General features: G+C 62.3%; 58 protein-coding genes and 1 tRNA gene (2 of these 59 cut by a window edge). 32 read left to right on the top strand and 27 right to left on the bottom strand.

The features are described 5' to 3' along the window. On the top strand, positions 1–40 hold the end of the coding sequence (locus LC343_RS09310; protein WP_223476851.1) for a hydantoinase B/oxoprolinase family protein. It extends 3,605 nt beyond the left edge of the window; the window shows 40 of its 3,645 coding nt (coding positions 3,606–3,645); its start codon lies off the left edge, out of view; the stop codon is at positions 38–40. Between the two features lie 3 nt (positions 41–43). Here the strand turns inward: LC343_RS09310 and LC343_RS09315 are convergent, their stop codons facing one another. Next, entirely contained in the window at positions 44–382 is a 339-nt protein-coding gene (locus LC343_RS09315; RefSeq protein WP_223476852.1) for a DUF4440 domain-containing protein, read from the bottom strand. Between the two features lie 79 nt (positions 383–461). On the opposite strand from LC343_RS09315, the gene LC343_RS09320 reads away from it, so the two are divergent. Together LC343_RS09320 and LC343_RS09325 are read left to right on the top strand one after the other, a co-directional pair. Beyond that, positions 462–1,004, top strand: a complete 543-nt coding sequence (locus LC343_RS09320; protein ID WP_223476853.1) for a cupin domain-containing protein — start codon at positions 462–464, stop codon at positions 1,002–1,004. 172 nt (positions 1,005–1,176) lie between these two features. Next, entirely contained in the window at positions 1,177–1,743 is a 567-nt protein-coding gene (locus LC343_RS09325) for a lytic transglycosylase domain-containing protein (RefSeq protein WP_223476854.1), read from the top strand. Between the two features lie 3 nt (positions 1,744–1,746). Here the strand turns inward: LC343_RS09325 and LC343_RS09330 are convergent, their stop codons facing one another. Further along, on the bottom strand, positions 1,747–3,129 hold the full coding sequence (locus tag LC343_RS09330) for a serine hydrolase domain-containing protein (protein ID WP_223476855.1): 1,383 nt from the start codon (positions 3,127–3,129) through the stop codon (positions 1,747–1,749). A 220-nt stretch (positions 3,130–3,349) separates the two neighbouring features. On the opposite strand from LC343_RS09330, the gene LC343_RS09335 reads away from it, so the two are divergent. Beyond that, positions 3,350–4,117 carry a glycoside hydrolase family 25 protein gene (locus LC343_RS09335; protein ID WP_223477265.1) on the top strand — a complete coding sequence of 256 codons (768 nt, stop codon included), beginning with the start codon at positions 3,350–3,352 and terminating at the stop codon, positions 4,115–4,117. 35 nt (positions 4,118–4,152) lie between these two features. Beyond that, positions 4,153–5,334 (top strand): lytic murein transglycosylase, encoded by a 1,182-nt coding sequence (locus tag LC343_RS09340; RefSeq protein ID WP_223476856.1) that lies wholly within the window; start codon positions 4,153–4,155, stop codon positions 5,332–5,334. 6 nt (positions 5,335–5,340) lie between these two features. Here the strand turns inward: LC343_RS09340 and LC343_RS09345 are convergent, their stop codons facing one another. From LC343_RS09345 to LC343_RS09355, 3 genes are all read right to left on the bottom strand, one after another. Further along, a complete protein-coding gene (locus LC343_RS09345) occupies positions 5,341–5,586 on the bottom strand; it encodes a hypothetical protein (RefSeq protein ID WP_223476857.1) in 246 nt (81 codons plus the stop codon). 95 nt (positions 5,587–5,681) lie between these two features. Continuing rightward, entirely contained in the window at positions 5,682–6,860 is a 1,179-nt protein-coding gene (locus tag LC343_RS09350; RefSeq protein ID WP_223476858.1) for an MFS transporter, read from the bottom strand. A 2-nt stretch (positions 6,861–6,862) separates the two neighbouring features. After that, complete coding sequence (locus tag LC343_RS09355) at positions 6,863–8,083, bottom strand: alanine racemase (protein ID WP_223476859.1); 1,221 nt, start codon at positions 8,081–8,083, stop codon at positions 6,863–6,865. Between the two features lie 84 nt (positions 8,084–8,167). Here LC343_RS09355 and LC343_RS09360 point away from each other — a divergent pair, with 84 nt between their 5' ends. After that, positions 8,168–9,406, top strand: coding sequence for an amidase (locus LC343_RS09360; protein WP_223476860.1), 1,239 nt, complete (start codon positions 8,168–8,170; stop codon positions 9,404–9,406). 403 nt (positions 9,407–9,809) lie between these two features. On the opposite strand, the gene metF is transcribed toward LC343_RS09360, so the two are convergent. Next, entirely contained in the window at positions 9,810–10,730 is a 921-nt protein-coding gene (gene metF / locus LC343_RS09365; protein WP_223476861.1) for a methylenetetrahydrofolate reductase [NAD(P)H], read from the bottom strand. Beyond that, complete coding sequence (locus LC343_RS09370) at positions 10,727–11,746, bottom strand: ArsR/SmtB family transcription factor (RefSeq protein WP_223476862.1); 1,020 nt, start codon at positions 11,744–11,746, stop codon at positions 10,727–10,729. Before LC343_RS09370 ends, metF begins: the two co-directional genes overlap by 4 nt. A 77-nt stretch (positions 11,747–11,823) precedes the next feature. Here LC343_RS09370 and LC343_RS09375 point away from each other — a divergent pair, with 77 nt between their 5' ends. Beyond that, positions 11,824–12,162: a DUF2293 domain-containing protein gene (locus LC343_RS09375; RefSeq protein WP_223476863.1), complete on the top strand. Its 339-nt coding sequence runs from the start codon at positions 11,824–11,826 to the stop codon at positions 12,160–12,162. On the opposite strand, the gene LC343_RS09380 is transcribed toward LC343_RS09375, so the two are convergent. After that, the gene (locus tag LC343_RS09380; RefSeq protein WP_223476864.1) at positions 12,153–12,743 is read right to left on the bottom strand and encodes an MOSC domain-containing protein; all 591 of its coding nucleotides are present in this window, start codon (positions 12,741–12,743) and stop codon (positions 12,153–12,155) included. The two genes, LC343_RS09375 and LC343_RS09380, sit on opposite strands and share 10 nt — an antisense overlap. 136 nt (positions 12,744–12,879) lie before the next feature. On the opposite strand from LC343_RS09380, the gene LC343_RS09385 reads away from it, so the two are divergent. Beyond that, positions 12,880–14,061, top strand: a complete 1,182-nt coding sequence (locus tag LC343_RS09385; RefSeq protein WP_223476865.1) for a hypothetical protein — start codon at positions 12,880–12,882, stop codon at positions 14,059–14,061. Positions 14,062–14,102: 41 nt separating this feature from the next. Here LC343_RS09385 and LC343_RS09390 read toward each other — a convergent pair whose 3' ends face one another. Both LC343_RS09390 and aspS read right to left on the bottom strand, forming a co-directional pair. After that, complete coding sequence (locus tag LC343_RS09390; protein WP_223476866.1) at positions 14,103–14,705, bottom strand: pyroglutamyl-peptidase I; 603 nt, start codon at positions 14,703–14,705, stop codon at positions 14,103–14,105. A gap of 38 nt (positions 14,706–14,743) precedes the next feature. Continuing rightward, on the bottom strand, positions 14,744–16,531 hold the full coding sequence (gene aspS, locus LC343_RS09395; RefSeq protein ID WP_223476867.1) for an aspartate--tRNA ligase: 1,788 nt from the start codon (positions 16,529–16,531) through the stop codon (positions 14,744–14,746). A gap of 160 nt (positions 16,532–16,691) precedes the next feature. On the opposite strand from aspS, the gene rnd reads away from it, so the two are divergent. After that, positions 16,692–17,846: a ribonuclease D gene (gene rnd, locus LC343_RS09400; protein ID WP_223476868.1), complete on the top strand. Its 1,155-nt coding sequence runs from the start codon at positions 16,692–16,694 to the stop codon at positions 17,844–17,846. Between the two features lie 6 nt (positions 17,847–17,852). On the opposite strand, the gene ppx is transcribed toward rnd, so the two are convergent. From ppx to LC343_RS09425, 5 genes are all read right to left on the bottom strand, one after another. Further along, positions 17,853–19,373 (bottom strand): exopolyphosphatase, encoded by a 1,521-nt coding sequence (gene ppx / locus LC343_RS09405; RefSeq protein WP_223476869.1) that lies wholly within the window; start codon positions 19,371–19,373, stop codon positions 17,853–17,855. 29 nt (positions 19,374–19,402) lie between these two features. Next, positions 19,403–21,610 carry an RNA degradosome polyphosphate kinase gene (locus LC343_RS09410; protein WP_223476870.1) on the bottom strand — a complete coding sequence of 736 codons (2,208 nt, stop codon included), beginning with the start codon at positions 21,608–21,610 and terminating at the stop codon, positions 19,403–19,405. Positions 21,611–21,732: 122 nt separating this feature from the next. Next, positions 21,733–22,443: an HdaA/DnaA family protein gene (locus LC343_RS09415; protein ID WP_223476871.1), complete on the bottom strand. Its 711-nt coding sequence runs from the start codon at positions 22,441–22,443 to the stop codon at positions 21,733–21,735. Between the two features lie 23 nt (positions 22,444–22,466). Continuing rightward, on the bottom strand, positions 22,467–23,588 hold the full coding sequence (locus LC343_RS09420; protein ID WP_338018577.1) for an AI-2E family transporter: 1,122 nt from the start codon (positions 23,586–23,588) through the stop codon (positions 22,467–22,469). After that, a complete protein-coding gene (locus tag LC343_RS09425; protein WP_223476872.1) occupies positions 23,585–24,169 on the bottom strand; it encodes a CDP-alcohol phosphatidyltransferase family protein in 585 nt (194 codons plus the stop codon). The genes LC343_RS09420 and LC343_RS09425 overlap by 4 nt, the downstream gene beginning before the upstream one ends. A gap of 169 nt (positions 24,170–24,338) precedes the next feature. Here LC343_RS09425 and purM point away from each other — a divergent pair, with 169 nt between their 5' ends. The 3 genes from purM (at position 24,339) to LC343_RS09440 (ending at position 27,391) form a co-directional block, all read left to right on the top strand. After that, entirely contained in the window at positions 24,339–25,421 is a 1,083-nt protein-coding gene (gene purM / locus LC343_RS09430; RefSeq protein ID WP_223476873.1) for a phosphoribosylformylglycinamidine cyclo-ligase, read from the top strand. Then, positions 25,418–26,005 (top strand): phosphoribosylglycinamide formyltransferase, encoded by a 588-nt coding sequence (gene purN, locus LC343_RS09435; protein ID WP_223476874.1) that lies wholly within the window; start codon positions 25,418–25,420, stop codon positions 26,003–26,005. Before purM ends, purN begins: the two co-directional genes overlap by 4 nt. Before the next feature lie 87 nt (positions 26,006–26,092). Further along, positions 26,093–27,391 (top strand): flavin-dependent oxidoreductase, encoded by a 1,299-nt coding sequence (locus LC343_RS09440; protein WP_223476875.1) that lies wholly within the window; start codon positions 26,093–26,095, stop codon positions 27,389–27,391. Positions 27,392–27,395: 4 nt separating this feature from the next. Here LC343_RS09440 and LC343_RS09445 read toward each other — a convergent pair whose 3' ends face one another. Continuing rightward, a complete protein-coding gene (locus LC343_RS09445) occupies positions 27,396–29,498 on the bottom strand; it encodes a molybdopterin-containing oxidoreductase family protein (protein WP_223476876.1) in 2,103 nt (700 codons plus the stop codon). Between the two features lie 47 nt (positions 29,499–29,545). On the opposite strand from LC343_RS09445, the gene LC343_RS09450 reads away from it, so the two are divergent. The 3 genes from LC343_RS09450 (at position 29,546) to LC343_RS09460 (ending at position 31,683) form a co-directional block, all read left to right on the top strand. Continuing rightward, entirely contained in the window at positions 29,546–30,403 is an 858-nt protein-coding gene (locus LC343_RS09450) for a 23S rRNA (adenine(2030)-N(6))-methyltransferase RlmJ (protein WP_223476877.1), read from the top strand. A 107-nt stretch (positions 30,404–30,510) separates the two neighbouring features. After that, entirely contained in the window at positions 30,511–30,972 is a 462-nt protein-coding gene (locus LC343_RS09455) for a hypothetical protein (protein ID WP_223476878.1), read from the top strand. A gap of 18 nt (positions 30,973–30,990) precedes the next feature. Next, entirely contained in the window at positions 30,991–31,683 is a 693-nt protein-coding gene (locus LC343_RS09460; RefSeq protein WP_223476879.1) for a ribonuclease T2 family protein, read from the top strand. Positions 31,684–31,710: 27 nt separating this feature from the next. Here the strand turns inward: LC343_RS09460 and LC343_RS09465 are convergent, their stop codons facing one another. After that, the gene (locus tag LC343_RS09465; protein ID WP_223476880.1) at positions 31,711–32,040 is read right to left on the bottom strand and encodes a hypothetical protein; all 330 of its coding nucleotides are present in this window, start codon (positions 32,038–32,040) and stop codon (positions 31,711–31,713) included. On the opposite strand from LC343_RS09465, the gene LC343_RS09470 reads away from it, so the two are divergent. Beyond that, positions 32,039–32,641 (top strand): glutathione S-transferase family protein, encoded by a 603-nt coding sequence (locus tag LC343_RS09470; protein WP_223476881.1) that lies wholly within the window; start codon positions 32,039–32,041, stop codon positions 32,639–32,641. The genes LC343_RS09465 and LC343_RS09470 overlap by 2 nt on opposite strands. 59 nt (positions 32,642–32,700) lie before the next feature. On the opposite strand, the gene LC343_RS09475 is transcribed toward LC343_RS09470, so the two are convergent. Next, a complete protein-coding gene (locus tag LC343_RS09475; protein ID WP_223476882.1) occupies positions 32,701–33,345 on the bottom strand; it encodes an outer membrane protein in 645 nt (214 codons plus the stop codon). Positions 33,346–33,590: 245 nt separating this feature from the next. Here LC343_RS09475 and LC343_RS09480 point away from each other — a divergent pair, with 245 nt between their 5' ends. The 6 genes from LC343_RS09480 (at position 33,591) to LC343_RS09505 (ending at position 38,762) form a co-directional block, all read left to right on the top strand. After that, positions 33,591–34,535 carry a calcium/sodium antiporter gene (locus tag LC343_RS09480; RefSeq protein ID WP_223476883.1) on the top strand — a complete coding sequence of 315 codons (945 nt, stop codon included), beginning with the start codon at positions 33,591–33,593 and terminating at the stop codon, positions 34,533–34,535. Positions 34,536–34,550: 15 nt separating this feature from the next. Beyond that, entirely contained in the window at positions 34,551–35,312 is a 762-nt protein-coding gene (locus LC343_RS09485) for an SDR family oxidoreductase (protein WP_223476884.1), read from the top strand. Between the two features lie 65 nt (positions 35,313–35,377). Next, a complete protein-coding gene (gene uvrC, locus LC343_RS09490; RefSeq protein ID WP_338018578.1) occupies positions 35,378–37,396 on the top strand; it encodes an excinuclease ABC subunit UvrC in 2,019 nt (672 codons plus the stop codon). 55 nt (positions 37,397–37,451) lie between these two features. Next, entirely contained in the window at positions 37,452–38,048 is a 597-nt protein-coding gene (gene pgsA, locus LC343_RS09495; protein WP_223476885.1) for a CDP-diacylglycerol--glycerol-3-phosphate 3-phosphatidyltransferase, read from the top strand. Next, positions 38,045–38,302: a molybdopterin converting factor subunit 1 gene (moaD, locus tag LC343_RS09500; protein WP_223477268.1), complete on the top strand. Its 258-nt coding sequence runs from the start codon at positions 38,045–38,047 to the stop codon at positions 38,300–38,302. The genes pgsA and moaD overlap by 4 nt, the downstream gene beginning before the upstream one ends. A gap of 1 nt (position 38,303) precedes the next feature. Further along, positions 38,304–38,762 (top strand): molybdenum cofactor biosynthesis protein MoaE, encoded by a 459-nt coding sequence (locus tag LC343_RS09505; protein ID WP_223476886.1) that lies wholly within the window; start codon positions 38,304–38,306, stop codon positions 38,760–38,762. A 30-nt stretch (positions 38,763–38,792) separates the two neighbouring features. On the opposite strand, the gene LC343_RS09510 is transcribed toward LC343_RS09505, so the two are convergent. Further along, on the bottom strand, positions 38,793–40,103 hold the full coding sequence (locus tag LC343_RS09510; protein ID WP_223476887.1) for a PqqD family protein: 1,311 nt from the start codon (positions 40,101–40,103) through the stop codon (positions 38,793–38,795). A 717-nt stretch (positions 40,104–40,820) separates the two neighbouring features. On the opposite strand from LC343_RS09510, the gene LC343_RS09515 reads away from it, so the two are divergent. Then, positions 40,821–41,081, top strand: a complete 261-nt coding sequence (locus tag LC343_RS09515) for a hypothetical protein (protein ID WP_223476888.1) — start codon at positions 40,821–40,823, stop codon at positions 41,079–41,081. A 116-nt stretch (positions 41,082–41,197) separates the two neighbouring features. Here LC343_RS09515 and LC343_RS09520 read toward each other — a convergent pair. Both LC343_RS09520 and trhA read right to left on the bottom strand, forming a co-directional pair. Further along, positions 41,198–41,273 (bottom strand) — tRNA-Ala (locus LC343_RS09520). A 61-nt stretch (positions 41,274–41,334) separates the two neighbouring features. After that, positions 41,335–41,976 (bottom strand): PAQR family membrane homeostasis protein TrhA, encoded by a 642-nt coding sequence (gene trhA / locus LC343_RS09525; protein WP_223476889.1) that lies wholly within the window; start codon positions 41,974–41,976, stop codon positions 41,335–41,337. A 136-nt stretch (positions 41,977–42,112) separates the two neighbouring features. Here trhA and LC343_RS09530 point away from each other — a divergent pair, with 136 nt between their 5' ends. Beyond that, positions 42,113–42,550, top strand: a complete 438-nt coding sequence (locus LC343_RS09530) for an acyl-CoA thioesterase (RefSeq protein WP_223476890.1) — start codon at positions 42,113–42,115, stop codon at positions 42,548–42,550. Positions 42,551–42,599: 49 nt separating this feature from the next. On the opposite strand, the gene ndk is transcribed toward LC343_RS09530, so the two are convergent. Next, complete coding sequence (gene ndk, locus LC343_RS09535; protein WP_223476891.1) at positions 42,600–43,022, bottom strand: nucleoside-diphosphate kinase; 423 nt, start codon at positions 43,020–43,022, stop codon at positions 42,600–42,602. Positions 43,023–43,348: 326 nt separating this feature from the next. Between ndk and LC343_RS09540 the strand changes: the two genes are divergently transcribed. From LC343_RS09540 to LC343_RS09555, 4 genes are all read left to right on the top strand, one after another. Then, a complete protein-coding gene (locus tag LC343_RS09540) occupies positions 43,349–43,537 on the top strand; it encodes a hypothetical protein (RefSeq protein ID WP_223476892.1) in 189 nt (62 codons plus the stop codon). A 272-nt stretch (positions 43,538–43,809) separates the two neighbouring features. Then, on the top strand, positions 43,810–44,370 hold the full coding sequence (locus tag LC343_RS09545; protein ID WP_223476893.1) for a hypothetical protein: 561 nt from the start codon (positions 43,810–43,812) through the stop codon (positions 44,368–44,370). Between the two features lie 173 nt (positions 44,371–44,543). Further along, positions 44,544–45,062, top strand: a complete 519-nt coding sequence (locus LC343_RS09550; RefSeq protein ID WP_223476894.1) for a DinB family protein — start codon at positions 44,544–44,546, stop codon at positions 45,060–45,062. Between the two features lie 293 nt (positions 45,063–45,355). Then, positions 45,356–47,248 carry an ABC-F family ATP-binding cassette domain-containing protein gene (locus LC343_RS09555; RefSeq protein WP_223476895.1) on the top strand — a complete coding sequence of 631 codons (1,893 nt, stop codon included), beginning with the start codon at positions 45,356–45,358 and terminating at the stop codon, positions 47,246–47,248. Here the strand turns inward: LC343_RS09555 and LC343_RS09560 are convergent, their stop codons facing one another. The 5 genes from LC343_RS09560 to LC343_RS09580 all read right to left on the bottom strand — a co-directional run bounded on the left by LC343_RS09560 (position 47,249) and on the right by LC343_RS09580 (position 52,023). After that, positions 47,249–48,601 carry a hypothetical protein gene (locus LC343_RS09560; RefSeq protein WP_223476896.1) on the bottom strand — a complete coding sequence of 451 codons (1,353 nt, stop codon included), beginning with the start codon at positions 48,599–48,601 and terminating at the stop codon, positions 47,249–47,251. Positions 48,602–48,691: 90 nt separating this feature from the next. Continuing rightward, complete coding sequence (locus tag LC343_RS09565) at positions 48,692–49,351, bottom strand: hypothetical protein (protein ID WP_223476897.1); 660 nt, start codon at positions 49,349–49,351, stop codon at positions 48,692–48,694. Positions 49,352–49,363: 12 nt separating this feature from the next. Beyond that, a complete protein-coding gene (locus tag LC343_RS09570) occupies positions 49,364–50,068 on the bottom strand; it encodes a class I SAM-dependent methyltransferase (RefSeq protein ID WP_223476898.1) in 705 nt (234 codons plus the stop codon). Beyond that, on the bottom strand, positions 50,065–50,517 hold the full coding sequence (locus LC343_RS09575; protein WP_223476899.1) for a DNA polymerase III subunit chi: 453 nt from the start codon (positions 50,515–50,517) through the stop codon (positions 50,065–50,067). Before LC343_RS09575 ends, LC343_RS09570 begins: the two co-directional genes overlap by 4 nt. A 9-nt stretch (positions 50,518–50,526) precedes the next feature. Then, on the bottom strand, positions 50,527–52,023 hold the full coding sequence (locus tag LC343_RS09580) for a leucyl aminopeptidase (protein ID WP_223476900.1): 1,497 nt from the start codon (positions 52,021–52,023) through the stop codon (positions 50,527–50,529). Between LC343_RS09580 and LC343_RS09585 the strand changes: the two genes are divergently transcribed. From LC343_RS09585 to LC343_RS09600, 4 genes are all read left to right on the top strand, one after another. Further along, positions 52,022–52,201 (top strand): hypothetical protein, encoded by a 180-nt coding sequence (locus tag LC343_RS09585; RefSeq protein ID WP_223476901.1) that lies wholly within the window; start codon positions 52,022–52,024, stop codon positions 52,199–52,201. The genes LC343_RS09580 and LC343_RS09585 overlap by 2 nt on opposite strands. A 101-nt stretch (positions 52,202–52,302) precedes the next feature. Next, on the top strand, positions 52,303–53,484 hold the full coding sequence (locus LC343_RS09590) for an LptF/LptG family permease (RefSeq protein ID WP_223476902.1): 1,182 nt from the start codon (positions 52,303–52,305) through the stop codon (positions 53,482–53,484). 4 nt (positions 53,485–53,488) lie between these two features. Further along, positions 53,489–54,574, top strand: a complete 1,086-nt coding sequence (lptG, locus tag LC343_RS09595) for an LPS export ABC transporter permease LptG (protein WP_223476903.1) — start codon at positions 53,489–53,491, stop codon at positions 54,572–54,574. Positions 54,575–54,621: 47 nt separating this feature from the next. Next, positions 54,622–55,230, top strand: partial view of an LPS-assembly protein LptD gene (locus LC343_RS09600; RefSeq protein ID WP_223476904.1) — the 5' end (the start) only. The gene runs 1,674 nt beyond the window's last position; the window shows 609 of its 2,283 coding nt (coding positions 1–609); the start codon lies at positions 54,622–54,624; its stop codon lies beyond the right edge, outside the window.

Raw genomic sequence — 55,230 nt, forward strand, 5'->3', positions numbered from 1 at the left:
CGTCACGACGCCGACGCCCGGCGGGTATCTGCCGGAATAGCGGTCAGACGGGCGTCTGCTGATGGCCGGCGATACGCCAGTCGCCCTTGCGGCGTTCGTAGGTCGACATGCACAGCGCCTCGTAAGGCGCCCGTCCCTCGCTCTTGCCGATCGCACGATAGGCAAGCACGGCGAGGTCGCGGCGCTTGACGGCTTCCAGATTGGCGGCATCGACCGAGGTCCAGCGCGGCGTGCCTCTCAGTCCCTGGAGAATGGCGTCGCCCCGCAGGATACCGACCGGCTCGGGGAATACCATCACGGCATCTTCGGTCATGTGTTCGGCAAAGAAATTCTCGCCTTCCAGCCAGAGTCTGCGTTCTATATCCCAAAGTTCATTCGACATTTTCAAGTATCCGCTCGCTTGAATGCATTCGACGGGGAACAATCTCGGCGGCGCATCGTTCCATACTCAGGAGGCGAAAATGTCTACGACCTTGAACCTTGCACCTTGCGACAGCGTGGAAATCCATCGACTTGCGGCGAAACGCGGCGATGATGTTCCCAACAATGAGCGCTACCCGGCGCTTATCCTTTCGGATGTGCTTTCCGGTGAAACCGACCCGGCTGAGATTCATGCGCTCTATGCCGAAAACGGCTGGGGCGGGGCATGGACGTGGCAGGTTTTCGACTACCACCATTTTCACCCGGACGCCTTCGAGGCTCTCGCCGTCGCCAAGGGGAGTGCGACACTGATGCTCGGCGGTCCGCAGGGCCAGGAGGTCGAAGTCTCGGCAGGCGACGTCATCATCCTGCCGCCCGGCTACGGCCACAAGCAGATCGCAAAACGCGACGGCTTTACCGTTTGCGGCGGCTACCCGCCCGGCCAGGACAACTTCTCCACCATCCGTGACAGCGAGGGTTACGACGATCGCGTTCTGGCCACCATCCGCGACGTCGCGCCGCCGGATGTCGACCCGCTTTACGGACGGCCCTTCTCGCGGCTGGTCTCGATGAAAGACACCTAGCGCAGTCGCCTGAGGTCAATCCGCTTCGCGGAGGCATGACGATGCCCAACTCCGCCGGGTTGTGTTTCCAAATGTGTTATTCGGACCGCCTGCCCTGATTTCGCCCTTATTGCCCTGAAAGAGCCAGAAAAGCCGTACAGGCTGATAGTTCGGACATTTCAGGGTTCAGCGTATGCCGATCACCAATCCCCTGCCCGCCATCGCCGCGGTGCTCTGCATGACGAGCCTCGCGGGCTGCACGGCAAACAGTGTCGTCGAGACATTGTCGGTCGCGCCGGCGGTTGCCGCCGGCCTATCGCTGAGCGAGGAAGAAGCACGCGAGGCCGAAACGGTCGTCGAAATGGCCTATGCCGCGCCGGACAAGCCGAAAGCGTCAAAATCCCGCATGGCGATCGATCGCATGATCTCGCGCTATTCTTCGCAATATGGCGTGCCGGAAAGGCTTGTGCACCGGGTGGTCAAACGCGAAAGCACCTACAATCCGAACGCCCAGAACGGCGGCCATTACGGGCTTATGCAGATCAAGCCGCAGACCGCACGCACGATGGGATATCGCGGCGATGCGGCCGGGCTCTACGATGCCGAGACCAATCTCAAATACGGTGTGAAATATCTGCGCGGCGCATGGATGCTCGCGGACGGCAGCGAGGACCGGGCCGTCTATCTGTACTCCGCCGGCTACTACTACGTCGCCAAATCGCGCGGCATGCTCGTCGAGACGGGCTTGCGCTCCAAGTAACCGCTATTGCGGCCTGCCGAGCGTCTCTATCAGCGCCTCAACCAGGAATGCCGGCTTGTAGCCGAGGGCGGTGGGCGTCAGCCCCATGCGCACCACGACAAGATTTTCCGACGGGACCACCGATACCGACTGGCCGTCATGGCCCGACAGGAAGAAGGCATCCGCGGGCAGTTCCGGGTTGTCGCCCGGCAGCCAGGCATTCGAGGCGCGGCGCCAGACATGGCCGCGGCCATATTCGCCGCCGGATGCCGGATGCGGCTCGACCATCCAGTCGACATAGCCGACCGGCAGCAGGGAACGGCCGTTCCAGACACCGCGCTGCAACAGGAACTGGCCGATACGCGCCCAGTCTCGGGCCGTCGCATAGAGATAGGACGAGCCAACGAACGTGCCGTGCTCATCGGTTTCCAGGACTGCCGATGTCATGCCAAGCGGGTCGAACAGGGCAGCGCGCGGATAGGCCAGCGCCTCGGTCTCGTCCTCAAAGGCATTCTGCCACAGCCGCGACAGCATCACCGACGTACCCGAGGAGTATTCGAACACCTCGCCGATCCCGCCCGGCGTTTCCGTATTGAGCGGCATGGAGGCCGCGAAGGCGGCCATGTCGGGCTCGAGATAGAGCATGCGGGTGACGTCCGAGACGTCGCCATAGCCCTCGTTCCAGCTCAGGTCGCTCGCCATGCCGAGAAGATCGGCGAGCGTGATCTCCGAACGGTCATCCGTCCAATTGTCGAACAAGCCGGCCTCGTCGAGCGACAGGCGGCCGTCGCGGACCAGCCTGCCGATCAGCGCCGACGTCACCGTCTTGGTCATCGACCAGCCGAGAAGGCGGGTCGTCTCGTCGAACCCCTCGCCATAGCGTTCGCCGATGATCCGGCCGTCCTTCACGACCACGACAGCACGCATGCCGGGTCCGGTCAGGGCCTCGTCGTTGAGGACAGCATAAAGCTCTCCATCCTCGAGCGGCGTGACTTCCGCTCCTTCCGGCCAAAGCCCCTCGCCCGGCTCGTCGGCCTCGGGAGGCAGCGGCGCCGGCCGCGCGCGAGCTGCCTCGACATCGCCATCGGGTATAGCGGCGCAGCCCAGCCCTTCGCGGTAGAGCGCCGTGCCCTTTCCGAACATGCCAAAGAGGCCAGCGCGGACAACGCCGGTGGCGCGATCGACAGAGACCCGCATGATACGCAGAAGCGGATGGCCCGGCGCCTGGACGTCGGTTTCCAGGACTTCCTGCGGATCGCGTTCGGTCAGGAATGCGTTGGAACAGACGATCTTGGCGGAATATCCCGAGCCGACCCGGATCAGTTCCGGCGGCGCAACGAAAAGCCAACCCACGGCTAAAACGATGATTGCCGCGACGATTCCGATGATCCCCTTGACGACCCGCATGGCTTACCCTGCCCTTTTTCTTATCGTTGAATGGAGCTAGTCGCGCCGGGTAGCCCGCGTCAACCATTTCTGGCGCCGACCGTATGGTGACGTCGCGACAGGCCACGCTGCGGACACAATTTTCGCGTGTTCAGGCGATGACGATGCGGTTACGCCGCGTTACAATCGCGTGGGGCAGTAAGGGGACGAATCGGTGCTTTCGCACTTCGGTCGCACAATCATGATCGCCGCCGCGCTGGCGCTGTCGGGCTGCTCGCAGATTTCCTACGACTTCACGGATTCCGTGCTGCCTCTGGCCGCGCAACGTTTCGCCGATAATGATCCGGTCGAGACATTCGAGGGCGGAGCGCCGCACCGCTACGCAATCCACGGCATCGACGTGTCCAAATATCAGGGCGAGATCAACTGGCGTGCGGCGAAGAAATCGGGCGTCGCCTTTGCTTTCATCAAAGCAACGGAAGGCGGCGACCGCGTGGATGACCGCTTCCGCCACTACTGGCGCGAAGCGCGGGCCGCAGGCGTGCCGCGCGGCGCATACCATTTCTACTATTTCTGCCGCCCGGCAAAGGAACAGGCGGACTGGTTCATTCGTCATGTTCCGAAAGAACGGGGCATGCTTCCACCCGTTCTCGACATGGAATGGAACCACCAGTCGCCGACGTGCCGAAAGCGCCCCGTCCCCGCACAAGTGCGCTCGGAAATGCGCGTATTCCTCGACCGGCTCGAACGCCACTACGGCAAGCGGCCTATGATCTACACCACGCCCGATTTCTACGAACGCAACATTGCCGGCCATTTCCGCAACGAGACTTACTGGCTGCGCACGGTCAAGGCGCATCCGCGCGTGACCTATCCCGGACGCAACTGGACGTTCTGGCAATATACCGGGACGGGCGTCGTGCCCGGCATATCCGGCAATACCGACATCAATGTCTTTTCCGGCAGCGCCTCCGATTGGCGGGGCTGGATTTCCGCCAACCGAATCTGACACTTATTACCGACACCGCGAGGAGCCTTCCGACCATGAGAAACCATGCACGCATTCTTCTGGCCGGGCTTGCGCTTTCGGCAATACCGGCAGCAGCGGTCGCGCAAAACGCACCTTGCGGAGGCGATTTCAGCGCATGGCGCGACGCGATGGTCGCGGAAGCGCGGGCCGCAGGGGTCGGCAATGCCGGTCTAAGCGCCCTCTCCTCGGCACGGATCGACCCGGAGGTTCTCAAGAGAGACCGGGCACAGGGCGTCTTCACGCTGGATTTCGCAACCTTCGCACGCCGGCTGATTTCCCAGAACCGGATGGATGTCGGTCGCTCGAAGCTGAAACAATATGCCTCGACATTCCAGAAAGCGCGCTCGGAATACGGCGTCGCGCCGGAAGTGATCACGGCATTCTGGGGTCTCGAAACGGATTTCGGCGGCTATCAGGGCGATTTCAACACGCTGAACTCGATCGCCACACTGGCGCATGACTGCCGCCGGCCGGAACTGTTCCGGCCGCAATTGATCTCGCTGGCCCGGCTGATCGATCTCGGCGTCGTGCCGCGCGACATCACCGGCGCGTGGGCCGGCGAAATCGGCCAGGTCCAAGTGCTGCCGGACGACTACCTGACCAAGGGGCGCGACGGCGACGGCGACGGCCAGATCAAGCTCAAGACATCCTCGCCGGACGCGATCATGACGGCGGCGAATTTCCTGCAATCGCTGGGTTGGCGCGCGAACGAACCGTGGCTGATCGAAGTGAAGGTGCCCGCCGAAATGGAGTGGTACGACACCGGGCTGCACGAGTCACTGCCCGTGTCCGAATGGAAAGCGCGCGGCGTGATGCCTCGCAGCGGATCGCTTCCCGACAGCGCTGAGTCGCATCTTCTCATTCCGATGGGGCGCAAGGGACCGGCTTTCATCGCCTATCCGAACTTCAAGGTGTTCCTGGAGTGGAACCAATCGCTGACCTATGTCCTGACCGCGGCCTATTTCGCGACGCGGCTCGGTGGCGCGCCGATCTTCGACGAGGGCAATCCGGAGCCGGGTCTCAACCAGACGCAGATGAAGGCATTGCAGCGCGGGCTCACCGCGGACGGCTTCGATGTCGGCGAGATCGACGGCATCCTGGGCGCAGGAACGCGCGATGCGGTGCGCGAGGAACAGCGCCGTCTTGGCATGCCCGCCGATGCCTGGCCGACGGTAAAACTGCTCAACGCGCTCTGACCAGCGTCAAAGCTTGTCGAAATCGTCCTTGCTGGTCGGGATCAGCATGACGGCGGTCGCCAGATAGGCGAAGCCGAAGGTGATGCCGAAGGTGAGGCCTAGCAGTGCGATGGCCGCGATCTTGTGATCGGTGTGGCCGATCAGTTCGCCCAGATGGCCGACATTGAAATGCACCATCGCGGCGGCAATCAGCCAGCCTATGACGATGCCGATAATGCTATTGATCAGGACGAACCGAACGAGTTTCGGCATGGGAGCATTCCCGTGTTGCTGGCATTGAGTCTAAGCGCATCCAGACGGCGTTCAATGGGACAAGTTGAAGCGACCGGGATATCTCCCGCCGATCGTCAGGCGAGCGCGCGCAGGCGGGCCATCGCGTAGATGCCGAAAACCGGTCCGAGCGCCATCAGCGCCATCAGGGCGGGCCAGCCCCAAATCTCCGCGAGCACCGGCGTCGCCTGGACGGTGACGAATGTCAGGGCGAAACCGAGCGCAGTTTGCAGCGTCATCAGGCTGCCAGCCTGGTGCGGCGGTGCGTTGTCGGCGACAAGCGCGGAGAACTGCGCGGAATCGGGGCTGATCGAGGCGCCCCACATCACGATGACGATGAAAGTGAGCCAGACCGGGCCGCCGAATGTCAGCGCGGCGAGAAGTGCGCAGATGCCGCTAACAGCCATCGCGGCAAGCGCGACACTGGCCTTGCCGATACGGTCGGCGCGCCGGCCGGCGATCATGCTCGTCACCGCGCCGGCTGCGATGGAAATAAAGGCCGTGACGGCGGCGAAAGCGACAGCGCGGTCTTCCGGCATGTGCCGTCCGTAAGAGAGCGCCGCGATCACGGCCACCCAGGCCCACATCGCGTAGAGTTCCCACATGTGACCGAAATATCCGGCATAGGCGAGACGCACCCGGCGGTTGGTCCAGGCGGTGACAACCGCGCGCGGATCGAAACGGGTCGCCTGGGCATGATGCGGGCCAAGGCCGACCAGTTGGGCCAGCAGGCCGCCGAGGATGGCGGCAAGCGAGGCGATCACGACCGTCGGTCGCCAGTCGGTTCCGCCGGCCAGCGCGAAGAGGTGCGGCGCGGCCGAGCCGAGGATCAGGGCGCCAACAAACGAGCCGACGATGAACCCACGATCGCGCTCGCCCCAGCCGACGGCGATCTTCATGCCGACCGGATAAACGCCGGCGAGAAGCGCGCCGGTCAGGCCGCGCGCGACAATGGCGGCCGGGCTGCCCGGTGTCGAGAGGAGCAGCGCCAGATTGGCGAGACCGGCGAGGACGGCGGCCATGCCCAGGACGCGGCGGGGATCATAGCGGTCGGCAAGGCCCAGAATGGCGGATGCAAGCGCGCCAACGACGAAGCCGAGTTGCACGGCGCTCGACAAGGCGGCCTGGTTGAACGGCGAAATGGGTGTTTCGGCCATCATGCCGGGCAGGATCGCCGCCGAGACGAACCAGAGCGACATCGCGCCGAAGACAGCGATCAGGAGCAGGACAAGCGACTGCCCCTTCCCGGCGGTCACTCTCAGTCCGCCATCGTTTCGAGGCTGGCGTAGCTTTCCGGCGCATCGCCCGCATCGAACGGCTCGTCGATTTCGACGAAGGTGTCGGGATAGAACCCGTTGAAGCGGGTTCGAAGCGCCATGGAATATGCGCCGATATGGCCGATTTCGATCCAGTCGCCCGTGTCCACCGTTTCCGGCAGGTAGAACGGGCGCGTCAGGATATCGACCGAATCGCAGGTCGCACCGCAGACCTTGAACGGCACGATCTTCGACGCATCGCCGTTGCGGCGGCGGATGTTCGGATCGGGGATGAAGCGCGCCGGCAAGGTGATCTTGCCCGTCCATGAATCGGACAGCGACGCCCAGATGCCGTCATTGATGTAGAGCCGCCGGCCTTTTCGCAGCAGGACGCGCACGATCAGCGAGAAGGCGCGTGCGACGATCACGCGTCCCGGCTCCGCAACGAGGGGCATGTCGTCGAATTCCCACTCGGCGATGGACGCGCGTAAATCCTCCATCAGCGTTTCCAGCGGCGGTGGCGCGGGCGCCCTGCTCTTCGGATCGTGGCGATAGGCGGCGGGAAAGCCGCCGCCGACATCGAGACCGGCAAGCGGGACACCTGCCCTGTTCCGCACCCAATCGGCGGATGACAGCGCGCGCTCATAGGTCTTCGGATCCTCCACCTGGCTTCCGACATGGAAGCACAGGCCGGTCCGGAAGCCGATGCCATGCAGGCGCTGCAGCAGTTCGACGGCATGGCCTGGGGCGGCGCCGAATTTCTTCGACAGCTCATAGGCGGCGTGCCCCTTCGTTGCGAGGCGCACGAACACAGTCATGGTCGTATGATCGATATCGAGCGCGCGGGCGATCCGGAGGATCTTCGCGACCTCGTCCTCGTGATCGACCACGAGAACGCGGATGCCGTAGTGCTCCAGGGCCAGTCGGATATCCGACTGCGCCTTGACGGGATGCATGTAGAGAAGCTCGGCGTCGGGCGCGATGTCGCGGACCGCCGCGAATTCGGCCGGAGACGCGACGTCGAAGACATCGATGCCGGCCTCCACCAGCGTGCGGATCACCAACGGTTCGCCGTTGGTCTTGACGGCATAGGCCGTCGTGCCAGGGAATGACGCCTTGAAGGCGCGGGCATCCTCGCGCAGCACATGCGGGCGAAAACAATAGACCGGCACGTCGGGCCTGAGCTTGAGGGCCGCGTCACGCGCCGTCGAAAACCGTTGCATGAAAAGAACTCTCCGTTTCTTTCGCCGGGCGGTGAGATGTGGTTAGAGCAGAGTTCGGTTTCATGCGCAAAGGGGGAGCGCAGCATGCTGTCCGTCACAAAAATTCTCGAAGACATCGCCGCAGGCCGCGACACGGCGCAGGATGCAGTCGCGCGCAGTCGGGCGCTGATCGCGGAAAAAGATAGCGAGATCGGCGCATTCGAGGCCCAGCCGGCGGAGGATGTGTCTGCCGGCAAGGATGGCCCGCTTGCCGGCATCGCCGTCGGCGTGAAGGACATTTTCGACAGTCACGATATGCCAACCGGCTATGGCTCACCGATCTATGACGGTTTCCGGCCGCGCGCGGACGCGGCGATCGTCGCCATGGCGCGGGCGCGCGGCGCGTATGTGGCCGGGAAGACCGTGACGACGGAATTTGCGTTTCTCAATCCGGCGCGCACGCTCAATCCGCACGATCCCGCGCACACGCCGGGCGGATCGTCCTCCGGTTCAGCAGCCGCGGTCGCGGCGGGCATGATACCGGCCGCCATCGGTACGCAGACCGGCGGATCAGTGGTCCGGCCCGCCTCGTTTTGCGGCGTCGCCGGCTACAAGCCGAGTTTCCGGCTGTTTCCGACCGTCGGCATGAAGACGTTTTCGTGGACGATGGACACGACCGGGTTCTTCGCGGCAAGCGTGAAGGATGTGGCGACCTTCGCTGCGCTGCTGTCGGGCCGAGACCTGGCAGCCGCCGATATCGGCGAAGCGCCGCGAATCGGGCTCTATCGCAGTTCCATCGACGAAGACGCCTCTCCCGACATGCGTTCAGCCGTGGAACAGGCGGCCGAAGCCGCCGCGAAGGCAGGCGCGCGGTTGACCGAAATCGATGAACCGGAGGAAATCCGGCGCGGACGCGACGTCCATGCCATCGTCCAGGGGTTCGAGGGCGCGACATCGATGACCCACGAACTGGCGTTCCATGAAGCCGCCTTAAGCCCGATCTTGCGGGAAGCGCTGCTGGAAGGCCGCGACTTCACGCCGGAAATCTATGACGAGGCCCGACGAGAGGCGCGGCACTCGCGCAAGGCGGCCACAGCCCTGTTCGACGATATCGACATCCTGCTGCTTCCCTCGGCGCCCGGCGCCGCACCGCGCGATCGGGGCCAGACGGGCTCGGCGCTGTTCAACAAGGTGTGGACACTGAACGGCAATCCCTGCGTCAACATTCCGGGTCTTGCGGATCCGGCAGGCATGCCGCTCGGCGTCCAGGCGGTGGGGCGGTTCGGACGCGACAGGCTGCTGCTTGGCGCCGCGCACTGGATCGAGCGCGCAATCGCTGCCTGATTTCGGACACAATCCCCGATTCGGGGCTGTCCATACGTCTGTGGATGAATTTTTTTCGGTTATTCACTGGTGATCAAAAGTGCAATTCCAGCGCGGAGTTGGCGGCGATGGCTCGCAAAATGAGTCAACGGATTTCGCAGCGCAGCATCGTTTCCGCTTGTACCTTCGTATGATGTCCCTAGATTCAGAGCTGTTAAGCAAGGAGGCTTGCTATGGGACTGACACGTTCGATCAACTTCATGATGGTCTGCGCAGCGTTCGTATTTCTTGGCGCCCTTGTCTTCGGAGTCCTGCCCTGAGCGGGCTCTGTCACGGCAGTAGAGCCGCCCCCTGAAAACCAGAAAGCCCGGGCCCGCCCAAGGGGCGAGTCCGGGCTGACACAAGGCTCTCAGGCCGCCTGTAATCAGGCAGCGTGCAGTTCGCGCGCGTCGGTGTGGCCGCGAATGCCGAGCAACCGGCACACGGCGAAAACCAGGTCCGGCCGGTTCATCGTGTAGAAATGGAAATCCTTGACGCCCCGGTCGACGAGGTCGAACACCTGTTCGGCCGCGACCGCGGAGGCGACGAGCGCATGGGTGTGGGGGTCGTTTTCGAGCCCGTCGAAGCGGTCGGCAAGCCATGCGGGTACGGTCGTCCCGCATTTGGACGCGAAATTGCGCACGGCGGCGAAACTGTGGATTGGCGCGATGCCCGGCACGATCGGCACGTAGATACCGGCACGACGCACCCGCTCGACATACCGCTCATAGGTGTCGTTATCGAAGAAGAACTGCGTGATCGCACGCGTCGCGCCATTGTCGACCTTGCGCTTCAGCATGTCGAGATCGGTGGCGAAATCCGGGCTTTCGGGATGGCGTTCCGGATAGGCGGCGACAGAAATGTCGAAATCGCCGAAGGCCTTGATACCGGCGACGAGATGCGCGGCGTTCTGGTAGCCCTCCGGATGCGGCCGGTACTGCGTGCCGACACCGCCGGCCGGATCGCCCCGCAGCGCCACGAAGCGGCGAATGCCCAGCGAAGCGAAGTCGCGCACCACCGCATCGACCTCGTCACGCGTGGCGTCGACGCAGGTAATGTGTGCCGCGGCGGGCGTGCTGCCGGTCGCGATGACGGCTTCGAGCGTCTTGCGGCTGGTGTCGCGCGTCGAGCCGCCTGCCCCGTAGGTGACGGACACGAAATCCGGATCGAGCGGGCTCAGACGGTTGATCGTGTCGGCGAGCGTCTCCTCCATTTTCGCGTTCTTCGGCGGAAAGAACTCGAAGGAAACTCTGATGTCCGGAGCGGTCCCGTGACCGTCGGCAACGCGTTTGACTGAATTCCTCATGCCACAAACTCCAGGGGCGATTGGGTTGACTCGTTTTCGTCGGCTATTTCCGTGCGCGGGTCGCGGGCGACCCAGATCTTCACGGTCAGTTTCTCGGGATCGACCTTGCCGGCAGCCAGGGATTTCGACGGCCCGACTTCCAGTTCGGCCTGTCCGAACCAGGTCTCGATATCCGTATCCGAGAAGCCGAGACGCTGGTGGGCATGGTCGTCGCGCAGGAAATCCAGCCCGTGCGGGGCGAAATCGACGATGACCAGCCGGCCACCAGGGCGCAGCGCCCTCGCCGCCTGGCGTATCGCCGCGACCGGGTCGTCGAGATAGTGCAGGACCTGATGGATGGTGACGAGGTCGAAGCCGTTGTGCGCCACCGGCAGATTGTAGACGTCACCGAGGCGAACCTCGGCGTTGCGGACGCCGGCCGCGTCGAGATTGGCGCGGGCGACATTGAGCATGTCGCGGTTTGAATCGATGCCGATGCCGTATTGATAAAGATCGGAGAACAGTTCGAGCAGACGCCCCGTCCCTGTGCCGAGATCGAGCATGTAGCGGACCGGCTTGTCGCCGATCAGGGAAACCAGGGCCTCTTCGACCTGCTTGTCGGCGACGTGATGGGAGCGGATTTCGTCCCAGCTCGCGGCGTTCTTGGAGAAGTAGCTGGATGCCTTCTCGCGACGGCTGACCTTGACCTCCTCCAGCCGTTCGGCGTCCCGGCGAATGGTCACGTCGGCGTCGTCGATGCGAGTGAGGAGTTCCTGCACCAGAACATCGGCGGCCGCATCGCGGCTCAGCCTGAACAGCGCCCAGGACCCCTCCTGCTGCCGGCTGATGAGGCGCGCGTCGAGCATCAGCTTGAGATGGCGCGAAACGCGCGGCTGCGACTGGCCGAGAATCTTCGTCAGCTCGGAGACGGTCAGGTCGGCTTCCGACAGCAATTTCAGGATACGCAGCCGCGTCGGCTCGGCTATTGTCTTGAGGACATCGACGATCGTATCGAGATGGAAACCAGACGTGCTCATGCGCTCTCCGTAAAGATATAAAGATATGTTTATGTCATTTTTCGACCGGTTGCAAGGTCCTCACGGGCGATAATGCGATGACAACGAAAAGGCAGGCGGAAATAACCAAGGCGCTCAGGCGGCTCGTGCCGATGATCCCGTTCAACGAGGCCGAGGATGTCAAGAAACTGTCCAACCAGCGCCATCTGCGGTCCCTGCCCGTTCCGGTCGCTGTCTGGCTGTCGCTGGTCGCGCATATCCGCCACCTCCACACCGACTATGACGAACTGATGGACGACGGCTACGACCGCGGCGCGGCGCGCCATTTCGTGCTCGACGACATCAACGAGGTTCTCACCGGCTGGCAGGCAACGCGGTTACTGGATGGAAGCGAAACGGAGGCGGGTCTGCCCGACCCGGTCGAGGATCAGGAATAGATCCACTGCTCGGGCAAACGGGCCTGGACCTTCTCTCCCACGGCGATCGTTCCGGGTTTCTCAACCCAGGCCAGCAAGCCACGGCGGCGCTTGGCCGCCGGGACAAAAGAGAGCGCGAGCCCGACATCGTCCGGCCGGCCGATGTTGCGGGCGATCGAGGCACCTGCGATCTTGCAGGGCCCGTTCTGGAAATCGACCTTGAGCGTCACGCCGCCCTCGAAGAACAGCAGCGTCGCCGCCGGCAGCATGGAAAGCATCGGAATACCCGAAAGCGTGATATTGCCGCCGATCCATTCCGGTTCGATCGCCTCGATCTCCATCTCGGCGGCGGCCTCGGCCAGTTCATCGCGCGACAGGAGCGTCAATTGCCGCTCGTTGCGCATCTCGGTGCCGCGCGGGTACCAGGGTTCGCGGCTGCCGGACTTTCGGGTCAGGCCCGCATGAAAATCGCCCGGAATGCCCTCATAGGCGAGTTCCAGTTCGCCGACCGGCGCGGTGACGAAATCGTCTCCGTTCGCGACAAAAAGACCTTCCACCACCGCGGAAACCTTGCGGGAGGGAACAATCTCGGGAAGATTCATGACAATCGATTCCTGTTTACGGGCTGGCCGTGATTGCGGCGGCGTCCCATATTTCGCTCAATGTGCTGTTTGTCACACTAAGGCCCCCAACGACAGCGTAGAAAAGCTCCGCTTGTTATTTTGAAAGAGGATTTTCATGACCGTTTATCGCACTCTCGCCTCGTTGTCGGTCGCGTCGACCGTATTGTTCGCGCTCGCACCGCAGGCTCTCGCCGATGTCAACGCCGATGCGGTGTTCGACGGCCTGAAGCGGCAGATGGCCCTGCAGGGCGCGCAACTTGCCGCGGAATCGGTCGAACTGCGCGGCGGAGACGACATCGTGCTCTCCGGGGTCTCGGTCAATGCGCCGAGCGGCGAACAGGCCTTTAAGATCGACATGATCCTGCTCGAGGATGTCGCGGAAGCCGATAACGGCGCCTATGTGATCGGCCGGATCGCCGCGCCCGCCTTCACCAGCGAGAACGACGGCTACACGCTCGCCTTCGAGGGCGCGACGGTCGAGGGCTACTACGTGGCCGGGCCCGAAGAAACCGACCCGATCGCCAAGGCCGGGGTTTACAGGGGCGTCACGATCGGCGGGATCGCGGTCGCCAAGGGCAGTGCGCCGATCTTCACGCTGGACGGCATGACCGCCACCATGAGCGAATACAAGCCGGGCGGCACGATGGAATACGACGTCGACGTGAAAGATTTCACGGTCGACTTCAACCAGATCGACGATCCGAAGACCCGCACGGCGATGACAGAACTCGGTTACGGCACACTGACGGGCCGGGTCACCGGCGAAGGAATGTGGGACACCTCCACCGGCGATGCTTCGATGGTCCAGTCCATCGTGATCGACGAAGCCGCAACACTGAACATGGACGTCGCGGTCGGCGGCTACACGCCGGAACTCGTCGCAGCCCTGCAAGAGATGAACGCACAGATGAAGGACCAGAGCGACGAAGCCGTCGGGCTCGCGATGCTCGGCCTGATGCAGCAGTTGCAGATCGGAAATATCTCGATCGAACTGGTCGATGATTCCGTGACCGGACGCGCACTCGATTTCGTGGCCAAGCAGCAGGGCACGAACCGCGCGAACATCATCGCACAGGCCAAGGGCACCCTGCCCTTCGCGCTGGCACAGCTGAAGAATCCGGAATTCGCCGCCAAGGTTTCGGCCGCCGTCGGCGCCTTTCTCGACAATCCCGGCACGCTGAAGATCGCCGCGAGCCCGGCAAACCCGGTTCCCGTGGCGCAAATCATGGCTGCTGCGATGACGGCGCCGCAGTCGGTGATCGGCGTCCTCGGCGTCACGGTCTCGGCGAACGAATAGAGCGATCGGCAATCGAGGCCCGGCGGGCGCTTCCGCCGGGCTCAGCCGTTCGTCAGTTCCTCGACACAGGTTTCCAGAATCAATTCAGCACCCTGGCGAAAAAACCTGAAGTTCTCCGGCGGCACTTCGCCGACATGGATGAAGCCGCTCATGCGCGCGTCCACCGCCCGGCACAGCCCGGCGGCTGAATGATAGAAGACATAGTTGCAGAGATAGCCGCCGGCATCGTCCGACCACGAGACGATATGGCCCTGCCCCTCGAGCGCCTGTGCGATGCGTGAGAGCGGCAATGTCGATTCGACATGGTCGGCTCCGGGCAATATCGGCGATGGATCGGGACGCGTGCCGGCATTGTCCGGCTGCGGCGATGCAATCGCGTTGCGCGCCAGGCGCTCCAGCCGGAAACCTTCGGTTTGCCTCGCGAGGCCGAAATGGATCGCAATGTCAGGGCGGAAGCCGTTGCCGGCTTCTTCGAGTGCGGGAATTGCACGGCTGTAATCGACAGGCAGAACCGCGAAACGGCACTCGACCTTCCGACCGGCCAGCGGCGGCTCGGCCTCGAAAGCGCGGATCAGATGCTCGGTCGGATTTTCCGGCGCGCCCGGAAAGGGCGTGAAGCCGGTGACAAGGAGGCGGATCGTCATCACTCAGCCGCCTCCTCTTTCGTTTAGGAGCCTGCCGCTCAATCCTTGACGGGCGGGACAGCGCGCAGATGCAGTTCGCGCATCTGTGCCGGCGACGCCGGTGCGGGCGCGCCCATCAGAAGGTCTTCGGCCTGCTGGTTCATCGGGAACAGCGTGACCTCGCGCAGGTTCTTCGCGCCGACCAGCAGCATGACGATACGGTCCACGCCGGCAGCCATACCGCCATGCGGCGGCGCGCCATAGTGGAACGCCCGGTAAAGACCGCCGAAGCGCTCCTCGACCACTTCCGCGTCGAGCCCGACGATGCCGAACGCCTTGACCATCACCTCCGGCAGGTGATTTCGGATGCCGCCGGACGCAATCTCGAAGCCGTTGCAGACGAGGTCGTACTGCCACGCCTTGATGTTGAGCGGGTCTTCGTTTTCCAGAGCGCCGAGGCCGCCGCGCGGCATGGTGAAGGGGTTGTGGCCGAAATCGACCTTCTTTTCCTCTTCGTCCCACTCGTAGAACGGGAAGTCGACGATCCAGGCAAGTTCGAAGCGGTCGCGGTCGATGAGATCGAGTTCCTCACCGGCGCGGGTGCGCGCATCACCGGCAAAACCGGCGAATTTCTTCGGATCGCCGGCGGCGAAGAAGCAGGCGTCGCCCGGCTTCAGGCCAAGCTGCAGGCGGATCGCCTCGGTGCGTTCCTCGCCGATATTCTTGGCGATCGGACCCGCGCCCTCGACCTTGCCGTTCTCCTCACGCCAGAAGATGTAGCCGAGGCCCGGCTGGCCCTGCCCCTGCGCCCAGGAGTTCATCCGGTCGCAGAATGCGCGCGAACCGCCCGTCGGCGCGGGAACCGCCCAGACGGCGCCGCGCGGGTCGTTGGCGAGGATGTTGGCGAAGACCTTGAAGCCGGAGCCGCGGAAATGCTCCGAGACGTCTTCCATGACGATCGGGTTGCGCAGGTCCGGCTTGTCGGTGCCGTATTTCAGGATCGCCTCGTCATAGGGAATGCGCGGGAACTCGCCGGTTACCGGCTTGCCCTCGGCGAATTCCTCGAAGACGCCGCGCACGACCGGTTCCATCGCGTCGAACACGTCATCCTGCTCGACGAAACTCATTTCGAGGTCGAGCTGGTAGAACTCGCCCGGCAGGCGATCGGCGCGCGGGTCTTCGTCACGGAAGCAGGGCGCGATCTGGAAGTAGCGGTCGAAGCCGGAGACCATCAGCAACTGCTTGTATTGCTGCGGCGCCTGCGGCAGCGCGTAGAATTCGCCCGGATGGATACGCGACGGCACGAGGAAGTCGCGCGCGCCTTCCGGAGAGGACGCGGTGAGGATCGGCGTCTGGAACTCGGTGAAGCCGGCCTCGTTCATGCGGTTGCGCATGGAGGAGATCACCTTCGTGCGGGTGACGAGATTCTTGTGCAGCGTCTCGCGGCGCAGATCGAGAAAGCGATATTTCAGGCGGATGTCTTCCGGATAGTCCGGCTCGCCGAACACGGGCAGCGGCAATTCGGCCGCTTCCGAGAGAATTTCCATCTCGCGGGCGAAGATCTCGATCGCGCCAGTCGGGAGGTTCGGGTTCACCGTCTCGTCGGTCCGCGGCTTGACCTCGCCGTCGACGCGGATGACCCACTCGCCACGGACTTTCTCGGCCGTGGAGAAACAGGAGGAATCCGGATCGGCGACAACCTGGGTCACGCCGTAGTGGTCGCGCAGGTCGATGAAGAGGACGCCGCCGTGGTCGCGCACGCGATGGACCCAGCCGGAAATGCGCACGGTCGACCCTGCGTCGGCCTTGCGGAGGGCTCCACACGTATGGCTACGATAACGATGCATTGAATTCTGCCTTTGTCAGCTCGACGCGGTTGCGCGCCGAAGTTCCTGGTGTGCGGGAAATCGCGCGGAAAAGCGCATGGGCGGCACGATTTGTCAAGGCAAGCCCCAGTGCTGAACAAGCAATCGACAAACAAGGGCGTCGGAGCTAAAGACCGTGGCCATGAAGACCATAGAAACAACGGAAGAACTCGCCGCCACCTGCGCGCGCCTCGCCGATCACCCCTATATCACCGTCGATACGGAATTCATCCGCGAAACCACGTTCTGGCCGGTGCTTTGCCTGGTCCAGGTGGCCAGCGCCGACGAAGCCGTTCTGATCGACCCGCTGGCCAAGGGGATAGACCTCGCGCCGCTGTTTGCCCTGATGGCCGACCGCAACGTGCTGAAGGTGTTCCATGCCGCGCGCCAGGATATCGAGATATTCTTCAATCTCGCCGGAGCGGTGCCGGAGCCGATCTTCGATACGCAGGTTGCCGCGATGGTTTGCGGATTCGGCGACGCGATCGCCTATGACCAGCTCGTCAAGCGCATCAGCGGCGCGCATATCGACAAGTCGTCGCGCTTCACCGATTGGCGGCAGAGGCCGCTGAGCGAGCGGCAGCTTTCCTACGCGCTGGCCGATGTGACGCACCTGCGGGACGTCTACGAGCATCTTTCGGAGCAGTTGAAGACGGAAAACCGCGAGCACTGGGTCGCCGAGGAGATGGGCGTTCTGACCGCGCCGGAGACCTACGACCTGCAGCCGGAGGACGCGTGGCAGCGTCTCAAGCTGCGCGTGCGCAAGCCCGTCGAGTTGCAGATTCTCAAGAATGTCGCCGCCTGGCGCGAGACCGAGGCGCGCAACCGCAACCAGCCGCGCCGGCGCGTACTCAAGGACGACGCCGTCTACGAGATCGCGCAGCAGCAGCCGCAGTCGCCGGAGGCGCTGGCCAGGTTGCGATCGCTCAACAAGGGCATAGAGCGCTCTTCCCTCGCCGCACCGCTGATCGAGGCCGTGATGGACGCGCTGGCGATGGACAAGCAGGACCTGCCGCCTATCCCGCGTCCGCCGGCGTCACCCGAAGGCACGAGCGCCGCTGTCGATCTCCTGCGCGTGGTCCTGAAGCTCACCGCGGAGGAACAAGGCGTCGCCCAGAAGATCATCGCCACGACCGACGATCTGGAGAAGATCGCCATTCATGGCGAGGATGCCGATGTCGGGGCGCTAAAGGGCTGGCGACGGGAAGTGTTCGGCGACAAGGCGCTGCGTACGGTGCGCGGCGAACTGGCCATCTGCTTTCAGGAACGCAAGCTTTCCATTCTCGACGTCGGCTGACCGGCGTCAGACGTCGACGACGAGCGATATCTCCCGGCCGATCGTCTTGGCGAGTTGGTTGACGCGCCCGAGTGGCCGTGCGCCGTGCAGTTCCGCCAAACGGCGCGGCAGGACGAGCTCCATGGAGCCGTCCGGTTTCTCGCGCCAGGTGACATCGCCAATGACCCCGGGCATCGCCGCCGTGAACAGGTAGGCGACGCGGAAGAACGCGCCGAGATAGCGGCTGCGCTCCCAGATGCGATCACTGGTGATCAAGCGGATTTCCGGCGCCAGCGTGCCCGATTTCAACCCGTCATGGCGGAAATAGTTGGCGAGCGCGATATAGGCGCGGCCTGGATGGTCGATCTGGGTGAAGGATCCGTGGGCGATCACGTTGAGCGCCTGATCGCCGCGATAGTCTGGATGGGCGCGCCAGGAGATGTCCGCCAGCCGGCATGCGGCCTCGCGATAGCGACGCTCGTCCTCGGTCTCGTCGATGCCGAAGGCCTTGAACGCCTTTCCGGTCCAGTCCGCCAATTCGCGGGCATGGCGCGGCGAGCGCGAGCGCAGAATCGACAGCTCCTCCGCCGCCTCGATGAGGGAATCGCGGTTGCGCTGATGCTCGTCGAGAAGGCTGTAAAGATAGCCCTCGCGGACGCCGGCCGAGGAGAAGATGACCTTCGCCGGCTTCATGGCGCGGATCAGTTCGGCGAGCACGATGGCGCCATAGGGCAACAAGGCGCGCCGCGAGCGCGAAACGTCTTCGATGCCCGGAAGCTTCTCGACATTGTTGCGGCCGACCTTCTTGAGGAAGCCCGTCGCCTTCGCCGCATCCATCTCGTAATGATGCGTCACGTATAGCGGGTATTTCTTCGAGGCCATGTGCAACTTGGCGAGGTTTCGCCATGTGCCGCCGATCGCGTAGAAATTGCGGCCGCTTCCGTCCTTGAGGAAGGCCGCCTTTTTCAGGTCTTCGCGCGCGATCAACACGGCTTTTTCGTAGTCGCCGGCAGCACGTTCGGAGAGGCGGATCACGCCGATGGGCATCGTCATGCCGTCGCCGATATGCTTGCCCTGCATTTCGACCACTTCGAGGCTGCCGCCGCCGAGATCGCCCATGATGCCGTCGATGTCACGAAAAGCGGACTGGATGCCGTAGGCTGAATAGAGAGCCTCCTCGCGGCCGCTCAGCACGGTGATCTCCTGGCGAAGGATGCTTTCGGCCTCCTCGATGAAGGCTGCGCCGTTGCCGGCCTCGCGAGCGGCGGCCGTCGCGAGGATCATCAGCCGCTCCACGCGCGCCTGGTCGGCAAGTGCGCGGAACCGGCGCAACGCCGCCAACGCGTCGGTGACCGCGCGCGGGTCCATGTTGCCGGTTTCGGCGATACCGCGACCGAGGCCGCACTGGACTTTTTCGTTGAAGAGGACGGAGGGCGCGCGCACGAGCCCCTCGTAGATCACCAGACGAATCGAATTCGATCCGATGTCGATGACAGCGATCGGATGCCTGTTACGCAGGCGTCCCTGGGCGTCTTCGGTTTCAATCAAAATTCAGGTCCACAACCGAATCGCGGGTCTCAGGTCGAGTTCTTTTCTGCCCGTTTTTTATGCGCGATCAAACGGGGCGCCGAAGATTTCAACGACTTTCCGCGGCCGGAGAGGCTCGGATTGGTCATGAAATATTGCTGGGCGTCGAAAGATTGCTCGTTCTTCGACGGAATCATGCGGCGCGAATTGCCGTCCGGCAGCAGTTCGAAGCTCTGCTGGTTGTCGAGGAGGTTGGCGAGCATGATCTGGCCGAGCACCTGCTCGCGCACCGTTGGATTTTCCAGCGGAACCAGCGTTTCGACGCGGCGGTCCAGATTGCGCGGCATCAGGTCGGCGGAGCCGATATAGACGATCGCGTCATCCGACGGCAGGCCGTGTCCATTGCCGAAACAATAGATGCGGCTGTGCTCGAGGAAGCGCCCGACGATCGATTTGACGCGGATGTTCTCCGAAAGACCCGGCACCTGCGGGCGCAGGCAGCAAATGCCGCGCACGACCATGTCGATCTGAACGCCCGCCGCGCTTGCGTCATAAAGCGCGTCGATAATTTTTGCATCGACCAGCGCGTTCATCTTGAACCAGATCTCGGCCGGCCGGCCGGCCTTGGCGTGCTCGATCTCGTCGGCGATGTGCTTGAGAATGCGCTGGCGCATGAAACGCGGCGAGACCGCCAGCTTCAGGTCAGAGCCCGGATCGGAATAGCCGGTGATGAAATTGAAGACATATGCAACGTCACGGGCGATGACCGGATCGCAGGTGAAGTAGGACAGGTCGGTATAAATCTTGGCTGTGATCGGGTGGTAGTTGCCGGTGCCCAGATGGACATAGTTGCGCAGCTTGCCATCCTCGCGGCGCACGACCAGCGACATCTTGGCGTGGGTCTTCATTTCGAAGAAGCCGTAGACGACCTGAACGCCCGCGCGTTCCAGATCGCGTGCCCAGCGGATATTCGCTTCCTCGTCGAAGCGTGCCTTCAGCTCGATCAGCGCGGTGACCGACTTGCCGGCCTCCGCCGCATCGATGAGCGCGCGGATGATCGGGCTGTCCTTTGAGGTGCGGTAGAGCGTCTGCTTGACCGCGAGCACGGCCGGGTCCTGCGCTGCCTGACGGAGGAACTGCACCACGACGTCGAAGGACTCGTAGGGATGGTGGACAATGATGTCCTTCTCGCGAATCGCCGCGAAGCAATCGCCATTGTGATCGCGGATCCGCTCGGGAAACCGGGCCGAATACGGTGCGAATTTGAGATCGTCGCGATCGACGCCGACGATCTCCGACACCGTGTTCAGCGCAAGGAAACCCGGCTGCACGCTGACGCGGGTTTCCGGGACCTCAAGTTCATGGGCGACGAATTCGCGAAGGCCTTGCGGCATCTCGTGATCGAACTCGATGCGGATCACCTGCCCCCGGCGGCGGCGCTTCAGCGCGGTCTCGAACAGGCGCACGAGGTCCTCGGCTTCTTCCTCGACCTCGATATCGCTGTCGCGAATGATGCGGAAGGTGCCCTTCCCCTTGACCTCGTAGCCCGGATAGAGCGTGGCGATATGCAGCCCGATGATCTCTTCCAGGCTGATGAAGCGAAAGCGCGAGCCCTCGGTCGGAATGGAGACAAAGCGGTCGAGCGCGACCGGGAAGCGCAACAGGGCGTTCATCTGCTGCCGGTTCTGGCGATTGACCAGTTCCAGCGCGATCGAGAAACCAAGATTGGGAATGAAGGGGAACGGGTGCGCCGGATCGATCGAGAGCGGCGTCAGCACCGGGAAAATGGTCTGCAGGAAGTGCTCCTCCAGCCAGATGAGATCGTCCTTTTCGAGCTGTTCGCTGCGCACGATGGCGATGCCCTGCGCCTCGAGTTCCTCCTGAAGCTCGGCGAGAACGATCTGCTGTTCGGTCTGCAAGCGACCGGCCTCGTCGAAAATCGCCTCGAGTTGTTCCTGCGGCGTCAGGCCGTCGGAAGACCGCTCCACGATGCCTTCACGCACCTGACCGGCAAGACCGGCGACGCGCACCATGAAGAACTCGTCCAGATTGTCGGCCGAAATCGACAGGAAGCGCAGACGCTCCAGAAGCGGCTGGTTGGCGTTGCGGGCCTCGTCGAGCACGCGCCAGTTGAACTGCAGCCAGGAAAATTCGCGGTTCACGAAGCGGGACGCATCATTCCTCGTCGCGATCGGCTCGCCAGACTCCGGCGTTTCCGGCTGCAGCTGCGTGCCGATCGTGTGAAGCGTGTCGGTCATATTGCGTCCAAGGATCCTGGTTCGTGCGGTTGTGGCAGTTCGGTGCGCCACTTACGCCCGAAATGCCACGGAACCGTGACACAGTCGAGCATGCGGAGCGTACAACAAAGCGACCGAAGCGCCTAGAATCCGAACTCGCCCTGGTTAACATCGTCCTCGCGGACGAAAGCGGCGGCGAATGACCGCGTGATCCGCGCCTTGCGGGCCAATGACGCCTTGTCCAGCCGGTCCACGATACGCCTCGCGCTGGCGAGGGATCGCTCGATGCGGCTGGCCAGAAAACGGATCACGGACGGATCGACCGCAATCTGCCGGTCGGCGAAGAGCTTGGTCATCACGCCGGTCAGCAGTTCGTCGTCGGGTTCGGCGATCTCGACCGTCGTGGCGGCCTGAATTCGCGAGCGAAGATCCGGCGTCCGGATGCGCCATGCACCCGGCCAGTGCGCCGACGTCATCAACAGGCTGCCGCCATTGGCGCGCACGGCGTTCATCAGGTGAAACAGCGCGTCCTCGTCGAATGTCTCCGGCTCGATACCGTCGAGCAGAACCGGCAAGCCGTCCTGCGCCGCGTCGAGGTCGGCCGACGTCAGACATGCCGGGTCGGCCTCATGAGCACCCGCCATTTCGCGCCAGATCGTCGCCAGATGCGTCTTGCCCGAACCGGGCGGACCGGCGACGACAACGAACGGACCGGGCCAGTTCGGCCAGCCCTCGACCAGCAAGACCGCCGCGCGATTGGCGCGCGTGACGATCAGGTCGTCGCGCGCCATCGAGCCGGACAGGCCGAGATCGAAAAGGAGTTGGGCGTCTTTGTCCGTCATTGCATCGGGCATTGGCCGTTCATCGCGGCCCAGCATTACTCATCGGCCGGCGTCACCCGCTCGGCGGGCTCCGAATCGCCGACATAGAGGTCCGAGTCCAGATATTTCTCCAGTGCGAAACGCACCAGAACGCCGATCGCGGCCGCTGCGGGAACGGCGATCAACAGCCCCGTGAAACCGAACAGCGCGCCGAAGGCGAACAGCGCAAACATCAGCCAGACGGGGTGCAGGCCGACGCTGTCGCCAACCAGCTTGGGCTGGAGAATATTGCCCTCGATCGCCTGTCCGACGAAGAAGACGGCAGCGACGGCGACAACCATGATCCAGTCCGGCCAGAACTGAACGAGGGCGACACCGATGGACAGAACGAGGCCGACGAGCGACCCGACATAGGGAATGAAGCTGATCAGTCCGGCGAACAGGCCAATCAGAAGCCCGAAGTTCAGGCCGGTGATGGTCAGTCCGATCGCGTAGAACAGGCCGAGGATCAGGCAGACCGTGCCCTGCCCCCGCACGAAGCCGGCAATCGTCTTGTTGATATCGCGACCGAGGCGGCGAACGCTGTCGATATGATCGCGCGGCACCCAGCCATCGACTTTCGCGATCATCCGGTCCCAGTCGAGCAGCATGTAGAAGGCGACGACCGGCGTCACGATCAGCAGGCCGGCGACATCGATGACCGCCTTGCCGGATGACCAGATGCCCTGAAACACGGTCGTCACGAAGCCGGCGCCCTGCTTGAGCAATTCGTTGAAGCCGCTCTGGAGGTCCTCCGAATTGATGCCGACATAATTGGCCAGCCAGCCGGTTTCGAGGCTGACTTTCGAAAGCAGCCCCTGCAGACTCGATATGTAGCTCGGCAAATTGGAAAATAGGCCATTGGCCTGCGTCACCAGGATCGGCACGATCACCGCGAGCGCGATCACCAGCAGAACGACGAAACCCAGCAGGATTACGATCGTCGCGGCAAGACGCGAAAAGCCCCGCCTTTCCAGGAAATCGGCAACCGGGTCCATGAAATAGGCCAGCGCCATGCCGGCCACGAACGGCAGCAGGATCGACCGGAAGACATAGACGAAGAGGATAAAACCAACGGTCGCCCCGAGCCAGAAGAGGGCCTGGCGTTTCAGATTGGCGGTGGAAAGATGCTTGGTCACGTGAGCCTGTCCGTCTGTTCCGCGTATCCCGCCTCCCGACCGCCGAGACTGCGTATCAAAAGGCGACTGTAAGCCGCCGCCGAGACCGCGATCAGGATGACGACAAGCGCGATCAGACCATAATTTACAGCCGGAATCGACCACTCAAAGGCGTTTGCCGCCAGAAGCCAGCCTGCCATGGCGGTCAGAACCGCCGTGTTGATCTTGGAAATCGGCAGAGGCCGGATCGCGCCCGCCTTTCCGCGCGCCGCCATGAGGCCCGCACCCGCCAGAATCGCGATATCGCGCGCGACCACGAGCACCAGCAGCCAGACCGGGACGATGCCGACAATGGCAAGAGTCGCGAAGACCGCGATGGTCAACGCCTTGTCCGCCAGCGGATCGATATAGGCTCCTAGCGCCGAATCCTGATGGAAAAAACGCGCGATGAGCCCGTCGACCCCGTCGGAGATACCGGCAATGGCGAAAAGGACAAATGCCGTCATCCAGGCGCCCTGCAGCACCGCCTGGACGATGAAGGGTATCATCGCCATGCGCGCGACAGAGATCGCGTTTGGTATTGTCCAGAATCGCGTGGTCATCGATATCCCGTCTTGTTTTCTGTCATATAGATATGCGCGGCGACCTGCGCAAAAGCCTTTCTCACAATGCTCGGGAAATTGCTGTGGCAGGCTCCCGCCGGGCACTGGAAAGACCGCCTGTGCCGTGCAATAGAGCGCGCAGGAAACCTAGTGCGGGACAGGCGCAGCCATGTCGGACTCATCGCAAAACACGGACGGCAAGAACGGCCTCTCCTACGCCGATGCGGGCGTCGACATCGATGCCGGCAACGCGCTGGTCGAGGCGATCAAGCCGTTGGTGAAATCGACGCGCCGGTCCGGCGCCGACGGGACGATCGGCGGGTTCGGCGGATTGTTCGACCTGAAGGCGGCCGGTTTTTCCGACCCCGTGCTGGTTGCGGCCAATGACGGCGTCGGCACCAAACTGAAAGTCGCCATCGAGGCGAAGATCCACGACACGGTCGGGATCGACCTCGTCGCAATGTGCGTCAACGACCTGATCGTGCAAGGTGCGGAGCCGCTTTTCTTCCTCGACTATTTCGCCACCGGCAAGCTCGACGTGAAGCAAGGGTCTGACATCGTCTCCGGCATCGCCGAAGGCTGCAGGCAGGCGGGCTGCGCGCTGCTCGGCGGCGAGACGGCGGAAATGCCCGGCATGTATGGCGATGGCGACTACGACCTCGCCGGCTTCGCCGTCGGCGCGGCGGAACGCGGCACGCTCCTGCCGACGGCCGATATCGCGGAGGGCGACGTGATCCTGGGGCTTGCCTCGGACGGTGTCCATTCCAACGGCTATTCGCTGGTGCGGCGTATCGTCGAGATGTCGGGCCTCTCCTACGGGGCATCTGCGCCGTTCGACAAGGAACGTACCCTCGGCGAAGCGCTTCTCGACCCGACGCGCATCTATGTGAAGCCGGTTCTGGCAGCCATTCGCGAAACCGGCGCGATCAAGGCGCTGGCGCATATCACCGGCGGCGGGTTCCCGGAAAACATTCCGCGCGTGCTGCCCGACGGCATGGCCGCAGAGATTGACCTTTCCGCGATCCATGTGCCGCATGTCTTCGCCTGGCTCGCCGCGCAGGGCGGCGTTGCGCGCGACGAGATGCTGCGCACCTTCAATTGCGGGGTCGGGATGATCGCCGTCGTGTCGCCGGAGCACAGCGAGGCCGTGGCCGAGGTGCTGGAGCGCGAGGGCGAAACCGTGACCCGCATCGGCGTCATGACACGCCAAGACGGCGCGCGCGTTTCCTATACCGGATCGCTCGACCTTTGACCGATACGCGAAAAAAGACCGCCGTGCTGATCTCCGGCCGCGGCTCCAACATGGAAGCGCTGATCCGCGCATCGAAAGCGCCGGACTACCCCGCCAAGATCGTGCTCGTGATATCCGACAATCCGGATGCGGGCGGGCTGGGCACCGCGCGCGGCGAAGGAATTCCGGCGCGGGCGATTTCACGCAAATCCTACGGCTCGAAACACGCGCATGAGCAGGCGATCCATGATGCGCTGGAGGAGTTCGGCGTCGAGATTGTCTGCCTCGCCGGCTTCATGCGACTGCTTACCGGCGAATTTCTCGAGCCGTGGGACGGTCGTATCATCAATATCCACCCTTCCCTGCTGCCGAAGCACAAGGGGCTCGACACCCATGCGCGTGCGATCGAGGCGGGCGACAGCGTGCATGGCTGCTCGGTGCATCATGTCACGGCTGGAATGGACGAAGGCCCCGTGATCTGTCAGGCCGAAGTGCCGATCCTGCCGGACGACACGGCGGATACGCTTGCCGCGAAAGTGCTTGTCGAAGAGCACCGTATCTATCCGCTGGCGCTGGAAAAGATCGCCCGCTCAATCCAGGACTAATCGCCCAAAGCCGCCCTTACGTAGCCGTTAGCGTTGCGTTGGCGAGGTTTCTTGCTATGAACGCCGGGCTTTGCGGAGGAACAGAGAATGCCCCAACCCCTCGTGATGATCGCCGGCGGCGGTATTGGCGGCCTTGCGACCGCGTTGACGCTCAACCAGATCGGCGTGCGCTGCGTCGTGTTCGAATCGGTGCGTGAACTGCGTCCGCTCGGGGTCGGGATCAACATCCAGCCAAACGCCGTGCGCGAGCTCTACGATCTCGGCATCGGGCCGGACGATCTCGACAAGGTCGGCGTGCCGGCACGGGAATGGGCGCTGGTCGGGCTGAACGGGAACGACATCTATTCCGAGCCCCGCGGATTGCTTGCCGGCTACAACTGGCCGCAATACGCCGTGCATCGCGGCCTCTTTCACGTGATGCTGCACGACACGTTCGTCGCCCGGGCGGGCAAGGACGCCGTTCGGTTGGGATGTCGCGTATCCGGATATGAGAACAATGCCGACGGCAGCGTGACGGCGACAATCGACCATGCCGACGGCTCGACATCGCGCGAGACCGGTACGCTGCTGATCGGCGCGGATGGTATCCACTCGGCGATTCGCGCGCAGATGCATCCCGACCAGCCGCCGATCCACTGGGGCGGCGCGATCATGTGGCGCGGCACGACGCAAGCAAAACCGATCCGCACGGGGTCGTCGTTTGTCGGTCTCGGCACCCACAAGCAACGCATGGTGATCTATCCGATCTCGCATCCCGACCCGGAAACCGGGCTCGCCACGATCAACTGGATCGCCGAGGTGACGGTGGACAATTCCGAGGGCTGGAAGAATTCCGGTTGGTTCAAGCCGGTAGAAATCGACGATTTCATCCAGCATTTCGAGGGCTGGACCTATGACTGGCTGGACGTTCCCGCCCTGCTGAGGGGCGCCGATATCGCCTACGAGAATCCGATGATCGACCGCGACCCGGTGTCCACCTGGCGTGACGGCAATGTCGCGCTGATGGGGGATTCAGCGCATGCGATGTATCCGACCGGCTCCAACGGCGCGAGCCAGGCGATCATCGATGCGCGGGTTCTCGGCACCTGCCTGCTGGAGCACGGGGTGACCCCGCAGGCGCTTGCCGCCTATAATGAACAGTTGTGCGGGCCTGTCTCGGAGCTCATCCTGCGCAATCGCGGTGCGGGACCTTTCGGCCTCCTCAACATGGTCGATGAACGCTGCGGCGGCGAGTTCGACAATATCGACGATGTGATCCCGTCCGACGAGCGCGCGGAATTCATGGCGAAATACAAGGCGGCCGCCGGCTTTGCGATCGAGAAGCTGAACAGTTCGCCGCGGACGATTGCCGAAGGCGCTACGGTCGAGCAGGCCGAGAAGGTTTGAAGACCTAAAGCGCCCTCACCCAGACTTTGGCATCGTGCACAGCCGCACCGCCATAGGGTGCGACACTGTCCGCGCCGGTCAGCGTGTTGATGCCGCAGCCATTGAGATGCGCCTTGTTCGGCCACAGGCCCTCGGCGATCAGGGTGCCGCGCCCCGGCCGATCCGAGATCTTCAAATGCAGGTGGACCTCACCGCGCGTATTGCCGAGCGCGACCGGCATGCCGTCCAGGAGACCGTGTAAGGCCGCATCGTCGGGATGGATCATGACTTCAGGCCTGCGTTCCTTCTTCACCGACCCGGGCGTTTCCTGGAAGGTGGAATTCAGGAAGGATCGCGCCGGCGACGTCGCGAGACGGAACGGGTGTTCGGTGTCCGGATCCTCCGTGAGATCGAGGTAATCGGGGAATGCCGGCAGCCGACCCGCCGGGCCTTGCGCTCCGAGCACCTCCGGTGGCCGAGTGGGCGACGGACCCGTCATCCAGTCCGGCGAAAAGCGGAATTTGCCATCGGAATAGCCGAAGCCTTTCACGAAATGCGAGGTTTCGAAATCCGGCTGGACATCGATCCAGCCCTTTTCGCTCAGTGTTTCGTAGGTCTCGCCGCAGGGCGCAATGACGGCGTCGATCAGTTCACGCTCCGTCTTGCCGAAGCCGGCCATATGCGAGACGCCGAGCCGTTTCGCCAATTCCTCGAAGACGAAGTGATTTGGCCGGGTTTCACCAGGCCCATCGATCAGTTTCGGGCCAAGCATCACGTGCTGATGGCCGCCGCCCTTGTAGATATCGTCATGCTCCATGAACATCGTTGCCGGCAGCACGACATCGGCCAGCTCCGCCGTGTCGGTCATGAATTGCTCATGGACCACCGTGAAGAGATCGTCACGCATCAGCCCCTGCCGAACCAGAGCCTGTTCCGGCATGACGTTGGCCGGGTTGGTGTTCTGGACCAGCATGGCGGTCACCGGCGGGCCACCATGAAGGGCTTCGGCGTCACCGGTCAGCACGCGTCCGATCTTGGACTGGTCGAGCCAGCGAATGGCGGGATCCGCATGGGCAGCGCCGATCAGTTCGCGCTTGTCGAACCGGTAGATATCGCCATTGTTGTGAAATGCGCCGCCGCCTTCATGCTGCCAGGCGCCAAGCACGGTCGGCACGCAGGCCGCCGCATGCATGGAGACCGCGCCGTTGCGATTGCGGGTGAAGCCGTAACCGAGCCGGAAGAAGGTCCGTTTCGTCGTGCCGACCAGTTTGGCGAAGGCCTCGATGTCCTCGACGGCAAGGCCGGTGATCGCCGCGGCCCATTGCGGTGTGCGAGTCTGCAAATGTGATTCAAGTTCCGCCGGCTTGTCGCTGAATTTTCTCATGAAATCGCGGTCGGCGTAGCCGTCACGAAACGCTACATGCATGACCGCGCAGGCAAGCGCCGCATCCGTTCCCGGCCGAAGGACGAGGCCCATATCGGCCTGGGCGATCGTGTCGTTGGCGTAAATGTCGATGGCGACGATGGTCGCGCCGCGTTCCTTGCGTGCCTTGATCGCGTGGGCCATCACATTGACCTGGGTGGCGACCGGATTGGTGCCCCAGATGACGACGCAGTCGGATTTCGCCATCTCGCGCGGGTCGGGCCCGGCGAGCCTGCCAGTTCCCATGACGAAGCCCGTCCAGGCCATGTTCGTGCAGATCGTGTCGAACTGGTTGGAATAGCGCTTGGCGTGGCGCAGACGATGAATGCCGTCTCGCTGCACCTGACCCATGGTCCCGGCGAAATAATAGGGCCAGACGGTCTCCGAACCGAATTTTTCCTCTGCAGCGAGAAAGCGTTCGGCCACGAGGTCGAGAGCGGCATCCCAGGACGCCTGCCGCCACTCCCCGGCCCCCTTGGCGCCGCTGCGGATGAGCGGATGCAGAAGCCGGTCCGGATGATGGATACGTTCGGCGTATCGCGCCACCTTGGCGCAAATGACGCCGTCGGTGTAACTGTTGTCCCTGGCGCCGCGCACCCGGCCGATACGCGTGCCGTCGGCGACCTCGACTTCGAGGGCGCAGCAGGACGGGCAGTCATGCGGACAGGTGGAGCGGAATGTGTCGATCTTGGGCGCGATATTCATGGCGGAAAGACTAGCCTGATGGCGCGTGGCGCGATAGGAGCGATGCCATGAATTATCGCCACATATTTCACGCCGGAAATTTCGCAGATGTGTTCAAGCACATCGTGCTGACCCGCGTCATCGCCTACATGCAGCGCAAGGAAGCCGCATTCCGCGTGCTCGATACCCATGCCGGTCTCGGTCTCTACGACCTGTCGTCCGACCAGGCGCAGAAGACGGGCGAATGGAAAACGGGAATCGGCAAGGTTCTGGATGCGGCGGACAACGCCCCGGCCGATGTTCGTGAATTGCTCGCGCCCTATCTCGACGCTGTTGGTTCATTCAATCCGGAAGGCGGCCTGACGCAATATCCGGGTTCGCCGATGATCGCGCGCGCGATGTTCCGCAACCAGGACAGGCTGACCGCACTCGAATTGCACCCGGAAGACTTCGAGGTCCTCCATTCTCATTTCGAGGGCGACTTCCAGGCACGTGTCACAAAGCTGGACGGCTGGCTCGGCATCAAGTCCCACCTGCCGCCGAAGGAACGCCGGGGCATCGTGCTCGTCGATCCGCCTTTCGAGGTCTATCACGAGTTCTTCAACATCCTCACGGCGTTGAAAGACGGCCACAAGCGGTTCGCGACAGGTACGTTCCTGCTCTGGTATCCGGTCAAGCACCGCAAGGGTATTTCGGAATTCCGGGACGAACTCAGGGCGCTGAAGATCCCGCGAATCCTCGATACCTCGCTCGAGGTTCGTTCGTCGGGCGCCGATGTGCGTTTCGACGGCTCGGGCATGATCGTCGTCAATCCGCCCTACGCGCTGGAATCGGAATTGCGCACGATTTTGCCATGGCTGGCTTCCGTGCTGGAATTCCGCAAGGGATCGGGAAGTTACGCGATCAATTGGCTCGCCGGCGAATAGCGTTTTTCACATTCCGACTGTGACATCACTGCCATAGGTTGCGGGGTGACTGCCGAAGGCGATTGGGGTAATCAGATCGGCAACGGATTGCGCAAGGAGACCTCGCAATGACCACCCGGATTTCTTCTGCCATTCGCGGCGTCCTTGCCGCGGCAGTGTTCGCAACAGCTCCGATGACCGCGCTGGCTGCCGATCTGATCGCGCCGGGTGGCTCCTATGTCGTGGCCCAGCCCGACTCGGCATGCGCCAAGGATTCCTATCTGAAGTCGATCGAGCGGCGCTTCCGCATCCAGGCGCGCGAAGTCCACCACTGGCCGGAGTTGTCGATCTCGTCGATCACGCAGATCCGCGAAAACCGCTATGTGCCGAGCTCCGAGCGCGCCCGCGCGGTCGACCAGCTCTATTGCCGCGCATCGGCTACGACCTCGGATGGCCACAACCGCACGCTTTGGTATCTGGTGGAATTCGGCGCCGGTTTCGCTGGCGCGTTCGGTGACAATGTCGAGTTCTGCCTTTCGGGCCTCGACCGCTGGAACGTCTATGACGGTTACTGCCGGGTTCTGCGCTAAGCTATCCCTGTCCATCTCATGCGTTTGCTGACCCGCATCGCGGCAGGTTTCGCGACGGCTGTCGCCCTCGCCGGGTGCGAGGAAGCGGGATCGGTCGGTCCGATATCGGCCGCCGAGACATTAGAGGTTCCCCTCGGCACCGGTTTCGATTTCTATGTTCTCGCCCTGTCATGGTCGCCCAGCTACTGCGCGTCCTTCGGCGACCGTGCCAACCGGCAGCAATGCGAAGCTGACGATCCCTTCGGATTTGTCGTGCATGGCTTGTGGCCGCAGTTCACGACCGGTTATCCGACGGAGTGCCCTACCGACCGGCCGCTCGGCGTATCGCGCGTACTGTCCGATTCGATGCTCGACATCATGCCGTCGACGGGCTTGATCCGTCATGAATGGCGCGAACACGGCACTTGTTCGGGCCTGTCGCAGGAAGACTACTTTATCGCGACGCGGATGGCGTTCGAAGCGATCGCCATTCCGGCCTCCTTCGCTGCCGCCAGCAGTATCCGGACCGTCGATCCCGATACGGTCGAGGATGCGTTTGTTTCCGCCAATCCCGGCATGCCGGGCGACGCGATCGCCGTGACTTGCGACCGGCGGTATCTGCGCGAGGTGCGCATCTGCCTGTCGCGCGATCTCGCCGGGTTCGTCGCGTGTCCGGAAGTCGATGCGAACGCCTGCTCCAAGGATGGCGCGGTCATGCCGGCTGCTCGCTGAGCAGCGCCATTCCGGGGCTTTGCCGGCCTATTCCTCGCCGTTTTCGTGGTTTTCCTTGACAATCGGGCCGCTCGAATCACCAGAGTGTTTCTTGCGATCCGCGGCGCCCTTGCCGTTATCATCGGACTTCTCGCGGCGAGCTTCGCGGTTTTCCTCGGCAATCGATTCGCTGTTATCGTCCGGTTTCATGTTTTGCTTCTCCTGGTGCTGCGTGCGACTACCGTCGCGCCACCGTTTCGACTGCAGAGGAAACGTGTTCCGGAACGCTCCGTTCCATCTATAAGGGAAACACAGCCCGTTCATTTCGGGGTGCCGGCGGCGTCTGCCGCCATCTGACAAAGGAAGAAGATCACCCATGCCACGCCTGCTCTATTCGCCCGCCTCCCCCTACAGCGCCAAGGTCCGCATGGCGGCCGCGTGGCTCGACCTCGGGATCGAGCCGGAGACCGTGAACACGAATGACGAACCGGCCCTGCTGGTCGAGAACAATCCGCTCGGCAAGATCCCGACCCTGATTCTCGACGACGGCTCGGCGCTGTTCGACAGCCGCGCGATCATGCAGGAACTCGATCGCATGAGCGGCCGCAGGCTGTTTCCGCGCAACGCGGCGAAGCGGATGGAGGCCGAACGGATGGAGGCGCTTGGCGACGGGCTGTGCGATTGCCTTCTTGCGCAGGTGTACGAGAAGCGCTTCCGGCCGGAAGAGAAAGTGCACCAGCCATGGCTCGATCTGCAGGCGCGCAAGGTGACGCGCGGTCTCGACTGGCTCAATGACAACGCACCGCGCGTGACAAGCAAGCTGACCGGAGGGCAATTCGCCGTCGCGGCAATGCTCGGATATCTCGACCTGCGGTTCCCCGACCTCAACTGGCGTCGTGGCCGGCCGAAGCTGAAACGCTTCGAGGACCGGTTCGCGAAGCAGTTTCCGGAATACGAGACGCTAAAGTCGCACGGGTAAAAAAGAAAAGCCCGTGCGGATCGCTCCGCACGGGCCCGTGTTGCCGGATTGCGTCCGGGTTAGAACTTCAGGCCGATACCGGCTTTCACGCTGTGCTCGTTGAAGCCGGACGAGACCGTCGAGCCACCGAGATCGTAATCCTTCGCGCCGTAGTCCGAATAACGGTATTCGAGACGGCTGAAGACGTTGTCGGTCAGCAGGGCCTCGGCGCCAGCGCCAACGGTCCAGCCGAGATGGGTGTTGGTGTCGCTTCCCACCCCGTCGTCCATTTCGTTGTTGGCGATAGCCAGACCGGCGGTACCGTAAACCATGAACGGATCAACAGCGTAGCCAAGGCGGCCACGCACCGAACCGAACACACCACGGTCAACGTCATTGGCGCCGTCCGAACCGGTTGCGCCGGAATAGCCGACGTCACCTTCCGCACCGTAGACGAAGGCACCGTTCTGGAAGTTCACGCCGGCAAAGGCGCCACCGTTCCAGCCGTCGGCGTCGATATCGCCCGTATCGGCGTCGAACCGGGCCCAGTCGTAACCGCCGAAGGCACCAACATAGACTCCCGACCATGTGTCGGCCGGAACGATATTGATCGGGGCGGCCATCGGCGGCTCTGGCGGCGCCTCGACGGCATCCGCGGCCAGGGCGGCGTTGCCGGCGAGCGCCACGATGGCGATTCCTCCGGCCAATTTTGCAAACATACGCATGTCACTCTCCTTGAAGGTCGTCTGTATCGCGCCCGATGCTTTTGCGTTTCGGACGCTTCGTGCCCCAAACTCCCTGCCGAAGATTTCGTTCCCGATTGCGGCGATTGCGTTGCTGGATTGAGGAGATTCAGTGGCCGAAAAATGACAGTTCGGGAGTGTGTTCGACGCGCAACACCGCGGCGCTCCCTTCCTTCCTGAAATCCATGCCTATATAGACGAAACACGCTGTTTTCAGACGGACCTCCATGCTTCTTGACTTCATCATGCTCGCCGCCGGCCTGGTTCTCCTCGTATTTGCCGGCGACTACCTCGTAAAAGGTGCGGCGGGCCTGGCCGAAAGCCTGGGAATCCCTTCGCTGATCATCGGTCTCACGGTCGTCGCCTTCGGGACATCGGCACCGGAACTCGTCGTTTCGCTGCAATCCGCCCTGTCCGGCGCGCCCGATATCGCGGTCGGCAACGTGGTCGGTTCGAACATCGCAAACGTGCTGCTTGTCATGGGTATCCCGGCGATCATCGCAGCCATCCATGCCAAACAGCACGGATTGGCCCGCAATGTTGCGGTCATGCTGGTCTTCACTGTCGCGTTCATGTGGATGATCAGCGACGACAGGCTCGACCGGTTGGAGGCGGCCGGGCTGTTTGCCGGGCTTTTGCTTTTCATTCTCGCGCAAGTGTTGAGAGCCCGCGCCCATGTCGAGGACGAGCAACCCGACGATTATCACGAGGAACTCGGCGAACTGCCCCACGCAACCGGCAGGATCGCGCTCTACCTTGCCGGCGGCCTGATCGGCCTGCCCATCGCCGCACAACTGACAGTCGCCGGCGCGTCCAACCTGGCCGAGACCTTCGGCGTATCGCAGGCAGCCATCGGACTGACGATCGTCGCGATCGGTACATCTCTGCCGGAACTCGCGACCACCATGGCCGCGGCATGGCGCAAGGAAGTCGACGTCGCGCTCGGCAACATCATCGGCTCCAACATCTTCAATATCGGCGCCATCATGGGGATAACGGGCCTGATCATTCCGGTACCCGTTTCGCACATCATGATCGAACGTGACATGTGGATCATGCTTGCCACCTCCGTGGCGCTCGCCGTGATCTGTTTTGGGCGGATTACGACGGGCCGGACACTGGGCGCCATCATGAGCGTGGCCTATCTCACCTATATCGTGATGGTATTCTGAGAGCGGAGATTGCAGGTGCAGGCTAAGGGAACCGCGCTCGTGACGGGCGGAGCGAAACGTATCGGACGCACTATCGTCGAGGATCTCGCGGCGAACGGCTATGCGGTCGCAATCCACGCGAACAGTTCCTTCGCTGAAGCGGAGGCGCTTGCGAATTCGCTGCGCGCCGCCGGGGCTGACGCCTATGCGGTGCAGGCCGATTTGTGCAAGGCGGAGGGGATGACCGCCCTCATCGCGCAGGCGACGGATCTCGCCGGTCCGATCGACCTTCTCGTCAACAACGCCTCCGTCTTCGAACATGATGCGTTGGGCGAATTGAGCGAGGATGTGTGGGACCGGCATTTCGACATCCACGTCAAAGCCCCTGCTTTCCTCGCGCAGGCCTTCGCGGCCGCCCTTCCCTCCGGAACGAACGGGCTCATCGTCAACATGATCGACCAGCGCGTGTGGCGGCTAACACCAAATTTCTTCTCCTACACGCTTTCGAAATCCGCGCTTTGGACCGCGACGCGGACAATGGCGCAGGCCCTGGCCCCGCAGATCCGCGTCAACGGAATCGGGCTGGGACCGACATTGAAGAGCGCGCGGCAAAACGAAGATGATTTCGCCCGGCAGCAGGAGGCGGTGCCCCTTCGGCATGGGGCGGCGCTGACGGAAATCGGCGCGACAATCCGCTATCTCGCGGAAAACGGCTCGATCACCGGGCAGATGATCGCGCTCGATGGCGGCCAGCATCTGGCGTGGGAAACGCCGGACGTTGCGGGAATAGCCGAATAGCCCCATCTGTCAGCATTCGCACGAGAGCTATTGATGATGCGGCCTCCGAGAGCTGATATGCACCGATGAACGCGAAACCGATTCTCGAAGACAAGATCGCCGAGGCGGAGTTCGATGGCGGCGACGATCCCGTCGTCGCGACGCTCGGCAAGGACCTTGCCTGGGACACGGCAGACAATCTTTCCGAAGAACTGCATGGCGCGGAGCTGATCAAGGCCTATGTGAAACGCCTGCCCAACGCACCGGGCGTCTATCGCATGTTCAATGCCGATGGCGACGTGCTCTATGTCGGCAAGGCGGCGAGCCTGAAGAAGCGCGTGACGAACTACGCGCAGGGCCGAGGCCATTCGAACCGCATCACAAAGATGATCACGCTGACGGCGGCGATGGAATTCGTCACGACGCGCACCGAGACCGAAGCGCTGCTGCTTGAAGCCAATTTGATCAAGCGACTGCGTCCGCGCTTCAACGTGCTGATGCGCGACGACAAGTCGTTTCCCTATATCCTGATCACCGGCGACCACGAAGCACCCGGCATCTTCAAGCATCGCGGCGCGCAGACGAAGAAAGGCGACTATTTCGGGCCCTTCGCATCGGCGTCCGCCGTGGGGCGCACGATCAATTCGCTGCAGCGCGCCTTCCTGCTCAGAACCTGCACCGACAGTGTTTACGAGAGCCGCACGCGCCCCTGCCTGCTCTACCAGATCAAGCGCTGTTCCGGCCCATGTACCGGCGAAATCTCCACGGAAGGCTATGGGGAACTGGTCAGGGAGGCCAAGGCGTTCCTCTCCGGGCGCAGCCAGGCCGTGCAGGCGGACATGTCGAAATCGATGCAGGCGGCGGCGGAGGATCTCGATTTCGAGCGCGCGGCCATCTATCGCGACCGGATTTCCGCGCTGACCGCCGTCCAGAGCCATCAGGGCATCAATCCGCAAACGGTCGAGGAAGCCGACGTCTTCGCGATCCAGCAGCAGGGCGGCATGACCTGCATTCAGGTGTTCTTCTTCCGGACCGGCCAGAACTGGGGCAACCGCGCCTATTTCCCCAAGGCCGACACTGCGCTGGAGCCGGAGGATGTGCTCGGCGCCTTCATCTCGCAGTTCTACGACAACAAGCCGGTGCCGCGCCTGATCCTGACCTCCGAAACATTGCCGGAAAGCGATCTGCTGGCCGAAGCGCTGTCATTGAAGGCACCGCGCAAGGTCACCGTGACGCGGCCGCAGCGCGGCGAACGGCGCGATCTCGTCGATCACGCGCTGGCGAATGCCAAGGAGGCGCTCGGCCGGCGGCTTGCCGAGACCTCCTCGCAGGCCAAGCTGATGGCGGGCATGGCCGAAGCGCTGCAGCTTTCGCGCGTGCCTCGCCGTGTCGAGGTCTACGACAACTCCCATATCATGGGAACGAACGCGGTCGGCGCGATGGTGGTCGCCGGTCCGGAGGGATTTGCGAAGAACCAGTATCGCAAGTTCAACATCAAGTCCGAAACGGCGACGCCCGGCGATGATTTCGCGATGATGCGCGAGGTCATGGAGCGGCGTTTCTCGCGGCTGGTCAAGGAAGAAGGCATTCCCGACCGCGAGGCGGTGAATGGAGACGACGAGGCCGATCCGGTTTCCGATGCCCTGCCCGCCTGGCCGGATCTGCTGCTGATCGATGGCGGGCTCGGCCAGATCAATGCCGTGATGACGATCCTGAAGGACCTCGGCGTCGACAAGGCGGTGGACGTCGTCGGTGTCGCCAAGGGCGTCGATCGCGATGCCGGGCGCGAACGGTTCTTCATTCCGGGCAAGGCCGATTTCACGCTGCCGCCCCGCGATCCGGTGCTCTATTTCATCCAGCGGTTACGAGATGAGGCGCACCGCTTTGCCATCGGTTCTCACCGCGCGCGGCGCAAGAAGGAGATGGTGAAGAACCCGCTCGACGAGGTCGGCGGCATCGGACCGGCACGCAAGCGCGCCCTTTTGCATCATTTCGGAACCGCCAAGGGCGTGGCGCGCGCGGCACTCGACGACCTCGAGAAAGTCGACGGGATTTCCGAGGCGATGGCGCGCCAGATTTACGACCATTTCCGCCAATCGCAGTGAAACGGGATGAGATGCCGCACTTGACCGGCGCGGCTTCCGGTGCTTCTCACATTTTATGTCACGCAGCGCCTACAACCTGCCGAATATCCTGACCTACGCGCGTATCCTCGCGGTGCCGCTGATCGTGCTCTGTTTCTTTCTCGAGGGACGGCTGCAATCGAGCGATTTCGCGCGCTGGCTTGCTCTCGGTATCTTCATCGTCGCGAGCCTGACCGATTTCCTCGACGGCTACCTCGCGCGCAAGTGGCAACAGACCTCGAATATCGGGCGGATGCTCGACCCGATCGCCGACAAGCTTGTCGTCTCGGTCGTGCTGCTGCTTCTGGCGGCCGAGGGATCGCTGAAGAACTGGAGCCTGTGGGCGGCAGTCATCATCCTGTGCCGGGAAATCCTGGTCTCGGGTTTGCGCGAGTATCTCGCCTCGCTGGAAGTCAGCGTGCCGGTGACGTGGCTCGCCAAATGGAAGACCGCGATCCAGCTTGTCGCGATCGGCTTCCTGCTTGCCGGCCCTTCAGGCGACAAGATCGTGCCCTATGTCACCGAGACGGGTCACGTGCTGCTGTGGATATCGGCAATCGTGACCCTCTATACCGGGTGGGATTATTTCCGCTCCGGGCTGAAACACGTGATCAATGACGAGGCGGACCGCTGATGACCAAGCTGGTCTATTTCGCCTGGGTGCGCGAACGCATCGGCCTTCCCGAGGAGGATGTGGACTTGCCGGAGACGGTGAAGACCGGCGCGGACCTGCTTGCCTGGATGAAGACGCGTGGCGAGAATTACGAAGCCGCGCTGGCGATGGACAATGCCATTCGCATCGCCGTCGATCAGGAACATGTCGAGCATGGCGAGGCGCTTGGCGCGCCGCGCGAGATCGCACTGTTTCCGCCGATGACCGGGGGCTGAGATGGCGGCAGAGCCCGTCATTCGTGTTCAGCGGGACAATTTCGACGCCGCAGCCGAAAGCGCCCGCCTGACGGAGGACCGCACCGATGTGGGCGCGGTCGTCACCTTCACGGGCCTCTGCCGCGACGAGAACGGCACATTGTCCGCGCTGGAACTGGAGCACTATCCGGGCATGGCCGAGGCGGAAATCGGCCGGATCGCCCGGCAAGCGGCTGAACGCTGGCCGCTGACCGGCCTGACCGTTATTCATCGCTACGGAAAAATCGCGCCCGGCGAGAATATCGTCCTGGTTGCGGCCGCCTCCTCCCACCGTCAGGCTTCCTTCGAAGCGGCCGATTTCCTGATGGATTTCCTGAAAACGCGAGCGCCCTTCTGGAAGAAGGAGCATCGAACCGACAGCAGCGACGGGGGCTGGGTCGAGGCGAAACAGGCAGACGATACCGCCGCCGAACGGTGGTGAGTCGCATCGCCGTTCACCGGCTCGTCGACTTCAACCGCGCAGACGGCGGAACAATCGTACCAGCGATGTCATAGCCGATGGCGAACTGCTATCGGGCCTCGAACCCCGCACAGTCCCGTTAACCGATCCGGCCGTCGCATCCGCATCCTTCGAAAGCAGGAGATGATGCAAACGCGCTGCCGAACCCAGCAGCCTGCCGCGTCGAGCGTATTCGAGCGCAAACCCCGCCTTGCCCGTCAGCGCGATATCTTCGCGGTCATATACACCGTCGTTGAACGCAAATTTCGAGAATTCCTCCCTGTAATTGCTCGTGTGCCACATATGCATGTGGATGGCATCGTTCGGTTCCTTATTATCGGTATGGGCATCCAAAACGCCTCTTCGAATCTCCAGATCGGGGACCATCTCGTTGAGCACAATTTCAGAGGAATAAAGGGCGAGGACGCCGATCCACCAATCCGGCCAACTTGTGTCTTGCCAGTCAGCTTCGCTCAGCAGGATCGGGATCGTTTTGAGGACTTCACTTGCCGATTTCACGACCAGGCTCGACTCTCCGTACCAGGTCGGTCCGATATTGGAGTGACGGCCGAAGTTCTCGTATCCCTGCCTCTGCGCGAACTCACTCAATCTTTGATGCGTGACATCCGTCTTGTATCCGCCGCCGCCGGTCAGGAATTTGGCCGGACGGGTACCTGTCAGCGCAGGCAGCAGCAACGTATCCACATCGCAGGCCAGGATATAATCGTAAGCGGTATCTTCCTCTGACACCGACAGGAAATGATTGGCGTAGGGATATCCGTTGAATCCGTGCTTCTTCAACATCGGATGCTTGAACGTCTGCTTGATCGACTCGGCGAAACGATAAGGGATACGCGGATCGATCAGGCCTTCCGCTCCAGACGGGATGGTGACCCGAAAATCGAAATCCGGATGCTGCAGATCGAGGAAAGACTGGTAAAGCGCGTGAAGCTGCCAGTTCAGCGAATGATTGGCCGGTTCGCAATAACATGCGACAAGAATCTTGCCATGTCCGGGCGTGCTCGCATCTTTCGCGAACCCGCTTTCTCCGGAACGCGCCCTCAGCGCCCCGAACTCCGCCAGCTTCTCCAGCGCGTTGATGACATCGATTGAAACCGCGGCACCGTCCTGCGGATAGAACGAGGCGATCTCCTGCGAGATTTCAATCGCGTCCCGACTGCCGTCGCACATCCGCCAGATCACCGACGCAATCTCGTCCATCGCTATCGGTTGTTTCGAAAGTGCACTGACCAATCGATGACCGCCATCAGCGGTTTGCTCAAAATACCCATCCGTCTGAACAAGTTTGGGTATTTCAGTCATACAGCCACCTCACCTTCGCTTTTTCGTTCGACCGGTAGCATGGGCATTCTTCGCTAACACTCTGTTTTGCGCGGTGTCGTGGACACTCACTGGCTCGATTAACGTCGTCCAAGTTAAAAGTTTCGACACCAGACATTACCCGGGATTCCCCCTATGTTTTCCGAGGAGAATGGGTAGGACATCATCAGCGCGGCCGTCTGTGAAAAAGGTGTACAACGCCATGACGCAGTGGCTTCACTTCGCGCGCATAGGTCCGGATCGTTCCAATGCCCGGCTTGTTTTAGGGTCTAGAACCGAAACTGCGACCAGGCCTATCCCCAATTCCCCACGCAACAAGACTATCCAAAACTCGACTCTCAAATTACGCTACGTAATGTGGGGTATAATATGAGAACACTATATGACGCCAGGGCCCACGACGAACGCTAAAGGCGACAGCGACCTCGATTGCGAAATGGACTTGCTATGGCAGATTCAGGCATTGGTTTAACGCGCCCTGAAAACAGGCTGGACGGAAAACGAAGTCGCCAATGCGCTTCTAAGCCTCGCGCTGCAGTCCAAAGAGGGTCTGCTCGATGAAGCGATCATCGAGTCACCGCCTTCCAAGACGCTCCAATAGCGATGAGAATGTTGGAGATTTCGCAGGCATTTGAAACGCCCGGTTAACCTCTCGGCAACTAATCTCGGAACGGTGTCGCGTAACCCGAGGTGTTGTCCATGTTCGAACCCATCGTTTCCTTCGTGACAGGCTTGGTTCGCAGGAACGGGCTTGTGTTCGGCTTCGGCGGCGCCCTGTTCGCGACCTACAGCGCGGTCGACATATCCTTTACGTCCAGACCCGAGAACGCCTCGATTATCATAGGGCTTGGCCTGTTCGCGTTTCTCGCCACAATCTGGGGCATTCTGGGATACGCCATTGGGGCCGCTCTACGCTGGATATCCGCACATCTGCACAATCGGCATCACGTGCATCACTGACCCGCTGCGCTTCTGGCGACAGTTCGGATAAAAATCCGGAACCCGACGCGCCGCATAATCTCGACCCAATCCCGGTTATGCAGCCCGTTTCCGGGAGTTTTCGCTTTGAGGAAAACTGGTGGAGCCGAGGGGAATCGAACCCCTGACCTCGTCATTGCGAACGACGCGCTCTCCCATCTGAGCTACGGCCCCAACAGCGCAAATCACTGATGCACACGGACGCATTTGTCCAGAGGGGCGGCAAAATTTTCTGTCAGGCCAGGGCGAAAGCGCCGGTCGTCACGGCTATGAAATGGCAGGAGGACGCGGCAAGCACGAAGGCGTGCCAGATGGCGTTCTGGTATTTCAGCCCTTCCCAGACATGGAAGATGACGCCGATCGAGTAGAGCACCCCTCCCGCCAATATCAGCAGGGAGACCGCGATGGGCAGCGTGGCGAAGATCGGCCAGGCAAGTGTCAGGCTGGCCCATCCCAGTACGAGGAAAATACCGACGGAAACGCCTTCGAGCCTGTGTCCGAAGGCAACCTTTCCGACCGCGCCCAACAGGGCCGCGATCCAGACGAAAGCCAGAACGGCATAGGAAAACGCGGTCCCGATCATCAAAACCAGCGGTGTGTAGGTGCCCGCGATCTTAAGAAAGATCGCCGCCTGATCGAGTTTGCGCAGAACCGCCCTCGAGCCGGCATGGCTGATCATGTGATAGGCCGCGGACACGCTGAAAAGCGTCACGACCGTCAGGCCATAAATGGCGAGCGCGGTCGAATAGGACATTTCGAGCGTCGGCACGGCGATGACGAGAAGAATGGCGACCGCGATCACGCTCGCCGTAATGCCGACGACATGAATGACGCCATCGGCAATGCGCTCGGCACGCGTGTAATCGGGGTAGGTCATGGTCCCTCCGCGGCTGGTTCGAGCAAACCCTATATCAGGAATTGCAGCAACACAGTGTCAAAGCAGTATGAAGGCGTTTTGTCGCATCGCACAATGGGGTATCGGCTTTCGGGACGACTATACCGGAGCCATTGCCATGACAGACCCCGCCAACCTTCCCCTCGAAGCGTTTCCCTCGCAGACCGTCCAGACGCTGCGTTACGCCGACATGGACAGCGCCGGCCATGTCAACAACGCGGTCTATGCGACGCTGTCGGAAGCCGGCCGCACGCCGGTGCTTTATGATCCGGCACGTGGCATGCCGCCGGAAGGGTGTCACTTTTCGATCGTGAAGCTCACCATCAATTTCATGGCCGAGATGACATGGCCCGGCGACGCGACGATCGGGACGGGCATCACGCGGATCGGCGGATCGTCCGTGAGCATCCGACAGGCGATCTTCAAGGACGGGCGATGCTGCGCCACGGCCGAAAACGTAGTCGTGCTGACAGACTCCACGACGCGGAAATCCTCCCCGCTGCCGAAGCACGCCCGGGAGTGGTTCGAGACATTGCTGATCTCCGAACAGGCATGAAAAAACCGGGCTCAGGGGCCCGGTCTCTTCAAAACGAATGCAGCTTGGCTCAGCCGACGACGTCGCAGCCTGCGAACCAGAAGGCGATTTCCTCGGCTGCGGTTTCCGGAGCGTCGGAACCGTGCACGGAGTTCTCGCCAATGGAGTTGGCGAAGCGCTTGCGGATCGTGCCCTCTGCCGCGTCGGCCGGGTTGGTCGCGCCCATGACTTCGCGGTTCTTCGCGATAGCGTTCTCGCCTTCAAGCACCTGAACGACCGTCGGGCCCGACGACATGAACTCCGTCAGTTCGCCGAAGAAGGGGCGCTCTTTGTGAACGGCGTAGAACGCCTCGGCCTGACGCTGGCTCATCCAGACGCGGCGGGATGCGACGACGCGCAGGCCGGCCTCCTCCAGCATCTGGGTGATCGCGCCGGTCAGGTTGCGCGCGGTGGCGTCCGGCTTGATCATGGAAAAGGTGCGCTCGATGGCCATGTAAACAGTCCTCTTGGTCGTGATTGGGGGAGAATTGGAATTCGCGCGGTCTATAGCGGTCCGCGCCAGCCTTGCCAAGGGGCCCGCCACACCACGCGTCAGGCGGATTGGGGCGCCCCGGCGAGAGGGTTTTCAGCGCGGCTTCTCACACAGGCCGCTTCGCTCGCGACCGCCCTTCCCGCCTGAGCGAAGGATAAGCGATCCGTTCTTTGTTAACCGTTCGTTTTCCATGTTTCGCGGATGCGCGGAACGACTTTCCTTCCGCCGCATTTTCCCGGCTCTGGCGAAACGATTGCCCGCAACGAAGCAAGGAAAGGAGGTAAAGCATGCGAAATGCAGACGAGTTTCTCGAAATGCTGGCGCGCGCTTGCTCCTTTACTGTTTCCAGGCAGGCCCACACCGTCGATCCGGAAGTGATTAGAACTTTCGACCGCAACCGCGATTGCGACTCGACGAACCCGTTTTCCGCCGTGACCGAATTTTCCGACAGTGAAGACCGCATTTCGGGTGAATGAATCGCCTTAGGACGGGAAATGACTTCCCAAACAGGCCGCTGAAAAGCGGCCTGTTTCTTTTTCATCTTCCTCGATCCGCTATTCGATAGTCGTATCGGAAAGATGCCGCTTCAAATTGAAACACATTCGTGCGGCACTAAACCAATATCTTTACTGTTTCTTTTCCAAATTCCCTATCCAAGAAATACTTTCCGAACCATTCGTTTTGCTGCCCATTTCCAGTTCATGTCCGGCATGAAGCTGAAGGACATTTTGGATCAAGGAGAATTTCCATGCATACCCTGAACCGGAATATTTATGCTCTTCTGATCGGAGCCAGCGTGTTTGCCTTCGCCTCCCCCTCCCATGCCCAGGTCGATGTCTCGGTCGGCGACGGCGGCGGCGTCAGCGCCAATGTCGGCGGGTCTGGAGGCGTCGATGCCGATGTGAGCGCTGATGTCGGCGGCGGCAGCGGGATCGACGCCGATGCGACAGCTTCGATCGGTGGCGATGACGGCGTCGATGCGGACGCCAGTGCGACACTTGGAGGCGACGAAGGCGTTGCTGCGGACGTGAATGCGAATATCGGCGGCGGAGACGGCGTGAATGCCGAAGTCGGCGTCAATGCCGGCGGCGACGGAGCCGATGCCGACATCTCGATCGGTCTCGGCGACCTGCTGGGTGGCGGCAATGGCGACGGTTCGGGAAGCGGCTCCGACGACATCGAAACGATTGTCGCATCGATGTCGGGCGACGACATCGCCCGTTACAAGAAGCCGTGCGAAAGCGTCGTCAACGCCAACAAGTATCCGTCCGAACTGCGGGAACTCTGCCGTTTGATCCTGCTCAAGTAAAAGGATCGATCAAATTCGGGCGGCCGGCATGGCCGCCCGTTTTCATACGTGCCACAGGCCGCCTCTCGGCGAAAATCGCGCAGCTGGTCGAACAGCGGATGCATCGCCTTTCATCTTGTCCGGCCTCGTTTCCTCTGGCATCCAATGGATGCGGCAGACTAGGGGAATGCGCGATGGACGGATTACGGCATTATGCGATGTTCGCGGCCTATAATCGCTGGGCGAATGCCCGCCTCTACGACGCTGCGGAACTGTTGTCGGAAGACGAATGGTCCCGCGACGTGCATGCGTTTTTCGGTTCGATGCAAGGGACGCTCAATCACATCCTGGTCGCCGACCGGATCTGGATGAACCGATTTACCGGAACGGGCGAAACGCACAGGGTGTTGAGCGATGTTCCGCATCCCGACTTCGCCGAACTCAGGTTTGAGCGCGGAAAGATGGACGACCGCATTGTCGATTGGGTGGAGACACTGACCGAGGAAGCGCTGGCGGGGCTATTCTCATACACTCCGGTCACCAACCCGAAGGAAGTGACACAGCCGCTGGCGCCGCCGCTTGCCCATTTCTTCAATCACCAGACCCATCATCGCGGCCATGCGCATATGATCCTGTCGGTCCTCGGCCACGAACCACCGTCGCTGGACTTGATTTATTTCCTGCGCACCGATGAAGGGCGGCCCTTCGCCTGAGGGCGAAGACAGAGCAGCCAGCGTTCCGACGTCCGAATCTTCGCGGTCATGAAACATGCCGGCATCGTCATCATGCGCGCTGCGCTGCGAATACCCCAATCAGACGGCCCGCCTCGCGAATGTGGTGAACCAACCCAACGAACACGGGTCGAGAGTTTTCTGCCTTGGGGCCCCGGGCAGGATCGGGCGCTTCCGGATGTCGAAGACGGCCTGACCATCGGTACGGAACACACAGGGTTTTCCGTTCCCGCGGACGGCTTGCGCTTCGCACCCGTTTCAGCCACAAGCCCGCCATGCTGCAAATCTCCGATCTCACCTTCCGCATGATGGGCCGCCCGCTGTTCGAAGGCGCCACCGCCGTTGTTCCCGAGGGAATGAAGGTCGGTCTCGTCGGCCGCAACGGCACCGGCAAAACGACCCTGTTCAAGATGATGACGGGCGAGCTTTCTCCAGAAAGCGGCTCGATTGAATTGCCGAAAGGCCTGCGCATCGGCCAGGTGGCGCAGGAAGCGCCTGGAACGGAAGAGACGCTGCTCGAAGTGGTTCTGGCCGCCGATCGCGAACGAACCGCGCTTCTGGCCGAGGCGGAGACCGCGACGGATCCGGATCGTATCGCCGCGATCCATGTGCGCCTGAGCGATATCGACGCGCACTCGGCGGAGGCGCGCGCCGGTGCGATCCTGCACGGTCTGGGCTTCGACGCCGAAGCGCAATCCATGCCCTGCTCGTCATTTTCCGGCGGCTGGCGGATGCGCGTCGCGCTTGCCGCGGTTCTGTTTTCGCAACCCGACCTGCTGATGCTCGACGAGCCGACCAACTATCTCGACCTCGAGGGCACGTTGTGGCTGGAAAACTACGTCCAGCGCTATCCGCACACGGTCATCATCATCAGCCACGACCGCGATCTGCTGAACTCGACCACCAATGCGATCCTACATCTGGAGCATCGCAAGCTTACATTCTATCGGGGCAATTACGATCAGTTCGCCCGCGCCCGGGCCGAGCGACTGATGCAGCAGACCAAGATGGCGGAAAAGCAGGCCGCCAAGCGCAAGCACATGGAAGCGTTCGTCGAACGTTTTCGCGCCAAGGCCTCGAAGGCGCGCCAAGCACAGAGCCGCCTGAAGGCGCTGGAAAAAATGGCGCAGGTCGATATCGCCATCGACAGCGACGTACAGCCGATCCGCCTCCCCTCGCCCGAACGCCAGCCGGCGTCGCCCATCATCGCCATGGAAGGCGTGAGCGCGGGCTATGTCGAGGGCAATCCGATATTGCAGCAGCTGAATTTGCGCATCGATGCGGACGACCGCATCGCGCTTCTCGGCGCCAACGGCAACGGCAAGTCGACCTTCGCCAAGCTCGTGGCGAAGCGCCTCCCCGAGATGGGCGGCAAGGTGACTCGCGCCGACAAGCTGCGCATCGCGATGTTCGCGCAGCACCAGCTGGACGACCTCGTTCCCGAACATACGCCCTATGACCATGTGCGGGCGCTGATGGCCGACCAGCCCGAAGCCAAGGTCAGGGCCCGTGTCGCGCAGATGGGCCTTGGCGGCGACCGCATGAACACCAAGGCAAGGGACCTTTCCGGCGGAGAGCGCGCACGGCTTCTGATCGGCCTCGTCACCTTCGACGCGCCGCACCTGCTGATCCTCGACGAACCGACCAACCATCTGGACATCGACAGCCGGTCGGCGCTGGCGGAAGCGCTCAACGACTACAAGGGCGCGGTTATCCTGATCAGCCACGACCGGCACCTGATCGAGGCCTGCGTCGAGCGCCTGTGGCTGGTCCATGACGGGGCCGTCGAACCCTATGACGACGATCTGGAAGCCTATCGCAAGCTTATCCTGAAGGGCCCGGTCAAATCCGGCGGGACCGAAAACGGCGACGATCCGGCCACGCCATCGCTGTCCGGCAAGGAACGGCGCAAGCAGGCCGCGGCGCGGCGCAAGGAATACGCGCCGCTCAAGAAGAAGATCGCCGACTTCGAGAGCCGGATCGAGAAGGCGCAGAAAGAAATCCTCGCCATCGAGGCCGAGATGACAAAACCGGACGTCGCCAATGACGGCGACAAGGTGATCGAGCTCTCGAAGAAGCGATCCTATCTGGAAAGCAGGATCGCCGAATGGGAGGAGAACTGGATCGCCTGTACAGCCGAGTACGAGGAAGCGATGGCGGACGCCTGATCAGTCCGCCATGCTTCGCGCCAGCCGCGCGGCAAGGTCATTCAGATAGGGCCCGAGCCAGGGACCGTGGAAATTCAAGATGCGCGTTTCGTATTTCGCAGCGCCGAAAAAGTCGTCGTCACTGATCACGTATCCCAGATAGTCGCCATTGAAACTTGTCGGGATCACGGTCAGGCCCGTATCGCTCAAGCCGTCTGCAAGCCGGCCGGCGAGTTCTCCGGAGTAATCGCCGGGAAAGCCGATCAGCATCGCGGGTCCGATACGCAAGGCATGCAGATGCGAGTGGTCGGGAGCGACCCAGCGCGTCGATAGCGGACTGAGCCGCAATGCTTTGGTTACGGGAACGCGGACAGGCGGCAGTTCGACCGGCAGATAGGCATTGGCGAGCGTCGCCGTCTGATCATACCCGGCTTCCTGGATCGGAGCGGTCAGCATATCGGCAAGGCGCTCGCCGACCTTGACCGCCATCTCTTCACGCGTCTCTGCGGCAGGGCGAAGCGCTGACGCGTCCCCCACGGAGCCGGCCGCGAACATGACATTGGTCGCGCCGGTCTCCGCCCTTACCCGGTCGACCAGGGCGCCCGGGTAATCGGCATTGATCGCATGGCTGTGGTGGCCGGCGACCGTGGCATGCGCGCCGAAACTGGCGAGCGCCACAATGGGCGGTCCATCCGGACGATCGAGCGGACGAAACAGGAGCGCGGATAGTTGATCGAAAGTGGCGCGCTTCCTGTCGATTCGGTTCCATTGGGTTCCAGTCGCCTCGACAGTGACGAGCGCGGTCTCCACCGGAACCAGTTCCGCACGCGATTGCGACACGGCGTCCGCGAGTTGCTGCGAAAGGCGTTTCGCATAGTCGGCGTCATAATTGCCGATGATGAGTTTTTCGAGCGGATGATCGGCCCATTGGCCTGGTCCGCCATGCGTGTGGGTGGCCGTAAAGAAGATTTCACCGGGTTCAAGACCGGCGTCGGCCAAGACCGCGCCTGCCAGTTCGTCATTCACGAGCAGAAGGTCGACCGCAAGGACGGTGACCTCAACGTCGCCGACAGCGAGGGTCAGAGCCCGGGCATAACAGCGCGAAAAGACCGAATCCGAAGCGAACGGTCTCCTGCCTGTAAAGCCAGCGAGTTGGTGTCCGACGGGAGGTGTAATCTCGACTTCGGCAAACCCCGCGCGAAGTCGGCCTGTCGCGGAAGCGGGCACATCGAGCCGGCGAACGGTGTCCGAGAAATAACCGGCCTGTGCATAGGGGGTGTTGTCCGCCGGCCATGGACCGACAAAGATCAAAATGACCGGCAGAATGGAGAGCGGAAGCAGAAATCTGCGGCGCCGGTACCAAGGCTTCTTCAAGTTACGGCCCCTCTACTGCGGGTGCGAGGGTCTCTTGTATCGGGGCGTTCAGGCGAAAAGCAACATTGCGGGGCCGCCATGCGCGGGAGGTCACTCCTGATCGCCGCCCCTGCCCCATTTCATGGCGGGCTTGCTCTTTTCAGGTTCCGGTTCCGCCTGTCGATAACCGATGGAGGATGTCTTCGATGCTGGCGCAGCCGGCTGTGAACGCCTGCGCCGGCGGCGTCCCCCGAGCAGAAGCATGACGCCACCGATGACGATCATCGTGAAGCCGATAGGACGGAGATCGTATGGGAAACCGCCCATATTGCCCTGAAGGATCAAGTCAGCCGACAGAACAGGCAGATTGTCGAAATCGCCCGGCTTGAGCGTGAACGTGTAATCGCCCGGCAGGATATCATCGATCGTCACGACCTCGGCCAGCAGGTTTCCGTTGTCCAGGTGCAATGCGGATTTCGACGAAAACAGGATGGGAGTGGAATGGAAGAGCCCGCGCCGGTCCTCGATGTCGAGGATCATCCTCGATTCCCGATAAGCATTATAAGCATCGGCGGGGATCACGACCTCCACCGACACGGCAATGGGACCGTCATCGTTCGCGATATAGACGGAGGCCGGACTGGATCCATCCGTGGATGAAAAGATCGTGTAGCGTCCGATCTCGAAACCGCCCGGGCGAATGTCGAAAAACTGTCCGCCGAACGCCGCCACCGAACCGGCGAGCAGGATGATCAGCCCGAGAAACCGCATGAACACCTCCGCCTAGACGCGCTTGCGCCACTCGCTGAATGCATTCGGGATCTTGCGTCCGTGCCGCGACAGGTGGAACAGGTCCTCGTGAACCAATTCAAATCCCAGGCCTTCAAACAGGCGCAATTGCTGCTCCTCCAGCGGCCAGGGCGGACCATCGACATGTGCACCGTCGGGCCTGTATCGGGCATAGATCAGGAGCGTTCCGCCCGGCCGGACGAGCCCGGCGACCGCAGCGGCAGTCCGATCCAGCATGGACGGGTGCAACGACTGCAGCGTGTAGCACTCATTGACCAGATCGAACGCTCCCTTCCACTCAGGAGGCAGTTCGAACAGGTCCGCTGTGCGATATTCCACGGGCGAATCCGGGAAGCGCTTCCGCGCCCAGCGAATGGCCTGTTCGGACAGATCGAACCCGGTCGTCACATAGCCGGCTTCGGCTAGCGCTTCGGCGTTGTCGCCCAGCCCGCACGCGACATCGACGGCGGTCGCGACGCCGTCGCCCTTGTGGCGCAGAAGCCATTCGTGAAGCTTCGCCTTGGCAGCCAGGTCGGCCCACGGCACCATGCCGGGATCGCCCTCCGCGCGACGATAGACTTCCTTGAAGAATTCGTGGCGTTCGGACTGCGTGTGCGCGCTGTCGCGATCGAGTGAATCGACCGCTTCCCTGTTCGCCGCCTGGCGTGCCCGGAGGTCCCGGTTTTCGTCCCCGTTCATGCCTTCTTCTCCCAGCCTCCGCCGGCGTTCTGCTGATAGTAGGACAGAGTGTGGCCGGCCGCTTTCAGCTCTTTCCAGTTTCCGCGTGCCGCGTCGAGCGCCTGTTCGTCGAGGCCGTCGAACATCAGGACAACCCGCTCATAGGCTGTCACATCGTCCGGCGGCGATGCGCCATCGACGAGGAAGCGGATATGCGACCCGTTCACATTGTCCGGCGTGACGGTGAGAAAGACCGGTTGGTCGGCCGGCCTCTCGTCGCCGTCGCGGCCATGCGGCAGGAATGTTTCGGGGCGATAGGACCACAAATGCAAATCCAGCGCATCGCGTTTTTCAGCCGCCGATGTCTGGATCGAGGCTCTCCACCCCCTGCCGACCGACTTCTCGACGAGCGTCGGCAACGCCTCTTCGAGGGGCGATTCGGTCAGGTGGTAGAAGAAGATCTCGGCCATCCGGCGCGGTCAGCCCTCGTAGTGGTCGGCGACCAGTCGATCCAGCAGCCGCACGCCGTATCCGGAGCCCCAGGACTGGTTCGTGTCGCTCGCCGGCGACGCCATGGCCGTACCGGCAATGTCGAGATGGCTCCACGGCACGTCGCCGACAAAACGCTTCAGGAACTGCGCCGCCGTAATCGATCCGGCGTGGCGGCTGCCGACATTCTTCATGTCGGCAAACCTGGAGTCGATCATCTTGTCGTATTCGGGGCCCATCGGCATGCGCCAGACGCGATCGCCAGTCACCTCGCCCGCTTCGAACAACTGATCCGCGAGTTCGTCGTCATTGGCGAACATGCCGGCGCGGTTCTGCCCCAGCGCGATCAGGATTGCGCCTGTGAGGGTCGCGAGGTTGATCATGAATTTCGGCTTGTAGGTTTCCTTGCAGTACCAAAGCGCGTCGCACAGGACGAGCCTGCCCTCGGCGTCGGTGTTGATGACTTCGATCGTCTGGCCCGACATGGAGGTGACGATGTCGCCCGGACGCTGGGCATTGCCGTCCGGCATGTTTTCGACCAGCCCGATGATACCGATGACGTTGGCCTTCGCCTTGCGCGCCGCCAGTGCATGCATCAGCCCCGTAACGGCGGCGGCTCCGCCCATATCGCCCTTCATGTCCTCCATACCGCCGGCAGGCTTGATGGAGATGCCGCCGGTATCGAACACCACGCCCTTGCCGATAAAGGCGACGGGCTTGTCCTTGGCCTTGCCGCCTTTCCAGTGCATCACGGCGAGCCGTGGCGGACGGACCGAGCCCTGCGCGACGCCGAGCAGCGCGCCCATGCCGAGCTTCTTCATTTCCTTTTCGGTCAGAATCTCCACCTCGACACCAAGCGCGGACAGCGCCTCGGCACGAGCGGCAAACTCCACCGGGCCGAGAATGTTGGCCGGCTCGTTGACCAGATCCCGCGCGAGCATGATGCCACGCGCGATCCCCTCGGCGGTCTGCCACGCCTTCTTGCAGGCGGACGATTTGTCGCTCATCAGCGTGACCTTTTGCGCGGAAGGCTTTTCGTCCTTTTCGTCGCCGTCCTTTTTCACGGTCTTGTACTTGTCGAAATCATAGGCGCGCAGCAGCATGCCCTGGGCGAAATCCGCCGCGGCTTCCGGCGAGATATCGACGCCGTCGCATTCGAGCAGAACGGAAACGTTCTTTTCCGACGCCGTCTTCGCGCGCACGGTGCCGCCAAGCGCCGTCCAGTCGGACGGCTTGATTGCATCGGCATCGCCGATACCGACGATCAGGATCCTGTCGACCGGAGAACCGGCGGGCGCGACGATATCGACAACCGATTTCGCCTTGCCGTCGAATTTCGAAATATCGATCGCCTTGGCGATGACGCCGGAAGGATCGACCTCCTCCGCCATTGCCGGCGGTTTTCCGCCCTTGGCAACCAGAAACACGGCGGCGCCCTTTTTCGGCGCGGTTGATTTTGCGAAGGTGAAAGTCGGATGAACGGTCATGGAAATCCTGCAGGGTTGCGGCAATGTCGAAGACGCTCACGAAAAGCTTACAAGCGCGCGTGCGTCCACTCTTGATTTTGGTGTTCGCTGTGGCGATAGCAAGGGCACGCGCCTGCGGCAACGTTCTATTAACCAAGTCCCTTCGCAAAAAATTCAGCACGCGGGGCTTTATTGTTAATGAAGCATTGCGGAAGGCCGGACCTTTTTATCGACTTCACCGAGGCTCATGACGACGCGCAGTGAAGTGGCCAGCGCAGCCAAGACCCGAGGACATGCGTCTTGAATATCCTGCAGCGCTATATCTTTCGCCGGGTTGTTGTCCTCAGCATCGCCTCCTTCGTCGCGGTGTTGATCGTCGTGTGGGTAACGCAGATCCTTTCGCGGATCGACTTCGCGATCGTTACGGGCGCTTCGCTCGCCGCCTTCTTCAGGGCTGTCGTACTGATGACACCGGCGCTGGTCGGGATGATCCTGCCGATTTCGATCGTCATCGGCATGGTGCAGGTGCTCAACACGATGAATGCGGATTCGGAGATGCCGGTCATTTCGTCTGCCGGCATGTCGCGGATGATGGTCGCCAAACCCATTCTCGTGACGTCGGCCATCGCGAGCATTCTGGTTCTGCTGTCCAGCCATTTCGTCGAGCCGCAATCGCTGCGCGGGCTCCGCAACGCGCTGGTCTCGATGCGCACCGATCTCGTCTCGAACTTCCTGCGGGAAGGCACATTCACGAAGCTCGACGAGAACCTGACGATCTATATCGACAGGAACCTGCCCGGGAACGTCCTGTCCGGCATCATGGTGTCGGACACCAGGGATCCGGCGACCGAACTCATCTACTATGCACAGACCGGTGTCGTGACGGAGATCGACGGGAACGATGTGGTTGTCATGACCAACGGCCAAATTCACCGTGAGAACGTGAAGGACGGTTCCGTGTCCGTTATCCGTTTCAATTCCTATGCGATATCGCTGTCACAATTCGGCTCGACCGCGACCACAGCGTCGTACTATCCGCCGATGGAGCATGACACAATCGAACTGCTCAATCCGGATCCGGAGAGCTATTACGCAAAGAAAACGCCGGACTGGCTGCGCACGGAATTTCACAGGCGCATGACAGACTGGCTCCATCCGATCCTGTACGGCCTCATCGCGCTCGTTGTTGCCGGACAGACGCGGTCACATCGCCAGAACAGCTTCAACACCTTCTTCCTCGCTGTCGGCGCAACCCTTCTTTACAAGGGTGCGGCCTACGCCGCCTACGGGGTCGCGCGTCACGACAGCGGACTGGCGTGGACACTCTATGCGATACCGCTTGGCGGGATCGTATTGTCGGCAGGGATGTATCTGAACGGCATAACCGTTGCCGCGCCCGACTGGATCGGCCGGGTGGCGACAGAGCTTTTCGAGGCAGTCCGGCGGTTCCGGATCCGTCACGCACGGGCAAGGACGACGTGACGAAATGGGGGGCACGCTTCGTTCATATTTCTTCTTCAAGGCGCTGAACATGATCCTGCTGTTCATGCTTGGCGTGATCGCGCTCGCCTTCCTGATCGATTTCACCGAATTCTCGAACCGCACGGGCAATCTGCCGCAATACAGCGTCGCGACGGCTCTCATGCTTTCGGTTTTCCGGATGCCTTACATCGTGCAGGTCGCCCTGCCCTTCATCGTGCTCTTCGCGACGACCGCGATGCTCATGCTCATGAACCGGAAATACGAGCTCGTCGTCGCCCGGTCGGTCGGCGTCTCGGCGTGGCAGTTCCTGTTTCCGGTGATGGCGGCGGCGCTGGTGATCGGGATTTTCACGATCACCGTCATCAATCCGGCCGGCACGCATGGGTTTTCCTACGCCAATGCGGTCGAGGGCGAGTGGCGCGCGAGACCGTCGAAAGGCCTGCTCAACCAGGAGAGGCCCTGGCTGAGGCAGGCACAGGACGATGGCGGCAGCATGCTGATCGGAGCGACCCGCGCCACACCGGAGGGCGCGACACTCTACGAGGCCGTCTTCCTGGATATCGATGCAGACCACATCATGCGCCGGCGCATCGACGCGGCTACAGCGAGACTGGAAGACGGACGATGGGTCCTCGACGATGTCACGATCAGCAGGGCCGGCCGGTCGGAGAAGCAGGAGCGGATGGAAATCCCCACGGCGCTCAATATCGCCGTCATCAAGGAAGCACTGGTTCCTCCCGAAATGATCTCGATCTATGAACTGGGCGGGCAAATCGAGGCCGCAAACTCCTTTGGCGTATCGGCCTACCCCTTCCGGATGCAGTTCCATTCGCTCATCGCGATGCCTGCGCTGCTGGTGACGATGTCGCTGGTCGCAGCCACCGTATCGCTTCGGTTCGTGCGATCCGGCCAGTCCTCGACCATGATTCTGACTGGCATGGGTGCCGGCTTCGTGCTTTATGTTTTAACAGCGGTCACGAAATCTTTCGGGAGTTCGGGACAAATTCCCCCGGTCCTGGCCGCATGGCTGCCGGTAGCGGTTGCGACTCTCTTCGGCGTCGCGTATTTGCTTCATCGGGAGGACGGGTAGTGAACGGAGCGGCGGGACAGGTGTTGTCCAAACACTTGAAATTATTGATGCTCGGGATTGCCGCGACCGCTGTTCTGGGCAGCGGTTCCGTAACGACTCCCGTTCATGCGCAGACCGTTCAATCCGTCGCCGGCCTGACTGGCGTCGAGGACGATTCACCGCTGCTTCTGCAGGCCGACGAACTGGTCTATGACCGCGACCGCCAGACCGTTGCCGCAGTCGGCGGTGTTCAGGTCGATTACGGCGGCACCCGGATGGTCGCGGACCGTCTGGTCTATAACCAGATGACTCGCCGCCTGGTCGCCATCGGCAATGTCGAGATCCTCCAGCCCGATGGAACGCGCGCCACGGCAGACGAATTCGACGTGACAGACGATTTCCGCGAAGGATTCGTCAACGCGTTGCGCATCGTCACGCCCGACGAGACCCGTTTCGCCGCTGAAAGCGCGGTGCGGGAACGCGGCGAAGTCACGACGTTCAACAACGGCATCTACACGGCTTGCGCACCCTGCGAAGAACACCCGGAAAAGCCGCCGATCTGGCAGATCAAGGCGCAACGCATCATCTGGAACGGGACGGAAAAGACCGTCCGTTTCGAGAATGCGTCCTTCGAGTTTCTCGGCGTGCCACTCGCGTCGCTGCCGGTCTTCACGACC

The organism is Oricola indica (genome assembly GCF_019966595.1).
GTDB lineage: Bacteria > Pseudomonadota > Alphaproteobacteria > Rhizobiales > Rhizobiaceae > Oricola > Oricola indica.

Excerpts from the sequence above, each read along its gene's own strand:
- ndk (WP_223476891.1), bottom strand. The coding sequence starts at position 43,022 with ATGGCCATCGAGCGCACCTTTTCCATGATCAAGCCGGACGCCACCGCG.
- uvrC (WP_338018578.1), top strand. The coding sequence starts at position 35,378 with ATGAACGCGAAACCGATTCTCGAAGACAAGATCGCCGAGGCGGAGTTC.
- LC343_RS09330 (WP_223476855.1), bottom strand. The coding sequence starts at position 3,129 with ATGCGGGTCGTCAAGGGGATCATCGGAATCGTCGCGGCAATCATCGTT.
- LC343_RS09480 (WP_223476883.1), top strand. The coding sequence starts at position 33,591 with ATGCTTCTTGACTTCATCATGCTCGCCGCCGGCCTGGTTCTCCTCGTA.
- LC343_RS09375 (WP_223476863.1), top strand. The coding sequence starts at position 11,824 with ATGACAACGAAAAGGCAGGCGGAAATAACCAAGGCGCTCAGGCGGCTC.
- rnd (WP_223476868.1), top strand. The coding sequence starts at position 16,692 with ATGAAGACCATAGAAACAACGGAAGAACTCGCCGCCACCTGCGCGCGC.
- LC343_RS09510 (WP_223476887.1), bottom strand. The coding sequence starts at position 40,103 with ATGACTGAAATACCCAAACTTGTTCAGACGGATGGGTATTTTGAGCAA.
- LC343_RS09340 (WP_223476856.1), top strand. The coding sequence starts at position 4,153 with ATGAGAAACCATGCACGCATTCTTCTGGCCGGGCTTGCGCTTTCGGCA.
- LC343_RS09545 (WP_223476893.1), top strand. The coding sequence starts at position 43,810 with ATGCATACCCTGAACCGGAATATTTATGCTCTTCTGATCGGAGCCAGC.
- LC343_RS09585 (WP_223476901.1), top strand. The coding sequence starts at position 52,022 with ATGGAAATCCTGCAGGGTTGCGGCAATGTCGAAGACGCTCACGAAAAG.
- LC343_RS09355 (WP_223476859.1), bottom strand. The coding sequence starts at position 8,083 with ATGCAACGGTTTTCGACGGCGCGTGACGCGGCCCTCAAGCTCAGGCCC.
- LC343_RS09390 (WP_223476866.1), bottom strand. The coding sequence starts at position 14,705 with ATGACGATCCGCCTCCTTGTCACCGGCTTCACGCCCTTTCCGGGCGCG.
- trhA (WP_223476889.1), bottom strand. The coding sequence starts at position 41,976 with ATGACCTACCCCGATTACACGCGTGCCGAGCGCATTGCCGATGGCGTC.
- LC343_RS09385 (WP_223476865.1), top strand. The coding sequence starts at position 12,880 with ATGACCGTTTATCGCACTCTCGCCTCGTTGTCGGTCGCGTCGACCGTA.
- LC343_RS09325 (WP_223476854.1), top strand. The coding sequence starts at position 1,177 with ATGCCGATCACCAATCCCCTGCCCGCCATCGCCGCGGTGCTCTGCATG.
- LC343_RS09415 (WP_223476871.1), bottom strand. The coding sequence starts at position 22,443 with ATGCCCGATGCAATGACGGACAAAGACGCCCAACTCCTTTTCGATCTC.
- LC343_RS09515 (WP_223476888.1), top strand. The coding sequence starts at position 40,821 with ATGTTCGAACCCATCGTTTCCTTCGTGACAGGCTTGGTTCGCAGGAAC.
- LC343_RS09380 (WP_223476864.1), bottom strand. The coding sequence starts at position 12,743 with ATGAATCTTCCCGAGATTGTTCCCTCCCGCAAGGTTTCCGCGGTGGTG.
- LC343_RS09540 (WP_223476892.1), top strand. The coding sequence starts at position 43,349 with ATGCGAAATGCAGACGAGTTTCTCGAAATGCTGGCGCGCGCTTGCTCC.
- LC343_RS09370 (WP_223476862.1), bottom strand. The coding sequence starts at position 11,746 with ATGAGCACGTCTGGTTTCCATCTCGATACGATCGTCGATGTCCTCAAG.
- LC343_RS09455 (WP_223476878.1), top strand. The coding sequence starts at position 30,511 with ATGACCACCCGGATTTCTTCTGCCATTCGCGGCGTCCTTGCCGCGGCA.
- aspS (WP_223476867.1), bottom strand. The coding sequence starts at position 16,531 with ATGCATCGTTATCGTAGCCATACGTGTGGAGCCCTCCGCAAGGCCGAC.
- LC343_RS09575 (WP_223476899.1), bottom strand. The coding sequence starts at position 50,517 with ATGGCCGAGATCTTCTTCTACCACCTGACCGAATCGCCCCTCGAAGAG.
- LC343_RS09465 (WP_223476880.1), bottom strand. The coding sequence starts at position 32,040 with ATGGGTGATCTTCTTCCTTTGTCAGATGGCGGCAGACGCCGCCGGCAC.
- LC343_RS09450 (WP_223476877.1), top strand. The coding sequence starts at position 29,546 with ATGAATTATCGCCACATATTTCACGCCGGAAATTTCGCAGATGTGTTC.
- LC343_RS09335 (WP_223477265.1), top strand. The coding sequence starts at position 3,350 with ATGATCGCCGCCGCGCTGGCGCTGTCGGGCTGCTCGCAGATTTCCTAC.
- LC343_RS09550 (WP_223476894.1), top strand. The coding sequence starts at position 44,544 with ATGGACGGATTACGGCATTATGCGATGTTCGCGGCCTATAATCGCTGG.
- LC343_RS09555 (WP_223476895.1), top strand. The coding sequence starts at position 45,356 with ATGCTGCAAATCTCCGATCTCACCTTCCGCATGATGGGCCGCCCGCTG.
- pgsA (WP_223476885.1), top strand. The coding sequence starts at position 37,452 with ATGTCACGCAGCGCCTACAACCTGCCGAATATCCTGACCTACGCGCGT.
- lptG (WP_223476903.1), top strand. The coding sequence starts at position 53,489 with ATGGGGGGCACGCTTCGTTCATATTTCTTCTTCAAGGCGCTGAACATG.
- LC343_RS09475 (WP_223476882.1), bottom strand. The coding sequence starts at position 33,345 with ATGCGTATGTTTGCAAAATTGGCCGGAGGAATCGCCATCGTGGCGCTC.
- LC343_RS09410 (WP_223476870.1), bottom strand. The coding sequence starts at position 21,610 with ATGACCGACACGCTTCACACGATCGGCACGCAGCTGCAGCCGGAAACG.
- metF (WP_223476861.1), bottom strand. The coding sequence starts at position 10,730 with ATGAGGAATTCAGTCAAACGCGTTGCCGACGGTCACGGGACCGCTCCG.
- LC343_RS09445 (WP_223476876.1), bottom strand. The coding sequence starts at position 29,498 with ATGAATATCGCGCCCAAGATCGACACATTCCGCTCCACCTGTCCGCAT.
- LC343_RS09470 (WP_223476881.1), top strand. The coding sequence starts at position 32,039 with ATGCCACGCCTGCTCTATTCGCCCGCCTCCCCCTACAGCGCCAAGGTC.
- LC343_RS09425 (WP_223476872.1), bottom strand. The coding sequence starts at position 24,169 with ATGACCACGCGATTCTGGACAATACCAAACGCGATCTCTGTCGCGCGC.
- LC343_RS09315 (WP_223476852.1), bottom strand. The coding sequence starts at position 382 with ATGTCGAATGAACTTTGGGATATAGAACGCAGACTCTGGCTGGAAGGC.
- LC343_RS09565 (WP_223476897.1), bottom strand. The coding sequence starts at position 49,351 with ATGCGGTTTCTCGGGCTGATCATCCTGCTCGCCGGTTCGGTGGCGGCG.
- LC343_RS09320 (WP_223476853.1), top strand. The coding sequence starts at position 462 with ATGTCTACGACCTTGAACCTTGCACCTTGCGACAGCGTGGAAATCCAT.
- LC343_RS09360 (WP_223476860.1), top strand. The coding sequence starts at position 8,168 with ATGCTGTCCGTCACAAAAATTCTCGAAGACATCGCCGCAGGCCGCGAC.
- LC343_RS09505 (WP_223476886.1), top strand. The coding sequence starts at position 38,304 with ATGGCGGCAGAGCCCGTCATTCGTGTTCAGCGGGACAATTTCGACGCC.
- LC343_RS09570 (WP_223476898.1), bottom strand. The coding sequence starts at position 50,068 with ATGAACGGGGACGAAAACCGGGACCTCCGGGCACGCCAGGCGGCGAAC.
- LC343_RS09460 (WP_223476879.1), top strand. The coding sequence starts at position 30,991 with ATGCGTTTGCTGACCCGCATCGCGGCAGGTTTCGCGACGGCTGTCGCC.
- LC343_RS09530 (WP_223476890.1), top strand. The coding sequence starts at position 42,113 with ATGACAGACCCCGCCAACCTTCCCCTCGAAGCGTTTCCCTCGCAGACC.
- LC343_RS09440 (WP_223476875.1), top strand. The coding sequence starts at position 26,093 with ATGCCCCAACCCCTCGTGATGATCGCCGGCGGCGGTATTGGCGGCCTT.
- purM (WP_223476873.1), top strand. The coding sequence starts at position 24,339 with ATGTCGGACTCATCGCAAAACACGGACGGCAAGAACGGCCTCTCCTAC.
- LC343_RS09345 (WP_223476857.1), bottom strand. The coding sequence starts at position 5,586 with ATGCCGAAACTCGTTCGGTTCGTCCTGATCAATAGCATTATCGGCATC.
- LC343_RS09580 (WP_223476900.1), bottom strand. The coding sequence starts at position 52,023 with ATGACCGTTCATCCGACTTTCACCTTCGCAAAATCAACCGCGCCGAAA.